This window comes from Bradyrhizobium sp. BRP56, from assembly GCF_020194035.1.
Taxonomy (GTDB): domain Bacteria; phylum Pseudomonadota; class Alphaproteobacteria; order Rhizobiales; family Xanthobacteraceae; genus Bradyrhizobium; species Bradyrhizobium australafricanum.
The window spans coordinates 1-47,408 of the sequence record NZ_JADYVV010000074.1 but is presented as its reverse complement, the minus strand read 5'-3'; the positions used below and the strand labels follow the sequence as shown (position 1 = coordinate 47,408).

The following is a 47,408-nucleotide window of genomic DNA, read 5'->3' as shown; positions in this document are numbered from 1 at the left end:
CACCCGCCGCTGCGCGTCGACCTCCCCCTTTCAGGGGGAGGTGAAACACGTTTCGCCTTGTAGGGACTATCGCATGCTGTCGCGCACCGCCGAAAACCTGTTCTGGCTGGCCCGTTATGTCGAACGCGCCGAATATCTGGCGCGCACCATCGATGCGACGTTGCGCGTCACCGCGCTGCCCGCGGCCTATGTCGGCAAGACCAATGAGTGGGATTCCGCACTGCTCACCGCCGGCGTCGGCGCAAGCTTCTACGATCACTATGAGGAAGCCGACGAGCGGAACGTCATCGAGTATCTCTCCTTCTCGTCGGAAAATCCGTCCTCGATCAAGAACTGCATCGAGGCGGCGCGGCTCAATTCACGCTCGGTACGGACAGCGCTGACGTCGGAGATGTGGGACACCATCAATTCGGCGTGGATCGAACTGCAGGCGGTCTGGAACAAGGGTCCCGCCAACCGCGAGGAGCTCGCCAAATTCCTGCGCTTCGTGCAGGAGACCTCGCTGCGCTTCGACGGCTCGGCCTACCGCACCATGCTGCGCAACGACGCCTACTGGTTCTCGCGGCTCGGGGTGCATCTCGAGCGCGCCGACAACACGGCGCGGATTCTCGACGTGAAGTATCACATGCTGTTACCCGAGGAGGAGCATGTCGGCGGCCCGCTGGATTACTACCAGTGGACCTCGATTCTGCGCTCGGTGTCGGCAACGACCGCCTATCACTGGGTCTACCGGGAAACCCTGAAGCCCTGGCTGATCGCCGACCTGTTGATCCTCAACGATACGCTGCCGCGCTCGCTTGCGAGCTGCTACAGCAACCTCGTGCGCAACCTCGACCAGATCGGCGTCGCCTATGGCCGCCAGGGCGCCTCGCAACGCCATGCCCGCGGCATCAGGAACCGGCTCGAGCACAGCAACATGGACGATATCTTCCAGCACGGCGTGCACGAATTCATCCAGGAGTTCATCGCGGACAACTCACGGCTGGGTGAGATCATCACCAAGCAGTACCTGATCTGACCGGTTTTGAGGCAAAATCCCGTGATGGCCGGGCAAAAGCGCGAAGCGCGCCTTCGCATGGGTGTCCCGGCCATCGACATCTTGCTTTCGCGGCCGATTAGGAAGAAAGACGTGGGTGCCCGGGAAGGGTCCGGGCATGACAGTCCTGCCCTGAAAAAACCGATTGAACACCGGTTGAGCCATGCGCCTGCGGATAGCCCATACCACCACCTATCGCTACGAGCCGGCGGCCTCGGGCGTGATCCAGATTCTGCGGATGACGCCCGGCAGCCATGACGGCCAGTACGTCGCGGATTGGCAGATCGACGTCTCGACCGATTCCCGGCTCGACACCCATGAGGACGCCTTCGGCAACGTTACGCACGTGCTGACGCACGGCTCGATCGCCGACCTCACGATCCATTGCGAGGGCCTGATCGAGACCCAGGATACCGGCGGCGTGCTGCGCGGCAGCGACGAGCGGTTTCCGCCGAGCCTGTTCCTTCGTCCCACACCGCTGACCGACCTCAACCTGGCAATGACGGCCGTCGTGCGCGAGCTGCGCGCGGAAGCCGGCGCCGACGTGCTCGGTTTCCTGCACGCGCTGATGGTGCAGATCTACGAGCACATGACCTTCGACGAGGACCCGACCAACAGCGCCACCTCGGCCGCCGAGGCGTTCGCGCTGAAGCGCGGCGTCTGCCAGGACTACGCGCACATCCTGATCGCCTGCGCGCGCGCCGGCGGCGTTCCGGCTCGGTTCGTCTCCGGCCACTTCTTGCGCTCCGATGGGATGGTCAACCAGCAGGCCGGCCATGCCTGGGCCGAGGCCTTCGTGCCCGATCTCGGCTGGATCGGCTTCGACGCCGCCAACGGCATCTGCACCACCGACGCCCATGCCCGCGTCGCGATCGGCCTTGACTATCTCGGCGCCGCCCCGGTCCGCGGCACCCGCTATGGCGGCGGCAACGAGACGCTGACGGTCGCGGTCAAGGTCGACCAGGCCGGCCGTCCCGGACAGTGGCAGAGCCAGACGCAGTCGTAGGGCTGATCCCTCTCCGCGTCCGTCATTGCGAGCCAACGGGTCGCGCGAACGCGCGCCCGAGGACAGGCTCTGCGAAGCAATCCTTCTGACCGCTTGCGGGGCCATGGATTGCTTCGTCGCCTCGTTCCTCGCAATGACGGCAGGGGTGCTATGATCGCTGCTGCAAACCGAAGCAGCGAGACAAGCCATGGCCACCGTAAAACTGCTTTCCGACGACGAGCTCTCGGCGGAGGCACGCGCCGTCTTCGACGACATCCGCAAGACGCGGAACTCGGACTTCGTCAACAATTTCTGGCGCGCGCTGGCGCATGATCCGAAGACCCTGCGGCGGACCTGGGAGAGCATCAAGGAGGTGATGGCACCCGGCGCGCTTGACCCGAAGGTCAAGGAGATGCTCTACGTCGCCGTCTCGGTGGCCCACGGCTGCAGCTACTGCATTCACTCGCACACCGCGAGCGCCCGCGCCAAGGGCATGACTGACGCCGAATATCAGGAAATGCTGGCAATCGTCGGCATGGCCGCCGAGACCAACCGGCTGGTCACGGCGCTCGGCGTACCGGTCGACGAGGCCTTCCTCGTCGATGCACCTGCGGAACGAAGCCGGGAGCCGTGACGCTCCTGCCTGTCTCGCGAATGAGTGATGTCACGAAATGCGCTCGACGTCGGATTTGAGGACAACCAGGAAACGGGCAGCTTCGCCGCCCGTCACCACCCGATGATCGAAGGTCAGCGATAGCGGCAGCGTGCGTCGGACCGCAACCTGCCCCCGAAGCGCGACCACGCGCTCCGAAATCCGCCCGGCACCGACGATCGCCGTCTGCGGCGGCACAATGATGAGATTAGCAAACCGGCCTCCGATCATGCCGAAGTTCGACAACGTGATCGTCGCACCGCGCAGTTCCTCCGGGGGTATCGCGCGCGCGATCGCGTCGGCTCGCAGACGGTCGAGTCCGGCCCGCAGGTCCGATACGCTCCGCTCCGCGACATTGCGCAGCACGGGAACGATCAGGCCGCCGCCGGTGTCGACGGCGATGCCGAGATCGATGCGCTCGATCAGGCGCCGTTCTCCCGTACCGGAATGATACCAGGCATTGAGCGCGGGCTCTGCCTTGCAGGCAGCGGCGATCGCCCGCGCCAGGCGGATTGTCACGTCCTCGTCCTGCCGCCAATCGTCGATGTCGGCTTCATCGGTGACCGTCGCGGGGACGATTTCCGCATACGCTGCCGTCATGCGTTGGGCCATCGCGCGGCGCAAGCCTCGCAGCGGCTCGGCAGGTCCGCTGTGAGACATCCGCTTCGCCGCCCTCTCGACATCGGCCCGCGTGATGGTGCCGCCGGGCCCGGTCGCCTCGACGAGATCGAGCGCGACGTCAAGCTTGCGCGCAAGGGCGCGCACTGCCGGAAACACTTGGGCTCCCTGCCCGCTGGGCGGCGAAGCAGTTACTGGCGCCGGCCGTTGCTCGCCGGTGTCGAGTTCGCCCACAATCGTGCCGGTGTCCTGCCCGGCGTCCTCGGCAAACTCGACGAGCGGCGCGCCGACCTTCACGATATCGCCCTTGGCACCGAACAGGCGCGCGATGCGTCCGCTCGACGGCGCCGGTATCTCGACCACCGCCTTGTCGGTCTCGACCGAAACGAGCGGCTGATCGGTCACGACGTGATCGCCCTCGTTGACGTACCAGGTGACGATCTCGGCTTCTTCAAGACCTTCACCAAGGTCCGGCAACGTGAACTGGCGCATGGCACAAGGTCCGTTGGTGTTCAGTTGTACTGGTGCGCCTTTCGGACTGCGGTCACGATGCGTCCGACCGACGGCATGTAGCGTTGCTCAAGGCGGGCCATCGGGATGATCGTGTCGTAGCCGGTGACGCGGGTCACGGGTGCGAGCAGCGAGGATAGTCCGCGCTCGGCGATCATGGCTGCGATCTCCGCGCCAAATCCGCCGGTGTGCGCGGCCTCGTGCACGATGACGCAGCGCCCGGTCTTTGCGACCGACCTGAGCACGGTGTTTTCATCGTAGGGCTTGAGCGTGGCGAGGTCGATAACCTCGGCAGCGATGCTCTCGTCGGCGAGCGCGTCCGCTGCGGCCATCGTTTCCTTCAGCATCGCACCCCAGCTGATCAGCGTGACGTCGCGACCTTCCCTCTCGACAAAGGCGCGATCCATCGGCAACGCTTCGCCGTTGTCCTCGACCTCGCCTTTCACGGCGCGGTACAACCGCGTCGGCTCCAGGAACACCACCGGATCGGGATCGCGGATCGCGGCGAGGAGAAGTCCATAGGCGCGCTCCGGCGACGAAGGTATCACGACACGCAAGCCCGGAATGTGGGTCAGCATCGCCTCAGTGCTCTCGGAATGATGCTCGGGTGCGCGAATGCCGGCACCATGCGGCGTGCGCAGAACCATCGGACAAGTGAGCCGTCCCTGGGTACGGTTGCGCATCCGTGATGCGTGGTTCACCAGCTGATCGAGACAGGGATAGATAAATCCCATGAACTGGATTTCGCCGACCGGCTTCAGTCCCTGCGCGGCCATGCCGACGCAGAGCCCGCTGATCAGGAGTTCGGCAAGCGGCGTATCAAGAACGCGCTCCGGACCGAAGCGCTCCTGTAAGCCGACGGTCGCGCGGAAGACGCCGCCATTGACGCCGACATCCTCGCCGAGCACGACCACATCGGGATCATCCGCCATGGCGCGGCCGAGCGCCAGATTGATGGCTTCGACCAACGTGACTTCAGGCATCGTCCTCTCCCGCGAGTTCGCGGCGCTGCGCGGCATACGCCTCGGGCAGATCGGCATAGAGGTTGTCGAACATGGTTTCTGCTCGGCGTGGCGGCGTCTTCAGATAGCGCTCCACCGCCGCCTCGATGCGCTCATGGCACTCGGCGGCAAGCCGCTCCTCGTCCGCCTTGGTCCACATCTTCTGACCCACAAGATAGGACCTGAGGCGCGCGATCGGCTCTTCCTTCCAATGCGCCTGGACTTCTTCGGCCGAACGATAGCGCAATGCATCATCTGACGTCGTGTGATCGCCGAGCCGATAGGTGACCGCTTCGATGAAGTGAGGGCCCTTGCCGTCGCGGGCAGCGGCAATGGCCTCCTCGGCCGCGGCACGCATCGCCACCACGTCACTCCCGTCCACCTGCTCGCCGCTGAACCCGGCGCCGATGGCCTTCTGCGCCAGCGTCTCGGAACCCGTCTGCAGGCGCACCGGCACCGATATGGCCCATTGATTGTTGGTGGCGACGAACACGAGCGGCAATTTGTGAACGCCGGCGAAATTCATGGCCTCGTAGACATCGCCTTTCGAGGTGGCGCCGTCGCCGAACATGCAGACGGCCACGCGCGGCTCCTTGCGCAACTTCAGGGCGTAGGCAACGCCGGCGGCATGCGGCGCCTGTGATCCGACGGGAACGCAGAACGGGAAATCGTGCACCGGACCGGAGAATTGATTGCCGCGTTCATCGCCGCCCCAGAACAGCAGGATCTCCTCCAGCGCGACGCCACGCCAGAGCAACGCGCCGTTGTCGCGATAGGAGGGCAACAGAACGTCATCCTCCCGCATCGCACTCGCAATCCCGACCGACACCGCCTCCTGGCCGAGCGAAATGGCATAGGTTCCCAACCGACCGGTGCGCTGCAATGCAACAGCCTTTCGGTCGAACAGACGCAAGAGCACCATCGACCGGTAAAGTTCGACCAGCAGCTTGGCATCGGTGGCGAAGGCAGGAAGCGGCCGCTCTATCGAGCCGTCGGGCGCGAGGTAATTGCGGCGGCGCACCTCAAAGCGCGCAATGACGGGGAGCTCTTCGTTCGCTCTTTTGCTGGCCACGCGCTCACTCCAGGAGCGGTTCTGCCTCCCACGTTCAGTAATTTGGTGTTCGACCCGCGACGATGCAATACCGTGGCAACATCGCTCTTGGCGCAGCGGCCGGGTCGTGAGGATCGATCGACAGGATCAGTGGAACAGCGCCGCGAATGCGGTATAAGAGAGCATGGCAAATGGTCAGGTTGTCCTCGTAACAACTGCGCCGTTGGACGGCGGCCCGCCTGTTCGCTCGGTCTTCTTCGTGGCGGAAGGAGACGCGGCAAAGGCCACGGCAATTATTGCGGACATGATGGCCCCGAATGAAACGGTCGAAGCGTGGGGGCCGCTTCCCGAAGCAGCTGTCAAGGCGCTCGGGTTGAAACCCGGTGACTACACCCACAGCTGACTTGCATCGGATAGCTGTCCGGCGCGAAGGTCCGCGGCCGCATCCTTGCGCAGAGGGTGTGATCTTGACGCGGCGCCCTCGCTTACGCGGTTCCGATCACAACGCGGGGAGCCCTCTTTCTCGAGCAAGGGACATGGCGTAATCTGCAGCGAGCTGCCCTTGGACGGGACGGGCCGACGTCGCCGTTTGAAGGAACGGGCAGCGGTCAGGCCGTCGGCAGGCATCGCAGTCTGAAAGCAGCGCCTGCCTTATGTGGCGCTCCCTCAACTTCAACATGAAGCAGGTTGGCCTGCCGCGCGCGCGGCAGACAAGGGCAATGCTAAACCCTTGGAGGACGACATGGCGACATTCATATTGAGGATCGACTGGACCGACCAGGGAATTCGTAATGTCAAGGAAGCTCCCAAGCGCAGCCGAGCGGCGAAAGAACTCGCCAAGACGCTAGGTGTCGAAATCAAGGAGGTCTATCTCACCTCCGGCGAGCATGACATCCTTCTCCTCGCCGAAGCACCGCTCGGCGACAACATCACAAAACTCGCGCTTGCCCTCAGCTCTCTGGGAAACATACGGACCTGCACCTCACGGGCTTGGCCCGAGGCGGAGTGGACCAAGCTGATATCCGAGCTCCCGTAGCTACGTCGGATATCCCGATGGATCTCTACGCGGCCTGACTGACGGGCGCCGTCGCAAACTTGCCCCGGCGATCGGCGCGGGAGTTGCGCGCGTGCGCAGGACCAGCCACCGCTTTGGTCGTGTGAATAAATGAGGATACGAAGCGCACGAGGGCGACGGCGGACGTCGTCGCCGGCGGGGCACCACGCGTTACTTATCCAGCCAAACATCCTCGAAGCGCAGATTGTTGTACTGGCTGTTGTCGTGCGGGTGGAAATTCTTCACGTAAGGCTGCCAGCAATTGCCGGCTGATGAGTGCAGGATGACCGGCCGCGCGGCGTCGTCGACCAGCAGGTGCTCGATGTCGAACACGATCTTGCGGCGCTTGTCCTTGTCGACCTCGCGCGACTGCGCCGCCAGCAGCTTGTCGACTTCGGCGTTGCAATACTGGGTGTAGTTGCGCTCGGAGTTGCAGGAATAGTTCTCGACCAGATTGCCGTCGGGATCGTCGACGCTGACGCCGGTGACATTGAGGCCGATGGTGTAGTCCTTGCGCTGCAGCCGCGAGTACCAGCGCGGCGTATCCAGAATGTCGAGCTCGGCTGTGATGTAGATCTTCTTGAGCTGGTCGGCGAGGATCACCGCCGGGTCGCGATAGGTCGGCAGATTGCGGGTCTGGATCTTGATCGACAGCGGCTTGGCGTCGCTGTAGCCGAGCTTCTGCATGATCGCCTGCGCCTCGGCGAGGTTCTTCCCGGTGTCGGGGCCGTAACCCATCAGCGTCGACAGGATCTCCGGCGGCATGCCCCACTCGCCTTCGGGCTTCGCCTGCATCGCGCCGCCAAGCCGGCCGGTGCCTTCGAACAGGATGCTGTTGAAGGCCTTGCGATCCAGCGCCAGCGACATCGCCTTGCGGATATCCGGATTGTCGAACGGCGGATTGACGCGGTTGACCAGGAGATTGATCTGCAGATTGGTCGACGTCATCTCGCAGATCGCGTTCGGCGCCCGCGCCTTGACGTCCTTGATCAGGGGAATGCTGACGTCGGACGGAAAGGTGATGTCATAGTCGCCGGTCGCGAATGCCAGCATCCGCGTGGCGCGGCTGTCGATCGAGCGCACCGTGATCTCGTCGAGATATGGCCGGTCCTTCTTGAAGTAATCGGGGTTACGGACCAGTCGGATAGAATCGCCGCGCTGGAACTCGACGAACTTGAACGGCCCGGTGCCTACCGGTTTGGTGCGCATCACCTGCTGCGGCACGTGGCAGGGATAGACCACCGAGAAGGCGCTCGCGAGCAGCGCCAAGAGACCGGGCTGCGGCTCGGTCAACTCGAACGTCGCCTCATCGTCGCCATTGATGCTGACGTCCTTGAGCTTCGAGTACCAGACCTTGCGCGGGTTGCGCTTGAAGTCCGGTGTTTTGACGTCTTGGGTCTCGCTCTTGCCGATCAGCATCCGCCAGGTGCACTGCACGTCCCTGGCGGTGAACGGCTGGCCGTCATGCCACTTCACGCCGTGACGCAGCCTGAAGGTAAGCTTGGTGTTGGTCTGGTCCCACGACCAGCTCTCGGCGAGATCGGGGATCACGGTGTCGATGCTTTCGTGCACCTTGGCCGGATCGAACACCACGAGGTTGTTGAAGACGGCCGCGAACGGCATCACCGAGGCGATGGTGGATTCCTCGAGCAGCGAGGTCGAGGGCGGATTGTCGTTGTGATAGAGCCGCAGCGTGCCGCCCTGCTTCTGCGCCGATGCAGGGCTCGCGGCCATCGCCGCGATACCCAATGCCACAATGCACGCGGCCAGTTTGAACGACATTCTCGCCTCCCGAAATTTCTTGTTGTCGTCGGTTGCAGGCAGTCGAGCACAACACCCCTCCCCTCGCAACGACGCGAGGCCAAGATCATTGCCGGCTGCGCGCCACGCAGAGCGAGACCGGGATGCGCCCCGCAACCCGGACGGCTGGAACAGGCGCCCGGCCATCGCTCGGTCGTCCCGCCCCTCTTTGACGGGCCATCGCACGTCCCGTGACGGGGAATTGGGGTTGGATGCATCCGCGAAATTGGCTACTAGTTTCCCGCCGAGAAACTCGGACCGTCTGAGGGCTTTAAATGACCTATTGCTGCGGAATTCTGGTGCGCGACGGGCTCGTCATGATCGCCGATACCCGCACCAATGCCGGCCTCGACAACGTCTCGACCTTCCGCAAGCTGCACATCTTCGAAAAGCCCGGCGAGCGCATCATGGCGATCGCCAGCGCCGGGAATCTCGCGATCAGCCAGTCGGTGCTGTCGACCCTGACCGAGGGCATGGAAAATCCGGACACCGGCGAGCTCGAGACGCTGATGAACGCCCCGACCATGTTCCAGGCGGCGCAACGGATCGGCCGCGCCATCCGCTCGGTGCACGCCACCGAGGGCGATGCGCTGCGCGCCGAGGACATCTCCTTCGACGTCTCGTTCCTGTTCGGCGGCCAGATCAAGGGCTCGCGGATGCGCCTGTTCATGGTCTACACCGCCGGCAACTTCATCGAATGCACCACCGACACGCCATACCTGCAGATCGGCGAGCACAAATACGGCAAGCCGGTGCTCGACCGCGCCATGCATTACGACGTCGAGCTCTATGAGGCGCTGAAGACCGGGCTGATCTCGATGGATTCGACGATGCGCTCCAACCTCGGCGTCGGCCTGCCGATCGACGTGCTGGTGGTGCGCACCGACGCCTGCGAGGCCGATCTCAACCACCGCATCGAGGCCGGCGAGCCCTATTTCCACGACCTGCGCTCGCGCTGGTCGGCGGCGCTGCGCGCGGCGCACCAGAACATTCCACGCCCACCCTACAAGAACGAAACCGAAGCAAAAACCAAGTAAGAGGAAACTCGGATGACTGAGGCAACCAGCAAGATCGCACTCGTGACCGGCGCCGGCACCGGCGTTGGACGCGCCGCGTCGCTCGCTTTGATGGACAAGGGCTACACCGTGGTGCTCGCCGGGCGCCGCATGGAGATGCTGGAAGAGACCGCCAAGCTCGGTCCCGCGGGCAAGAGCCTGTGCGTGTCGGCCGACATGGCCAACCCCGCCGCGATCGCCGCGCTGTTCGACAAGGTGAAGGCGACCTATGGCCGGCTCGACGTGCTGTTCAACAATGCCGGCATGGGCGCGCCGCCGGTGAACTTCGAGGATCTGCCGCTCGAGCAGTGGCAGGCGGTCGTCAACACCAACCTCACCGCGCCGTTCCTGTGCACCCAGCATGCCTTCCGCATCATGAAGGACCAGACGCCGCGCGGCGGCCGCATCATCAACAACGGCTCGATCTCGGCGCATGCGCCGCGGCCGTTCTCGGCCGCCTACACCTCGACCAAGCACGCCATCACCGGCCTCACCAAGTCGTCCAACCTCGACGGCCGGATGTATGACATCGCGGTCGGTCAGGTCGATATCGGCAATGCCGCGACCCCGATGACCGACCGCATGGTCAACGGCCCCGGCGTGCTGCAGCCGGACGGCACCACCAAGCACGAGCCGCGCATGGACGCCAAGGCGGTCGGCGATGCGGTCGCCTACATGGCGGGCCTGCCGCTCGACGCCAACGTGCTGTTCATGACGGTCATGGCGACCAAGATGCCGTTCGTCGGCCGGGGCTGATCGTCCCCTTCATCCTGCTTTGCGGTAGGACTATCACAACGGCCGGCCGGGCTTGTCCCGGCCGGCCGTTGCCGGGGCACGCTGCCAAAATATCGAAAACAACCCCATGCAAAGGAGCCGGCAGCTAGCGGCGTTCGACACGGCAACTTGACACGTCGGGCAAATCAGCGATACTTTTCCATTATTCCGAAATCATGAAAAGCTTGCCGCGGGGCTGATCTTCCCCTTCTCCCCGCGCGCGGGGAGAAGGTCGGGATGAGGGGGAGTCTCCACAAGGACGGTGAGAGACAAACGCGGAGAGTCCCCCTCACCCGGATTGCTGCGCAATCCGACCTCTCCCCGCAAGCGGGGCGAGGTAAGGGAAGCGCCCTACTCCAGCTTCTCGACGTCCCGCAGTGTCGGGAACAGCTTCATCCAGAGCAGCGCGACCGCAACCGTGGCGACGCCGCCGAGCACGGCCGACGGCACGGTGCCGAGCAGCGCCGCGGTGACGCCGCTCTCGAACTGGCCGAGCTGGTTCGACGCGTTGATGAACAGGAAGTTCACCGCGCCGACACGGCCGCGCATCTCGTCGGGGGTGGCAAGCTGCACCAGCGAGAAGCGGATCACGACGCTGATCGTGTCGGCGGCGCCCAGCACCGCGAGCGCCAGCGCCGATAGCCACATCCAGTGCGACAGCGCGAACACCACGGTCGCGACGCCGAACACGATCACCGCCTGGAACATCCGCATGCCGACGCGGCGGTTGATGGTGTGCCGCGCCAGCACCATCGTCATCAAGAGCGCGCCGACGGCGGGCGCGGCGCGCAGGATGCCGAGGCCGAGCGGGCCGGCTTGCAGGATATCGCGCGCATAGATCGGCAGCAGCGCGGTGACGCCGCCGAACAGCACCGCGAACAGATCGAGCGAGATGGTGCCGAGGATCGCCGGATTGCTGCGAACGAAGGTGACGCCGGCAAACAGATCGTCCGACGACCCGCCGTTCCTCACCGGCGCCTGCTGCAGCCGGCCGATGCCGCTGGTGAGCAGCGCACCGAACAGCCAGAACACCATCATGATGCCGTAGGGCGCGCTCGGCATCAGGGCATAGGCGAAGCCGCCGAGCGCGGGTCCGGTGATGGTCGCGACCTGCGCCGCGCCGCTCGAGATCGCGGTCGCCCGCTGCAGCGAGCCCTGCGGTGCGATCAGCGGCAACAGCGCGGCGGTCGCCGGACTCTCGAACGCGCCGGCGATCCCGAGCACGAAGGTCGCGACGAAGATCTGGATCTCGGAGATGGTGCCGGCAAAGGTGCTTCCGGCGAGAAACAATGCGGTCAGCGCCTCCGCGATCTGGCAGGCCTGCACCACGCGCTTGCGCTCGAAGCGGTCGGCGGCGTGGCCGGCGACGAACACCAGGAGCGCGGTCGGCAGAAACTGCACCAGTCCGACCATGCCGAGGTCGAACGCGCTGCCGGTCAGATCATAGATCTGCCAGCCGATCGCCACCGCGCCGATCTGGCTGGAGAAGCGCGACAGGCTGCGCGACGACAAGAAGAACAGGAACGGTCTGTGGCCGAGCAGATCGCGGGCGCCGGCCGGCGTGGCGGAGGACATGGATGATTGCGTGACCGAGCGCCTGCAACTTGTCAATGGCGACGAGCTGAACGCGCAACAGCATTGCGCTGCGCGAGGCCTCTGCCCATAATCGCGCGAGTTTTTTTGGGGGCGTGATGCTTCAGTTGCAATCGGCGTTCGGCGTGGTGGCGTTGCTCTTGATCGCCTGGGCGCTGAGCGAGAATCGCCTGAAGGTGTCGCTGCGCCAGGCGGCGATCGGACTTGCCGTCACGATCGTCACTGCGCTTGTGCTGATCAAGGTGCCGCTGGTGACGCAGGCCTTCGGCGCGATCAATGACGCCGTCGGCACCATCGCGGCCGCGACGCGCGCCGGCACCGCCTTCGTGTTCGGCTATGTCGGCGGCGGCCCGGCGCCGTTCGATCCCAAGGCGCCCGGCTCGGATTTCATCCTCGCCTTCCAGGCGCTGCCGATCGTGCTGGTCATGAGCGTGCTGACAACGCTGTTGTTCTATTGGCGCGTGCTGCCGCCTGTCGTGCGCGGCATGGCCTGGCTGCTCGAGCGCACGCTCGGCGTCGGCGGCGCGGTCGGGCTCTCGACCGCGGCCAATATCTTCCTCGGCATGGTCGAGGCGCCGCTCTTCATCCGCCCCTATCTGGCGCAGCTCACCCGCAGCGAATTGTTTCTGGTGATGACCGGCGGCATGGCCGGGATCGCCGGCACGGTGCTGGTGCTGTACGCCACGCTGCTGGCGCCGCTGATCCCGGATGCGGCCGCGCATTTCGTCATCGCCTCGGTGCTCGGCGCGCCGGCCGCAATTTTAGTGAGCCTGATCATGGTGCCGGAAACCTCGGGCAAGCGGACGGGCGGATCGCTCGACAATCCCGATATCCAGGTGTCGTCGACGATGGACGCCATCGTGAAGGGCACGGCTGCCGGGCTCGAGCTCTTGATGAACATCATCGCGATGCTGCTGGTGCTGGTCGCGCTGGTGTATCTGGCGAACGCGATCATCGGCCTGCTGCCGGAGATCGGCGGCGCGAAAATCTCGCTGCAGCGCCTGCTCGGCTACGTGATGGCGCCGGTGTGCTGGCTGATGGGCCTGCCCTGGCCGCAGGCGATCACCGCGGGAAGCCTGATGGGCACCAAGACCGTGCTGAACGAGCTGATCGCCTATGTCGACCTGTCGAAACTCGGCCCCGACGCGCTCGATCCGCGCTCGCGGCTGATCATGCTCTACGCGATGTGCGGCTTTGCCAACTTCGCCAGCCTCGGCATCATGATCGGCGGCCTCGGCATCATGGCGCCCGAGCGGCGCGACGAGATCAACGCGCTCGGACTGAAGTCGATCGTCTCAGGCACGCTGACGACCTGCCTGATGGGCGCGGTCGTGGGGATGCTGACGCAGCCGTAGTCGCAGTAGCCCGGATGGAGCCAACGGGTCGCGCGAACGCGCGCCCGATGACAGGCTCCGCGCAATCCGGGGCGGTGCTGACGCGGTGAAGCTTCCTGTCAAGCGGATCATTGTTGGGCCGGCCGACGGCGCGGACGCACGTAGCCGCGCATTGAGCCGTCGCTTGCAATAACGCGATGACAGGGGATCGATGGGTCGTAATTCGTGCGCATTATGGCACCAACCGCGCGTGCAGCCTTCGGATTGCCGGCTTTAGCAGCGACAGCTTTGTACGTCATGGCCTTCCCCTTTGGGATCTTGCGCACGATGTCGCGGACCTTATCTGAAAAGGTTTTCATAGGCCGAGTGTAGCAGATTTCTCAGAGGGTTTTCGCCTTTTTACTTGCGGTTGGAATGAGCGCGTCGCGTTGGCACGGAAGATTCGACCAGACGTGCCGGTGTTAGTTTCGAAGTGCGCGCGGCCCCCCAGCGTCGTTTGCCGCGCAGTGCCGGCGTGGACGCAAACGGAGCATTGCGGACATCGATCGGCGGCTCCGCCCGATGCGATTCGACGTGAATGACTAAGGGACTCATCCTACTTCTTGTCAGCGAGCCGCTTTCTGATTCTGATTACAGCCGGCCTGGCGCTCGCCGAAGCCTCAGTTCGCTCAAGTTTCTGAGCGATCTCGCGCTGCGTCCTGTCCTGCTTTGGCAGAGCGACTGTCCTATTCGGACAGCACCGGACGGCGGGGTGCTGGCCTGGTGGCCTAAGTCTGATTTTCGGAGTGGCCTGTTTTGGATTAATCGAACAGAAACCACGGCTTGGCCGATGTTCTCGGTAGGACTACTGAGACAGGCCCATTAGATGTTCTGGCCCTATCGGTTCCTGTTGACGGCCAAATGTTCCCTTATTCGGCCGCGAGTTCCGAATTCACTAGGAACCATCAAATTCCGGGCGTATTAACAACTATCACCGCACCACCCGTGGCTTTTATCGGTGATGAGATCGCCCAGTTGACGCTCCCGCCCAACACCAGCAGGGAGCAACGCCATGAAGAGGCGACGGCGTTTCACCCAGACGCAATCATTGGAAGAACGGCTCGCAGAAGAGGCCAAAGCTTGCGCGAGGAAGCCAAGACGCTTCCCCCATGCGCAGAGAAAGAAGCCCTGCTGAGGAAGGCGCGGCATGATGAGGTCACCGCCCATTTGACCGAGTGGCTGATGTCACCTGGGTTGAGGCCCGCCAGATAGCAACTATCCCCTGATGTGCTTCGTTGTAGAAGATCACCAGCACGAGACCTTTCGGGCGCTGGTGGCTGAGAGTTTCTATGCGCTCCCGCCTTCACGGAAGGGAGCGCTCAACATGGCCCTCTATTTCTTCGACATCCAAAGCGGCCGTGAGTTCTTTGCAGACGAAGAAGGGCTGAATTTGCCCGATCAAAAGTCCGCCGAGATCGAAGCGATGCAAACGCTCATTGAAATGATCAAAGACTCAATCTTTGTAAACGAACGGCCCGATATGGCGATTGAGGTTCGCTCCACAACCGAGCGACTGTTCTGCGTCTCCGTGATAAATGGCACAAAGCATTGAGGCCGCCTCAGTTGGCGGTCTCTTTCATTTATCGATGCGATGCCATGTCGCCTCTTGGCCCGAATCCGACGAACTCGGACACTTATCTCAGGGCATCTGACAGGGATAAACCGGACCTCGTCCGCGCCGGCCGCCAATTCCGTGTCTGCCCCTCCGAAAAAGGGGTAAAATGCCTCAGGGTCACATCTGAGGAGCAACAACATGACCCTACAAATCCCCGAGGTAGTTCCCACCAGGATCGACCGGCGTGTCTTCGCGATCATGGGCAACACGATGCCACCCCGAGATCCTAATGACGACGAAGAGGACGAAGAGCAAGACGACGAAGAGAACCGACCCGACGAACCGCCGGTCGTGCGCGAGCCGGACGAAGACTGAACAGGATGCTTATGATTGACGTAGCCTGAGCTTCGGAGAGCGTGATCCCCAGCCTACGTGCGGCGCGCTGGCGCGTCCGGCGGCTTTCAAGGTCGTTCTAATTCCGAGAGCCGCGGGCAGACGTTGAACGGACCACGTTCCCGGCGGAGCAACCTGTTGGCGTTCACTGGTGCAGGAGGAGAGCATGACCCTCATATGGCTTGGTGTGCTCCTTGTTTTCGGCGGCGTGCTCCAGATGGCGTATCAGCCAATCTGGCGAGGCCGATTCAGCGGTGGAAGGTGGCTTCGCTCCGGGCGTGACACGCTGGAACCTGAAAGACCGGGTAGCGGCTTCGGCATCAAATCGAATTGGCCTGGACTTGTGATGGTCGCGCTTGGCGGCGCTTTCTTGCTGGCCGGAGCTGCCGTCTGAGTTGGACGAATGTCTCAGGCGATGCCCGTTATCTAGCCCGGCCATGCGCTAGAGCCATGTCTCTTCTTGGCCCATCGCGACATCTTGCGTTGCCGCACGAACTTGGTCGCTATCGGGGCAAAGCGGACGTAGAGTCACGCCGACGGGTACACGGCCTAGAAAATCGTCATGCCCGGGCTCGACCCGGGCATCCATCGACCAGGAGAATCTTGCGAAGCAGGATAGATGGCCGGGTCAAGCCCGGCCATGACGGCCGCGAAAAGCCTACGCCTTCAACTCCACCGTCTTGAACTCGGCCGGCAGGATCACCTCCAGCAGTTCGACGTCGTCGGAGTAGTCCAGGATCATGTGCCGGATGCGCGGCGGCTGGGTCCAGGCGCTGCCTTGCTGCATCAGCGTCTCGCCCTCGCCTTCCATGTAGGTCTTCACCCAGCCCTTGAGCACATAGACCATCTGGAAGTCGACGTCGTGGAAGTGCAGCTTCGACACCTCATCGGGATTGCACGGTCCCTGCAGCCGGATGACGTGTGCCTGCGCGAGGCCATGCGAGGCGGCGGCGATGCCGAGGTCGCGGTACTTGGCGTAGGCGCGCAGCCCGTCGGCCTTGAAGTCCTCTTCGCGATGATGGCTGATCGCGACGCGCTGCTTCGGCCGTGCCTTGGCTGCAGCTTTCGGCGCGCTCTTCTTGGCCGCCGAGACGCGGCCTTTCGACTTGATGGTCTTGCGCGCGGACGATTTCGCGGACGTCTTCTTGGCGCCGGCGCCGAGCCCCGACCATTTCTTCTTCACCGCGGTCTTGGCTGCCGATCTTGATGCCGTCTTCTTGGCCATTGTTTCGCCTCCCGTCTTTTTGTGACGGAGAGAGGCTAACACAAGTCGCGCGCCGCGAGGCGAGCAAAGGCGCACAGCGCGCTTTTGCCCGCTCGCCCGCTCAATGCAGCCGGAACACGCCGTCGACGGCACGCAACTCGGCCGGCTTGACCAGCTTGGAATGCGCCACCGTCACCGAAAACAGCGGGCCTTCGAGCTTCGCCTGCCAGAACGCGAGGAAATCCTGCAGTGCAGGAAATTTCGGAAACAAGTCGTAGTTCTGCCAGACATAGGTCTGCAGCAACGAGGGGTGATCCGGCATCCGATAGAGGATTTGCGCCGTCGTCAGCCCGTACCCCAGCAACTGCTTCCGGAAATCGTCGGAAACAACCCCACCAACTCGCGAGACCATGCCAACCTCCTGTGACGGAGCGCATTCACGTGGTGGCCGATCTCCCCCGCCGGACCACCGGCAATGGATGCGCTCACATGAGAGAAATGTGACGCACGCGACTAACCCATCTCAAGCCTAAATGTTTAATAGGTTGTTGAAATTTCTTGCGTTGGCAGCAGCTTACCGCATCTGCTAATAGCCCGGCGACCCCTCTTGGGCGGCATTAAGGATGCCGAAATGATCTCGGTATCCTTTTGGCAGGCCGCCGCACTCACGAGTGCCAATTTTTCTGCTAGAGGCACTTGCCCGCCGCCAAGGCTTGGCCTATCTCCTGCCCAACCAGTCTGGCACTCGCTGGACTGGACTGCTAACTCTCCAAAAATCTACAGCATCTACAAATGTTTAGGAGGACTGCATGAAATTCCGTCCGCTTCACGACCGCGTCGTGGTCAAGCGTATCGACGCCGAAGAGAAGACTGCTGGCGGCATCATCATTCCGGACAGTGCCAAGGAAAAGCCCTCGCAGGGCGAAGTCACCGCCGTCGGCCCGGGCGGCCGCGACGAAGCTGGCAAGCTGATCCCGATCGACCTCAAGGTCGGCGACCGCGTCCTGTTCGGCAAGTGGTCGGGCACCGAGGTCAAGATCGACGGCGAAGACCTGCTGATCATGAAGGAAAGCGACATCATGGGCGTCCTCGACGTCCCCGCTTCCAAGAAGAAGGCCGCCTAAGCGCCTCTTTCCCTCCCAGTAAATCATTCCAAGGAAAACCCAGATGGCAGCTAAAGAAGTCAAATTCTCCGTCGAGGCGCGCGACAAGATGCTGCGCGGCGTCGACATCCTCGCCAACGCGGTGAAGGTCACCCTCGGTCCGAAGGGCCGCAACGTGGTGCTCGAGAAGTCGTTCGGCGCTCCCCGTATCACCAAGGACGGCGTCACCGTCGCCAAGGAGATCGAGCTCGAGGACAAGTTCGAGAACATGGGCGCCCAGATGGTGCGCGAAGTCGCCTCCAAGTCCGCTGACGCGGCCGGCGACGGCACCACCACCGCGACCGTGCTCGCGGCTGCGATCGTGAAGGAAGGCGCCAAGTCGGTTGCCGCCGGCATGAACCCGATGGATCTGAAGCGCGGTATCGACCTCGCTGTCGAAGCCGTCGTTGCGGACCTCCAGAAGAACTCGAAGAAGGTCACCTCGAACGAGGAGATCGCCCAGGTCGGCACCATTTCGGCCAACGGCGATGCCGAAATCGGCAAGTTCCTCTCCGACGCCATGAAGAAGGTCGGCAACGAGGGCGTGATCACGGTCGAGGAAGCCAAGTCGCTCGAGACCGAGCTCGACGTCGTCGAGGGCATGCAGTTCGACCGCGGCTACATCTCGCCCTACTTCGTCACCAATGCCGACAAGATGCGCGTTGAGATGGACGACGCCTACATCCTGATCAACGAGAAGAAGCTCTCCTCGCTGAACGAGCTGCTGCCGCTGCTCGAGGCCGTGGTGCAGACCGGCAAGCCGCTGGTCATCGTCGCCGAAGACGTCGAAGGCGAAGCGCTTGCCACCCTCGTCGTCAACCGCCTGCGTGGCGGCCTGAAGGTCGCGGCCGTCAAGGCTCCGGGCTTCGGCGATCGCCGCAAGGCCATGCTGCAGGACATCGCGATCCTGACCGGCGGCCAGGCCATCTCGGAAGACCTCGGCATCAAGCTCGAGAACGTCACGCTGCAGATGCTCGGTCGTGCCAAGAAGGTGATGATCGACAAGGAGAACACCACGATCGTCAACGGCGCCGGCAAGAAGGCCGACATCGACGCCCGCGTTGCCCAGATCAAGGCGCAGATCGAGGAGACCACCTCGGACTACGACCGTGAGAAGCTGCAGGAGCGTCTCGCCAAGCTCGCAGGCGGCGTCGCGGTGATCCGCGTCGGCGGCGCGACCGAGGTCGAGGTGAAGGAGCGCAAGGATCGCGTTGATGACGCGATGCACGCGACCCGCGCGGCTGTCGAGGAAGGCATCGTCCCGGGCGGCGGCGTCGCCCTGCTCCGTGCCTCCGAGCAGCTCAAGGGCCTGCGCACCAAGAACGACGACCAGAAGACCGGCGTCGAGATCGTGCGCAAGGCGCTGTCGGCTCCGGCTCGCCAGATCGCGATCAACGCCGGTGAAGACGGTTCGGTCATCGTCGGCAAGATCCTGGAGAACAAGACCTACAACTACGGCTTCGACTCCCAGACCGGCGACTATGCCGACCTCGTCAAGAAGGGCATCATCGACCCGACCAAGGTCGTGCGCACCGCGATCCAGAACGCTGCCTCGGTTGCCGCGCTCCTGATCACCACGGAAGCGATGGTTGCCGAGCTGCCGAAGAAGAACGCCGGCGGCCCCGCGATGCCTCCGGGCGGCGGCATGGGCGGCATGGACTTCTAAGCGACGAAGTCGTCCCGGACGCGGTGCAGCGCGAAGCGGTGCACCGCCGAGCCGGGATCTCGCTCAACGACAACGAAATGCAAAACCCCGGCAGCGATGCCGGGGTTTTTGTTTGCGGCAGGCTCGCCGGGCGACTTACCAGGAGCCTTACGCTGCTCACAGCATGCACGTTATTCACAACACTCTCCGTAAATATACGTTGGTCTGAGTTGACAATTTCAAAAAAAATTTCGTGCGAGAGTCGCAAACCGAACCGACAGCGTCATCTTCGTCCCGCACAGTAGGCTTGGGACAAGATCGAAGTTCACTCTCAACAATCTGAATTGAGCACGGAGCGTCAGCTCCCGTGACGCGGGCAAGCGTTGCGGAGAATGCGTTTACTTGCAAGGGAGGCAGTGCAGTGAGCGACAAGGTTCTCAGCCGAGCCGCCTGAAGAAGCGGCGTTGAAGTCACATCGAGGATTCGTTCAAGGAGGGACCTGGCCGGTTGGAAGAAGCCCAATGACGAGAGCATGCAGCCCCCACTGCCCGATGCTCCGTCAACCGCCGCAGGTGCGCGATGCCCCCCCAACTACCCCGCGCACCGACCTGGGGCCAATCCAACCGGCCGGACTATTCTGCAAGGCAAAAGGCAAAAAGCAAAAGGCAATATGGGAGGGAGGCGCTCATGGGCATGGTGATGGTCAGATGTCCGCAAACCGAGCACGCGATTTCCACCGGAATCAAAACCGATCGCGAGAGCTTTCGACGCAGTACCGTGTTCTTCTCGCGCACGGCCTGTCCATTTTGCCGCGCGGATCACGCCTGGTTTGCGCGGGACGCCTGGGTCGATGAGCCGAGCATCCGCGTGCGGCGACGCCGCGGCGGCGGTTCACCGGCCTGAAAGTGGCCACCACTTTTGACGACCGCGATGGAGGGACACCATGGCGCAGGTGCAGATCACGACGGAAACGTCTGCCTGGCTGCTGCAGGCCAAGGACTTTCTCGATGAAGCACGACGGCTGAAGCCCGGTCCGAAGCGCAATGAGTTGCGCGAGACCGCAAAGGTGCTGCGCGAGATTGCGAAGCTCGAAAGGGTATCCTCCTCCACGCGGGAGCTGGATCGGCGGCCAGGAAGCTGATCGCAGCAGGGAACGCGCTTACACGGCGTCGTCAGCCTCGATTTCCTGGATGCGCGGATCGTTGGCCGGCGCCATTCCTCGCGTTCGAACCTTGTCGCCCGAGAAAATCTCCTCGGCCTCGAGACGCATGACGCGATGGCATTCGCACGCCGCCGCCAATAGCCGCGCCCGGTCGATCTCGATCTGGCCTCGTTGATCTGACCTGATCGCACCGCGCTTGCGCAGATTGCCCATCAGCAAGGTCACCGTCGTTCGTCGCACGCCGAGTATTTGCGACAGCGCTTGCTGGGTCAGCGGGAGGACGTCGCTGTCGACGCGGTCGCGAAGCTGAAGCAGCCAGCGCGCCATCCGCGCCTCGACCGGGTGGAGCGCATTGCAAGCGGAGCCGAGCTGAAACTGGATCAGCATCGATCTGACGTGCTTCTGGATTGCCTGCCGAATCCCCGGACTGCGGCCGAAAGCGGCATGAAAGCGCGCCGCCGGAACCCGCGAGGCGGTACCAGCCGCACGAACGACGGCGGTAATGCCTGACGGCGAGGCTCCGAGCACCGAAAGACTGCCCACGGCCCCTTCGCATCCGACCACGCCGGTTGCGACCGTCTGCCCATCCGCCATGTCGATCATCAACAGGATCGCGCCGCTGTGAGGAAAGAAGACGTAGTCGATCTCGTCACCGGCGCGCGCCAGGACTGCATCCTGTTCGAGCGCAACGGTCTCAAGTTCGGGTCTCAGGAGGTCCAGATCCGCCGGCGACAATGTCGCGAGAAGGCGATTACAAGTTCCACCGGAATTGCTCACCTGCGGGAACGTCAAGGGTCGCACAGCATACTCACTCAAACACGGGATCAAAAACATATTCCAAACGTTTGACCGCAAGGCGGAATTCTCCGCGGCGGCGTCCTTAAAGTTAGATGCAAATGCGCCGCCGGACGCAATAGCAAAATGCGTATCGTCGCACCGTAGAACTTCGGGAACCCAACAGTTCCAGTTTCGCATCGCTCGCGCCGCGCGCGACATCCGAGCCTGCTCTTTCACAATCTGCGCGGGCGTGGGCGGACGCGGTGTGACCGCGCCGCCGCTGCGGCACCCGTCAAGAGGCGCGCGAGTGCCGGTCCGGCCACCGCTGCGCCTGCGCGAGCAATTCCTGCGCGTCCTTGATCTCGGCAAGATCGAGCGCCGGATCGAAACCGGCGAGCACCGGCGCCAGCAATTGCGATATCTCCTCTGCCCGGCCGCTGCGGCTGTAAAGACGTGCAAGTCCCAGCGCGCTGCGCAACTCGAACGTCCTGGTCTGCTGCCTTCGCGCGATCTCGAGGGCGCGATGGAAGGCATCCTCGGCGCCGGACATGTCGGGGCTGTGACGACGCGACAGCAGCCCACCCTGCACGCGGTAGAGTTCGGCATCCAGCCAGTGCTGCCCGGACTGCTCCGTCGCCTCGATCAACTCATTGATGATGTCGAGCCCGGCATCGACATGCCCGGCCTCCGCATTCGCCACGGCAATCTGCAATCCCCAGAACGGTTCACAGAGGTAGCAGTCGTTCTCGTGAAGCAACGACCAGCCACGTTGCATCTCCGCGAGACCTGCGGCGCGGTCGCCGGCACGCCACTTCTCCAGACCATTGAGATAGGTTCCGGCGGCGACATACAACGGCATCGTGTGATCGCGCGCCAGGCCGAGGGCCAGGATCGTGTCGGTCTGGCGCAACCTGCTGCCGCACAGCCCGTCGAAGACGGCCTTGTGAACCAGCGCATTGGCGCGCGCGAGCGCGCGCTGCTTCCCGGCGACGTCCATCGCGGCGCCCGCGAGCTGCCGGGCCCGATCGATCTCGCCGCGCGGCCAAAGCACCAGGGCGAGAAATCTCATGATGACGAACGGCAAGTCGAGCGTCGACGCCTTGAAGGTTGCCGGATCCGGCTCGGTCGCATAGGCCGCGAAGGCCTGCTCGAGATGGATGCCCGCGTTCAGGTACTCGCCCGCGAACCAGGAGGTCACCCCGCTGGTCCAGCGCGCGACAATGGTCGCCACCGGCGACTGCGGGTGCCGTTCCGCTGCGCCCATGATCGCCTCCGCCAACTCCCGCATCGGCGCGAGCTCGCCGTGGGTCAGGCAGGCGTTGAAGAGGCCCGACTGGATCGGCGCCAGTTCGATCGGATCATCGATGTCGGAGGCAAACTGCCGGGCGCGGGTCCAGGCGGCGACCGTCTCGGGGGCGCTGTGCCCGAGACTGCCCCGCAGCGCGCGGCCGTAGGCGATTTGCAGATGGAGCCGGCCGATCATCCGATCCGGCTCGTCGGGCAGTTCATCGGCGATGGCGACCGCCTTGCCGAGATGCGCGATCGCCTCGCAATAGGCCGAGCGCTTCAGCGCCTGCTGACCGGCCTTGCGCCACCACGCCAGCGCGGTCTCGCCGAGCCCTGCCTCGGTGAAATGGAAGGCGACGACTTCCGGCTCGATCTCGGCCATCTCGGCAAACTTGTCGCGCAACACATCGCCAATATGCTTGTGAAGCAATTGCCGGCGGCTCTTGAGCAGGCTCTCGTAAGCCGCTTCCTGGACCAGCGCGTGCTTGAAGCTGTAGCTTGCGTCCGGCGGCACGCCCCGGCGCAGCAGCAACTCGGCCTCTTCGAGCTGGGCAAGCGCCGCGCCAAGCGTCAGATCATCGCGCCCGGCCACGCTGCGCAGCAGCGCATATGAGAACTCACGGCCGATCGCTGCGCCGATCTGCGCCACCTCCTTGACCGGCGCCAGCCGATCGAGCCGTGCCATCAACGAGTCCTGCAGCGTTGCCGGGATCGCCAGCGGCGGCAGCGGATTGTCGAGGCGATAGCGCCCGGCATTCTCGACCAGCAGCCCCGACTCCATGACCATCTTGGTCAGCTCCTCGACGAACAGCGGGACACCATCCGTCCGCTCGACGATCTGCGCCATCATCTCGCCGGGCAGCAACCGACCGACAGTCACCTGCTCGATCAACGCGCGCGTATCCTGCCGGTCGAGCCGATCGAGCCGTAGCAGGCTGACATTGGCGAGCCCCGCCCAGGGCGGCTCGAACTCCGGCCTGAACGTCATGAGCATCAGGATCGGCAGCCCCCTGATCCGGTCGACCGCGAGGTCGAGCAGTTCGAGCGACGTGGCATCGGCCCAATGCACGTCTTCACAGACGACAAGCACCGGCTGCTGCCGGGCGAGGCCCTCGAGCTGGTCGAGCAACGCTGCGAATGTCTGCCGCCGCTGCTGCGCCGGGCTGAGGCCGAGCGGCGGATAGCGGTCGCCGGTCGGGATCGACAGCAGCGCTGCGATCAGGGGTGTCACGGTGGGCACGTGCTGCGTGCCGAGCGCCAGCATTGCTTCGAGCTTGTCCAGCTTCTGCTCCGGTGCATCTTCCGACCTGATGCCGGCTGCACGCTCGAGCTGGCCGACAAAGGGGTGCAGCGCGCTGTTGGTGTGATAGGGCGAGCATTGATACCGCACACGGCGGTGTGTTCCGAGCGCCAGGCTGTCGGAGAGCATCGCCACGATGCGCGATTTGCCGATACCCGCTTCGCCCGATATCAGCACCGCCTGGCCCTGGCCCTGCCACGCCAGTTGCTGGCGCGACAACGCAAATTCGATCTCCGCCTTGCGGCCGACGAAGCCGATCGAGCGCGCGGTGCGCACCGCCTCGAAACGGCTTTCCGATGCGGGCTCGCCTTCGACGGCCCACACCGCGATCGGCTCGGAGATGCCCTTGACCTCGCGGCGGCCGAGGTTGCGCAGCGTGAACAGGTTGCCGAGCAGCCGCCGGGTCGAGGCCGCCACGACGACCACGCCCGGCTCCGCCAGGCTCTGCAGCCGCGCCGCGATGTTCGGCGCATCGCCGACCAGCGCCTGCTCCTCCGACGCGCCGCCGGAGACGAGGTCGCCGACCACGACGAGCCCGCTCGCGATCGCGATCCGTACCGCAACGCCCCCTTCCGCGCGGGTCTCGAGCTTGCCGATTGCGGCGATGACATCGAGGCCGGCGCGCACCGCGCGCTCCGCATCATCCTCGTGGGCGCGGGGATAGCCGAAATAAGCGAGGATCCCGTCGCCGATAAATCTGGCAACGGCGCCGTCATATGTCGTGATCACCTGCGCACAGGCTGCGCGATAGGCGCGGATCACCTCCCACATGTCCTCGGGATCGAGACGTGCCGACAAGGCCGTCGAGCCGACCAGGTCGCAGAACATCACGGTGAGGTGGCGGCGCTCGGCATCGTGCGGCGAGACCGGCGTGGCGATCAGTTCGGCTTGATTGAGATCGGCGATCGCGCGCAGCATCTTGCGGCGATGGCCGAGCAGGACGCCGAGCCTGTCGAAGTCTTCATCCGTCAGCTCGGGAAGAACGCCGAGGTCGATCCCGTTCTCGGCAAAACGCAGCGCGTATTGCCCAAGTCCCAGCTTCTCGAGCCATTCCGCAATCTGCTGCACTGGCTTCACCGACGGGTTGACGGCTGGCCGAATGGACCACGGTGCATGAACGTTATCGCAATCTGCCCGGAGTGGCACCTCCGTTTTGCGGCCCGGAGCCGGACATGCGAATTGGGCCGTGGCGGTGCCCCGTTACAGCCGTCTGCACGCTAACATTCGTACGATTGCCGTCGGTCCGTCCCGGCTAAAAAATCGAAGGGCCGCCCGTGGGCGGCCCTTCCTGTCTTACGCGCTCTCGGGCGCCTTGAGACGCACGAGCTTGGTCAGCAGCGCATCGAGGCCCTGACCCTCGCCCGCATGCAGGTCGATGCGGCCGACCTTCTCGACCAGACGCTCGAGCGACTCCAGCTCCTTGAGCCGCAGCAGCAGCGGGTTCTCCTCCATCAGCCTGGCGGTGTTCAGGAGCGAACGCGTCGCCGCGGTCTCCTCCTGGCGGCGGATCAGGTTGGCCTTCGCCACCCGCTCCGCCTCCACCACCTTGTTGACCAGCTCGCGGATCTCGCCGGGCAGGATCACGTCCTTCACGCCGAGCTCGGTGACCTCGACGCCGCTGCCCGCGACACGGTCGCGGACGAAGTCGCGAAGCTCCGTGTCGAGCGCCGTCTTCGCAGACAGCACCTCGTCCAGCGTGCGGCCGGCCACCGCCTCGCGGATCGCGAACTGCACCAGGCGGTACAGCCACGTATCCACGTCGGGCACTGTTGCCACGACCCGCTCGGGATCGACGATCCGGCGGAACGCGGTCAGCGTCACGCGCAGCGCGATGCGATCCTTGGTCAGCATCTCCTGCGCCGTGATCTCGACCGCCTGGGGACGCAGATCGAGGCGCTTGACCTCGATCTTGCGGCCCGCGATCCAGAACGCGTGCCGACCGGGCGCGAGCCGCTCGACCAGCTTGCCCTCGACCGTGAGCAGACCGGCCTCGTGGTTCTCGACCACCGCCTCGGTGATGACGCCGGCCCGGTTGGGCTGGATCATCGCGAGGTGGCGTGCCGTGACCCTGGGATCGCTGGTGACGTCGATGCGCTCGACCTCGACCGACGTCGCGACCTTCCAGTACACGCGCGTCTGCCAAGGCGTCATCAGTTGCACGGGACGGCCGTCGAGGCTGACGATCGCGATCTCGTTCGCGCGGGTTTCCACCGCCTCGAACAGCTCGTCGGCGAGATCAGGCCGCGCGGCCTTGATCACCGCGAAGCGATCCGCGGGGAATTCGGTCCGCACGACGCTGAACAGCTCGGCCTTGAGCTGATGCAGGGGATCGAACAGGCGGTGACGTCCGGGCGCGAGCACCTGCTCGAGCCGGCCGTTGCGCGTCAGCAACGCGCGCTCGCCATCCTTCACCGTCAAATTGGTCGTCAAGAAGTGCCAGGTCATGACACGCCTCCATCGTTTGCCATCAGGCCCATGGGCCTGAGAGCGGGTTGCATTTGGCAAAGGACGTGAGGACGCGAACGCGGCTTCCTGTCAGCCAAGCGGGCCGTGGCTTAAGGCTTGCGCGATGACGGGCGCACGCGCGCGTTCGCGCGACGAATGTCGCGCGGCCGAGCGGAGCCACCCGGCATCAGCGCAAGCGGTATCCACCGCGGCGCAAAGCCGGTCTCACAGTGTCGATGTTCGGACGAAATGCCTTGCGGCAGGACGGCCGGACTGCGACTGAAGCGCGCGTCCGGTCCCCTTCAGAGGTATCAGCTTTACAGGCTGAAACGGAGCGCTTGGAGCGGGAATCGAACCCGCGACCCGATGAGTATCATTCACCTGCTCTAACCAACTGAGCTATCCTTTGTGAGAGACCGGATTCGAACCGATATCTTCGGGATTTCATCCCCGACGCTCGACCATGAGCTTCATCTCGCGATCTTCATTTCGGCGGAACACGACACCGCAAAGCGGCTCGCGCCGGTCGGGATCTCAACGAGCCCGAACCCATGGCCGAAGCGAAGGAGCGGGCTAATAGACGAAGCGCGTTCAGGTTGCAAGAGGGCTGCGTGTGATTTTTTCATGACGGGGCGCTGCTCTGACTCAGGCGTCGCGGCACGTCCCGCCATTGCGAGGGCGCGTCAACCCCTCTGCGCGGCATCCTGGAAGCAGGCGCGCAGCCAGTCGATGGTGACGCGCGTTGCCGCGTCGCGCTTGAGATGGTTCTGCACTAGGAGCCAGACGTCGCGTCGCTTCGGCAGCAGCGTGGCGCGCAGACGGCGGTCGGTCAGCAGGTCGGCACAGCTGTGCTCCGGCAATACGCCGACCGCGTGATGCGACTGGATCAGCGTGTGGATGATCCGGACATTGTCGGTGACGCAGCGTGCGCGAAGCCGCTTCGCGCGCAGGAACTGCATCTCCGGAATCCCTCCGAGTTCGTCGGGGTAGGCGCACAGCATCGCGTCTCCCGCTGTCGTCGCGGCCGGCTCGAAGAAATACGAGCGGACCTCGGCAAGCTTCGAGATCGCAAAGTCGCCCTTGTCGGGCTTGCGCAAGCGGATCGCGAGATCGGCCTCCCAGCGCGAGAATTTTACATTGTCGCTCGACGTCAGAAACTGCAGTGTCAGGCCCGGATGGGCGCGCAGGAATTCACTTGCCCGCGGCGCCAGCACCTCCTCCGCGATCGCGCTGGTGGAGGCGATGCGCAGCCGCCCGACCGGACCAGGCAGGCTTTCGCCGATCCGGCCGATCTCCTCGGCATGCGCGGCCATCGCCTCAATATGCGCGAGTACCATGTCGCACTGCCGGGTCGGCTTGCGGACGCCATCGACGGCCTCGAACAGGCGCAGGCCGAGCGCGCGCTCGATCCGCGCCAACCTGCGCCCGACCGTGGTCTCGTCGATGCGCAGCCGCGCGCTGGCGCCCGCGTAAGTGCCCTCGTCCCTGACGGCCGCGATGATGCGAAGATCGTCCCAGTTCATGGTGGCAGGCTACATCCCGCGGCGGCCGCCTGCAATAACGCAGCCACCGGCTGCAATATCCCTGCATAACGGCAGGCCGATCCCGGGCTATGTTTTCGGCGATACATCCGCTGGAGAGAGACCATGACGTCAGCCAAGACATTGATGCAGCTTGCCGGTATCGACCTCACCCCGCCCCGCCTCGGCGACAGCTGCCTGGTGCTGATCGATATCCAGAACGAATATCTTGCAGGTCCCTTGGCGCTGCCCGACGCCAACCCGGCGATTGCGCGCGCCGCCAATTTGCTCGCGCGCGCCCGGGAAAGCGGCGCCGCGATCATCCACATCGCGCACAAGGGCCAGCCGGGCAGCCTGTTCGACCGCAGCGCGGAGCGTGGCGCGATCGTCGCGCCGCTGGCGCCGCGGCCGGGTGAGATCGTGATCGAGAAGCAATTGCCGAACGCGTTCGCCGGCACCGACCTCAACGCGCAGCTTGCCGCGACCGGCCGCAAGGAGCTGGTGCTGGCCGGCTTCATGACGCATATGTGCGTGAGCTCGACGGCCCGCGCCGCGCTCGATCTCGGCTTCCGCACCACGATCGACGCCGACAGCTGCGCCACCCGCGATCTGCCCGACGGCGTCGGCGGCACGATTGCCGCAAGGCTCATTCACGACGTCGCGCTCGCCGAACTGTCCGACCGCTTCGCGATCATCGCCCGCGGCAACGCGCTTGCCTGAGGGCCGCCCCGCCCGGCGTTGCGCTACTGAAACGCGACCTCGGCGAAGCTGCGCAGCTTGCGCGAATGCAGGCGTTCGGATTCCTGCTGCTTGAGCCGCTCCAGCGCCTTGAGACCGATCTCAAGGTGCTGGCCGACGCGCTGGCGGTAGAATTCGCTGGCCATGCCTGCGAGCTTGATCTCGCCGTGCAGCGGCTTGTCCGAGACGCACAGCAGCGTGCCGTAGGGTACGCGGAAGCGATAGCCGTTGGCGGCGATCGCCGCCGATTCCATGTCGAGCGCGACCGCGCGCGACTGCGACATGCGCCGGATCACCTGCGGCCCGCTGATCTCCCAGTTGCGGTTGTCGACGCTGGCGACCGTGCCGGTGCGCATCAGCCGCTTGAGTTCGAAACCGGTGAGCCCGGTCACCTCGCCGACGGCTTCCTCGAGCGCGACCTGCATTTCCGCAAGCGCCGGGATCGGCACCCAGAGCGGCAGCTCGTGATCAAGCACATGGTCCTCGCGCACATAGCCGTGGGCGAGCACATAATCGCCGAGCCGCTGCGTGTTGCGTAAGCCAGCGCAGTGCCCGATCATCAGCCAGGCATGCGGCCGCAGCACCGCGACGTGATCGGTGATGTTGCGCGCATTGGACGGACCGATTCCGATATTGATCAGGGTAATGCCGCGATAGCCGGGCCGGACCAGATGAAAGGCCGGCATCTGCGGGACGCGTTCGGACGGGGTCCCGGTGGTGCTGCCGCCGAGCCGCGCATTGTGCGTGATCACATTGCCGGGCGCGACGAAGGCCTCGAGACCGGCCTCGCCCGACGCAAGCCGCTGCTGGGAGAGCTGCACGAAGGCATCGACATAGAACTGGTAGTTCGTGAAGATCACGAAATTCTGGAAGTGCTCCGGGTCGGTGCCGGTGTAGTGGTAGAGCCGGCGCAAGGAGTAATCGACCCGCGCGGCGCGGAACAGCGCCAGCGGCTCCGGTGTGTCCGGCGTCAGCTCAAAGGTGCCGTCGGCGATCGCATCGTCCATCGCGGCGAGATCGGGCGTATCGAAGATGTCGCGCAGCGACCTTGTGAACGCCGAACTGTCGGCGATGGTCAGCGCCGCCTCGATATTGATGTCGCGGCGATAGGCGAAATGGATCGGGATAGATTCGTTCGACTCGCCGATCTCGACCGCCACGCCATGGTTCTTGATCAGGAGCCCGATCTGCTCGGTGAGATAGGTCCGGAAGATATCCGGCCGCGTGATGCTGGTCTCGTGGACACCGGGTCCTGCGACGAAGCCGTAGGCAAGCCGCGAGTCGAGCCGCGCGTGCGACGAGGTCGTGATGCGGACGAACGGGTAATACGCGCGCACCCGCGTCGTGATAACAGCGCCGTTGACATAGGCCTCGAAACGATTGCGCAGGAAGCCGGTGTTGCGCTCGTAGATCTCTTCGAGACGGACAACGGCGGCTGCGGCATCGACGAACGCTTCGGTCGTGATCGGCGGCGGGGTTTCGATGGAGGGTGTGGGAGACATGTTCGCGTTGCACCAGATCCGTTGCCGAGCTTGGACTCGCTCTGGATCAGTGCAGTATAGCGACTATGGCATCCAGTTCCAGACGTCGATCAGGCCGCAGCGGTGGGCCGCTGCCCGCTCTGACTACTGAATCCGCGCGAGCACCGCGAGACGGCGGATGCCCTTGTTACGGTAGGCGTCGAGGAACGCGTAATAATCCTTGAACGAGACGCAGCCGTTGGAGTCGCCGTTCGGACCGAGCATGAAGGTGTGCGCGAGCAAGCCGTCGCGGTTGAAGATCTTGCCCTCGCCGCCGATCGGATTGAGCCGCAGTGCCGGCACGCCGTGGAACAGCGCCTCGCGCGGCTTGAGCTCGTAAATGTGCGGCGGCGTCACGCCGACCATCTTCAGATGCGAGGATCTGGGGTCGTCGAGCCTGGAGCCGAGGCCCGAATGCGCCTCGAGGCGCGTGCCGTCGGGCAGGTACACGGTCTTGGCCGAGATGTCGTAGACCGCGGTCTGACGGTCATAGGGCGGCGAGCCGCCGAGCATCGGGTTCTGGTCCAACGTCGAGGGGATGCTGCCGGTCACGTTCGCATCGGCTGAAGCGAAGGAGAGCAGTCCGCCGCTCGACTCCCGCTTGCCCCACAGTTTTTCGACCATGGTCTGCCGGTCGTTCGATGCGATCGACATCACCGCGGCCTTGGCGCGCGCGGCCATGTCGCGAACGCCGCCGGATTTCGCAGCCTGCTTGGCCTCGGCAGGCTTCGCCTCGGACGCCTTATCGGCACCCTTGGGCTGAACGTCCGCAGCGGGATCGTTGAGCGCCACCTTCAGATTGGCGGCGGCCTGCTTCTTGGCGGTCTCGACCGACTCCGGCGCCGGCAACGCCTTCGATGTCTCGGCAAGCTCCGCGGAGGCGACCGCCCTCGCCGCTTCGGCGACCTTGGGCGCAGCGGCCTGCTTGATCGGGTCGATCTGCGATGCGGCGTCAGCCACGACGCTGGATGCGACGCCCTCGGGCGAGGCGGCCGCAAACCGATCGTTAAACATAAGCGACGATGCCGGGGCTTCCGACTTCGCGACCTCGGTCTTCGCGGGCGCCGCCGGAGCCGGCGTCAGGGACGCGAACACCTCGTTGAAGGCAGGCGTCGGCCGCGCAGCGACCGCGACGGGCCGCTTCACCACCGGCGCATCGAACGACGCATTGCCCACGGAGGGATAGACGCTCGCCGCAAAAATGTTGGCGTAGACGGTCCAGGCGCAGCCAAGCACCAGCCCCGCCACCGCGGCGCTGCCGAGGAAATGCTGTGGGAGAATTTTTCGGGAGGATTTCTTGCGGCTTGGCGCCCCAAGAACATACGCACTCGCACTCGTACCCATACGCCCGGCGCTCAAAACAGGTCCACCTTTGTCCCTCACTCGACGCGGGGTCGAACGGAGTTCGGCTCAACGTCGCGCGGGGGCACAGACGGCCATTAAGGCGACTTTTAGTTAAATGCGACTTAACCGGATGCGATCCCCTGCAACGCGGGAAGTGCCTGTGGCGTAGGGCTTTTTTAAGATGACATTGGACCGCCAAAGCGGCTTTTCTGTCCCATCATGGGACATTCCGGCACGCCGCTCCAGCGCGGCATGCCGGGGTGAAACCTAGGGAGAATTTCCTTGCCGATCGACCCGTAATCGCGCGGGGATCGAGCAAAAACCATCTCTCAGTAGCTGAGCTTCGGATACCAGTCCTTGCCGCGTCCTTCAGGCGTCGTGTCGAGCAAGGTCCACAGCGGATCCATGTCCGGCGCGCCGCGCGGGTCCTGGCCGGGGTCCATCGTGCCCGCCCCCATTTCGCCGGCCCAGAAATGACGGATCGTGCCGTTGTGGCGTGTGAAGACATTGTAGCCCGGCAGGTCGCTGTCATCCTTGTTGACATAGTCGCGCGTGTAATCGCCCGATGCATCCGAGTAGATCCTGTGACGCGTCCAGCCGCGCGCCTTCTTCGCCTCGATCAGGCGTGCGATCGGCGAGCGCGCCACGAACACGAACGACACGCGCTGCTCGATATCGGGCAGCTTCTCCTCCCACGTGCTCATGAACGACGTGCACATCGGACACGGCTTCTCGCGCTGCGGGCCGTACATGTAGCTGTAGATGATGAGGGTCGGCTTGTTGCCGAACAGATCGGCGAGCAATGCCGCGCCGGACTCGCCGGTGAACTCATAGGGCTTGGTCACCTCGCCGCCCGGCGGCAATGCGCGGCGTAGCGCGGCGACGCGCTCGATATGCCGGCGCAGCTCGATCTCTTCGACGAGCAATTCCTGTCGGGCGCTTCGATACTCGGCGCTCTCATTGGGAAAGCGCCTGACATTGGTCGTGGCGAGTTCGGCAGCAGGCTTGAGGACGGAACTGGTCATGGTTGGAACCTCGCGTGGTTGACGGGCTGTCTGGAAGACGACCCGGACCCGGACGATCCGACACTCAACGGCGAGGATTTATTGCAGTTCCGGCGGCGGGGAACGGTCGAGGATCTCGCCCTTTGCGCCTTCCAGCAGGTCGAGCGCGTAGGTCTCGATGGTCAGCGGCCCCCGCATGCGCTTGGCTTCGGCCACCGTTTCGATATGGGCGAAATTGTCGCGCAGCGAGGCCGGCATCGCCTGCTCGACCTCATGCACATAGAGCAGCTTGCCAGCCAGTTGCGCCGGGCTCGGCTCTTGCATGTTGACCCAGCGAATGCGCTGGCCCTGCTGGGCGACGCAGGTGCCCTTGGGGAGATAGAAGGCGAGCCAGCCGGTGGTGCCGTAATCCGCCGCCAGCACGCAGCTCGCGCCGGTCCGCGCGCGCGCCGCCTCGATCTCGCCCGCAAGCTCCTGCCAGCCGACACCGACGCTGCGCACGGTGGCGTCGCGGCGGTAGCCCGAGAGCAAACCGGTGTTGGCCTGCACGATCAGCAGCGCGAACAGCACGACGCCGACGGGCGCGGCCCAGCGGCGGCAGAAATCGATCGTGCGCTGCTCGCGCGGCGCCCACTGCACCTGGACTGCCGCGACCGCGGCCGCCACGGCAAAGGCGGGATAGACCGGCGCGAACCAGTTGGCCTCGACCCGTGCATGCAATGCGTGCCAGGTGAAGTAGACCACGATGGTCCAGAACATCGTATTGACCAGCACGCGCGCCTCCAGCGCGCCGGCGCGGCGCCGATAGAGCGCGTAGAGGCCCATCACGCCGAGAATGAAGACCAATGGCGTTGCGAACGCAAACTGGGTCGGGATCAGCTCGGCGATGTAGGTCGGGCGGAAATCCTCGATCCGCGCCCGGCCCATCTGCTTGATGAACGACACCCAGTGATGATCGGCATTCCAGCGGATGACCGGGCTGAACAGGCCGACCGCGACCAGGCCGCCGAGATAGAGCCAGGGCGAGAGAAACCAGCGCCGCAGCTTCGGCACCATCGCAAGCCAGATCAGGATCGCCGGACCAAAGAACAGCGCTGAGTATTTCGACAGCAGCGCCGCGCCGGCGCTGGCGCCGACCGCAAGCCACCATTCGCCGCGACCGCTCTCCAGCACCTTTGCGAGCGCATACAGCAGGAGGCTGGCAGCGACCAGCAGCGGCGCATCCGGCGTTACGATCAACGTGCCGACGGCGGCCATCAGCGTGACATTGAGCAGGATCGTTGCGCTCGCGGCGATGCGCCGGCCGCCGAACAGGATGCCGGCCGCCCGGTAGATCGCCCAGCTCATCGGCAGTACGAGCAGGATCGACACCAGCCGCACGCCGAACGGCGTATCGCCCGCGATCATGGTGCCGAGCCGGATCACCACCGCCACCATCGGCGGATGGTCGTAATAGCCGCCGGCGAGCGACTTCGACCACATCCAGTAATAGGCTTCGTCGAAAGTCAGCGGCGTCCATGCCGCGGCGGCCAGCCGCAACACGACCAGCGCGCACACCGCAAGCGCGGTGTTTCGGGCCAGCCGCGCCTCGTTCGCGTTCATGCCGCCGTCATCGCTTGCGCCAGACGAACAGCCCGGACATCGCGTAGTTCCACACCACGCCCATCAGTGCGCCGGCCGCGCCCGCCAGCCACCAGATCGGCTCCTGGTCGTAGACCGAGAACGCGACGCCGACATTGGCGAGCAGGCCGACGCTGCAGACCAGATAGAACAGCAGCAGGCCGCGCAGGATGCCAAAGCCCTTCAGCCGCTGGTCGCGGTAGGTCAGGAAATTGTTGAGGATGAAATTGCTGGTCATGGCGACGATCGCACCAGTGGCCTGGGCCTCCGGGAATGGCGCCTTGAACAGTTCGAGCGCGATGAACAGCACGGTGAGGTGCACCACCAGGCCGAGCCCGCCGACCGCCGCGAACAGAATGAAGCGCAGCGAGATCAGATCATTGGTCAGCTTCGCCAGCACCAGGCCGAGGAAGTCGAGCGCGACCATCGAGTCGAGCTTGCTCTCGCCATGCTGGCGGGCACCGAAGGTGTAGGGAATCTCGACCGCGCGCAGCTTGCCCTCCGCAGTCGCCACGACGTCGAGCAGAATCTTGAAGCCCTGCGTCGACAGCTGCGGCGCGAGCTGCTCGAAACGGTCGCGGCGGATCATGAAGAAGCCGCTCATGGGGTCGGCGATCTCGACCTTCAGCGCGCGGCGCGCGATCTCGGTGGCGAACGCGCTGGCACCGGCGCGCTGCTTGTTGAAGCCGTCGGCCTTGTAGCCCTCGATATAGCGGCTGCCGACCACGAGCTCGACCTCGCCGCTCTGCAGCAGCGCCACCATCTTCGGCAGCTGGGTCTCGTCATGCTGCAGGTCGGCGTCCATCACCGCGGCATAGGGCGCGCTCGAGGCCAGAATGCCCTCGATGCAGGCGCCGGAGAGGCCGCGCCGGCCGATCCGGCGGATGCAGCGCACGCGGGAATCCTTCCGCGCCAGCGCGCGCACCACGTCCCAGGTTCCGTCGGGCGAATTGTCGTCGACGAAGATGACTTCCCAGGACACGTCCTTCAGGATCGCGTCGAGCCGGCGGTACAGCACCGTGACATTGTCGCGTTCGTTGAAGGTCGGGACGACCACCGAAAGCAGCGGCAAGCTTGCTGCCTGCGATGAGGTTTCGGGGCTCGGCTTGATGGCTTCGTTCATGAGCGCCAGCGTATAGCCGCAGCCTCTCCCGCTGCCAAGGCAGGCCGACCCAAACGCACGCTCGGAAAGCGGGAAAACGGGGCAAAACACCCCTGAAAATGCCAACGACCACGAACAAGGGGCGCGCGTACATCCGGCGCAGCCAATCAATGTCGTGGTCGTCCGGCGCCGGAGCCCTGAAGCTGCAACGTCGCCGTTGCAAGCAAGATAGGAAGGCCCCAGGCGGTCCGCAAGGGGCGCAGGAGGCGCTAGTTGTTCGGGACTTCCCGGATCACCGGGCCGCGTGGCGCCGGGGCTGCAGGCGCGGCTTCCGCGGCGGGAGCCGCCTGCGGCTGCGCGGCGGACCGGGTCGGGTTGCGGAGCTGGCTCGGCGACGGCCCGTAGATGAACGCCGCCGCCAGCGCGACGGCCGCGACCAGTGCGCCCAAGAAACCTGCCGTCGATTGTGATCTCATGCCGATGATCCCCTCGCCTGCGCGGATTGATATCAAAAATCGGCCGGCCGCAACAGGATTTGGGAACCTATTTGGCCGCGGCCTTGCGCCGGGTGAAGGCGGTCACGATGTCCTTCTGCGCGAGCTCGATCGCGCGGTTGGCGGTCGTCAGATTCGCGTCGGCGTCCTGCTTCGGAAATTGCAGCGACAGGAAGTCGATCAGCGACACACGGAAGTTCTGCCGCTCCGACGGACAGACATTGGCGATCAGCGAGGTGAACTCCTGGTCGGACATCGCCTTGTTGCTGTCGCGGGGATATTCGCGGGCGAGACAATTCCAGTGGGCGTCGCGGCCGGTGATCGCGAGCTTGTGCGCATCGTCGACCTCGTCGGCCATTGCAGCGGAGGATATGGCGGCGGAGGACATGATCAAGAGGGCGGCCGCAACCAGCATGCGCATTATTGTTCTCCATTTTGGCGCATCGTAGCGAAGAGCGACAGCGACGATAAGCACCGCCGCGCCGATCTGGCAAACTGGCCAATCACGATTATTTTGACTAGTCTTGCTTCCTGTTCCCTCCCTCACGATGAGTGCAGTCGTGGCCAAAGCTCCCACCAAGGCGACCAAGACAGACACCAAGGCAACCAAGACCGACGCAGGCAACATCTATATCGGTATCGGCGGCTGGACCTTCGAGCCGTGGCGCGGGGTGTTTTATCCGGAGAAGCTCGCGCAAGCGAAGGAGCTGTCCTACGCCGCCTCCAAGCTGACCTCGATCGAGATCAACGGCACCTATTACGGCTCGCAGAAGCCGGAGAGCTTTCGCAAATGGGCCAGCGAAGTGCCCGACGGCTTCATCTTCTCGCTGAAGGGACCGCGCTTCGCCACCAACCGCCGCGTGCTCGCCGAGGCCGGCGATTCGGTGAAGCGGTTCTATGATTCGGGCGTGCTGGAGCTGAAGGACCGGCTCGGGCCGGTGCTCTGGCAGTTCGCGCCGACCAAGAAGTTCGACGGCGCCGATTTCGGCAAGTTCCTCGAGTTGCTGCCGCGCAAGCTCGACGGCCGCGCGCTGCGCCACGTGGTCGAGGTCCGCCACGACAGTTTTTGCGTGCCCGAATTCGTCGCCCTCATTCGCGAGCACGAGGTGCCGGTGGTGTTCGCCGAGCACGGCAAATATCCGGCGATCGCCGACGTCGCGAGCGACTTCGTCTATGCCCGGCTGCAGAAGGGCAATGACGAATTGAAGACCTGCTATCCGCCGAAGCAGCTCGACGCCTGGGCCAGGCGGTTTCAGGACTGGGCCGGCGGCAGCGAGCCCGACGACCTGCCGAAGGTCGAGAAGGCCGCGCCCAAGAAGGCGCCGCGCGACGTGTTCGCCTATGTGATCCACGAGGGCAAGATCCGCGCGCCCGCCGGCGCGATGGAGCTGATCGAACGGGTGAAGTGAGCGAGACCGATGGCGAAGGCCAGGAAGCTGTTCACCATCGGCTACGAGCAAACGCCGTCCAAGGCGGTGCTCGACGAGCTCGAGCACGCCGGCGTCAAGCTGCTGGTCGACGTCCGCGCGATCGCCTCCTCGCGCCGGCCCGGCTTCTCCAAGACCCAGCTCGCCGCGGGCCTCGACGAGCGCGGCATCGGCTACGTCCATTTGCGCGGCCTCGGCACCCCGAAGAGCGGACGGGAGGCGGCGCGCAGCGGGCAATATGCGCTGCTGCACAAGATCTATTCGGCGCACCTGAAGACGGCGCAGGCCAAGGAAGAGCTCGACGAGCTGTCGGCGCTGGTCAAGCAGTCCGGCCCGGTCTGCATCCTCTGCTACGAGCGCGACCACGAACACTGCCACCGTCGCTGGATCGCCGAGATCATCGAGGAGCGCGACGGCGTCAGGATCGAGAACCTGGCGGCGCCGCAGGTCTAGCCTGCCTCGCCCGGCACGTTCAGCGTTCCCTCCATCATCGTCACGCAGCCGCCGCCGACATGCACCGAATTGATCGCGCCGGCCTGCTTGCGCACCCGCGTCAGCAACAGGCTCGGCCGGCCCATGTCGACGCCCTGCCCAATCCGCAGCCGCAATTCGCCATCGCGCGCGGGATCGATATCGGCGAGCAGCGCCGCGCAGGCCGCGGTCGCGCTGCCGGTGGCGGGATCCTCGGACAGGCCGCTGGCGCCCGGATGGAACATGCGCGCCTGCAGGTCGAGCGGCTGCTCGCTCGCCGGCACGTCGCGTGTGTAGAAATAGACGACGTCGCGGCCGATCTCGGCCAGCGTCCTGGCGAACGCCGCCGCATCGGGCCGGGCGCGCCTCAGCGCCTCGCGCGAGGCGATCTCGACCACCAGGAACGGCAGCCCGACCGAGACCACCTGCGGCGCGTGCCGATCGGTCTTCACGTCAGCCGCCGTCAGCGACAGGCACGCGGCGGCGGCGGCCGCGCTGACCTCGTTGGTCCGTTGCAACGCCTGCGGCGCGGTCAGCTCGGCCCCGATCACATTGCCGCCATCGGACAGGATCTCGACCGGCACGAGGCCCGCCTTCTCCTCGAACCTCAAGCGCGCCGGCGCCTTCGCGGCCCGGCTCGCCAGCACGAAGGCGGTGCCGACATTGGGATGGCCGGCGAACGGAATTTCCGAGCGCACCGTGAAGATGCGAACCTGGGCGTCGTTGGCCTTGTCCTGCGGCGGCAGCACGAAAGTCGTCTCGGAATAGTTGAACTCGGTCGCGATCGCCTGCATCGCTTCGGTCGAGAGCCCTTCGGCGTCGAGCACAACGGCGAGCGGGTTGCCGCCGAAGGCGCGGTCGGTGAAAACGTCGACGGTGATATAGCGCCGCTGCATCTTGCTTGTCCTCGTGCTCCGGTCATTCCGATGACGTCACCATAGCACGGCCCGCGCGATGCCCTTCAGAGCACTCGGTACAATCGCGGGCAAGTCACATGCAGGCAGCTCGCGCGGCTTGAGGAGACGTGCGTGATTGCCTCGGATCATGTGAGCGTTGCCGCCTACCCCAGCTGCCAGACGTGCACCGGGTGCTCGTAGCCCCGCACCGGAATCTCGCCGCGCGACACCGCGTCCTTGCAGTCGTCGCCGAGCGCCTCACGCACCGCGGAGGAAATCAAAAACTGCGAGCCGAGCTCCTTGTTCAGCGCCTCGAGCCGCGCCGCGAAATTCACGGTGTCGCCGATCACGGTGTATTCCTTGCGCCGGGGCGAGCCGATATTGCCGGCGACGACCTCGCCGATGTGGATGCCGATGCCGATGCGCAGCGGCCAGCTCGTCGCCGCGTTGGTGCGCTCGTTCGCCGCGAGCATTTCACGCGCGGCGGCGACCGCCTGATGCGCGGCGTCGCCGGTCTCGAACGGCGCACCGAACAGCGCGAGAAAGCCGTCGCCCAGAAACTTGTTCACGATGCCGCCATGGCGATCGAGGATATCGACCAGCACGGCAAAGGCGCCGTCGAGCCTGTCCACCACCTCCTGCGGCGAGCGGGTGCGCGCACCCGAGGTGAAACTGCGGAAATCCACGAACATCACCGCAACACGGCGGATGTCGCTGCCGGTGCCGGCACCCTCCGTCATCAGACGTTCGACCACCTGCGGCGAGACGTGCTGGCCGAACAGATTGGTGATGCGATCGCGCGCGGTAGCGGCCGCGATGCTGGCCGCGAACTGCCGGCGCAGCTGCATGCCGACCGCGCCGGCCAGCACGCCGCAGATCAGGATGATCGCGCTCCGCGCGGCGTGATAGTAGATGCTGGTCTCGGCCGCGCCGCCGCCCGAGGGATGGAAGAACACCGCCATGTAGAACAGCTCGACCGCCGCGACGAAGCCGGTGAAGGTCGAGAGCCAGAAGTCGAGCCGCAGCGTCGACAGGATGATGAAGACGAAATAGATCAGCGGCGCCACGAAGCCGAGCGCCTCCTGCGGCCCCATGCTGTTCATGTGCAGCGCCAGCACGACGGTCGGCAGCGACGTCTCGACCAGCACGCCGATGTAGCGCCGGACCACCGGCAGGTCGCGCCCCTTGCGCATGTGCCAGCTGATCGCCCCGTGCACCCAGATCTCGAACAGGATCAGCGGAATGGTGACGTAGAAGACGTAGACGGGGCTGAGGTTGCCGTGCCAGACGCGGCTGACCGCGTCGGGCGCGAAGAAATACACCAGCAGGCTGATCGCCGCGAGGGCAGCGGCGGTAGCGATCAGCACCTTGATGCGGAGCAGCTCGGTGGTCATCACCTCGCGCATCAGGGCGTGATGGAAATCGGCGGATACGGTTGTGTCTGCCGCTGCGCTGTCTTTGTCTGAAGATTCCGCCATGCCTCCCACCCCGTCATTCCGGGGCGCAAAGCGAACCCGGAATCTCGAGATTCCGGGTTCGATGCTTCGCATCGCCCCGGAATGACGATCATTGATGGCATCCATCATAGCCTCAATCGAGCGTGCGGCGGAAGCGCGTCACCGCGATCGTCATGGCGAACAGCATCAGGGCGACCAATGCGGCGGTGTCGTATTGCAGGTTCTGCATCGCCGCGCCCTTCAGCATGATGGCCCGGACGATGCGGACGAAATGGGTCAGCGGCAGCCCCTCGCCGATATATTGCGCCCAGACCGGCATGCCCGCGAACGGAAACATGAAGCCGGACAGCAGGATGCTCGGCAGGAAGAACATCATCGAGAGCTGCATCGCCTGCAGCTGGTTCTGGACGATGGTCGAAAACGTGTAGCCGATCGACAGATTGGTGGTGATGAACAGCGTGGTGAGCAGCGCCAATAGCGTGAGGCTGCCGAGGACCGGCACGCCGAACAGCAAAATGCCGATGGCGATGATCAGCGTGGCCTGGATGAAGCCGACCAGCACATAGGGGATGATCTTGCCGAACATCACCTCGACCGGCTTGATCGGCATCGAGAGCAGGCTCTCCATGGTGCCGCGCTCGATCTCGCGCGTCACCGAGAGCGCGGTGAAGATCAGCATGGTCATGGTCAGGATGGTGCCGACCAGGCCGGGCACGATATTGAGGCGCGAATCCGCCGCCGGGTTATAGCGGGCGTGGGCGCGGATTTCGAACGGCATGTCCGGGGGATCGCCGACGTGCAGATCATGCGCCAGCGCCGATTGCACCAGCGGCCCGAGTGCGCCGAGCGCCGAGCCCGACGCCACCGGGTCGGTGGCATCGGCCGCGACCAGCAGCGCCGGTCTGTCACCGCGCCGCACCGCGCGCTCGAAGCCGCGCGGGATCTCGACGCCGAACAGCACCTTGCCGGATTGCAGCAGCTCGTCGAATTCCTCGACGGTGTGGACCTCGCGGACAAAATGGAAATAGGCGGTGTTTTCCATCGCCTTCAGGATCGAACGGCCGAGATCGCTGTCCTCTTGGGTCAGCACCGCGGTCGGCAGATTGCGCGGCGTGGTGTTGATGGCGTAGCCGAACAACGTCAGCTGCATCACCGGCAGCATGATGATCATGGCGAACGAGACGCGGTCGCGGCGAAGCTGGATGAACTCCTTGACCAGCATCGCGTAGCTGCGCCGCCAGAAGCCGAATGCCGGCTCCCTCGCCTCGCTGTTCTGGATCGTTTCCGTTGCGCTCATCGCAATTATCCCTGGAAATTATCCCTGAAAGTTGTCCTTGGAGCGCCCCATCAGGTCGATGAAGACGTCCTCGAGCGACGGCTCGCTGGCCTGCCAATGCCATTTCGAATTGTCGCGATAGGGCGCGATCGCGGCCTCGAGCGCCGCCTTGTCGCGGCCGGAGACGTGCAGGCTGGTGCCGAACGGCGCCACCATGTCGACGCCGGGCTTGTCCGTGAGTTCGGCCATCAGGCCGTTGAAGTCCTCGCCCGTCACCGTCCAGGTCGACAGCGCGGAAGCGGCGATCACCTCGTCCACCGTGCCGTGGGCCAACAGATGGCCGTAGGCGATGTAGGCGATCTCGTGACAGCGCTCGGCCTCGTCCATGTAATGGGTCGAGACCAGCACGGTGAGGCCTTCGGCGGCGAGCGCGTGGATCTCGTTCCAGAAATCGCGCCGCGCCTTGGGATCGACGCCGGCGGTCGGCTCGTCCAGCAGCAGCAATTGCGGATTGGGCAGCGTGCAGGCGCCGAGCGCCAGCCGCTGCTTCCAGCCGCCGGAAAGGTTGGCGGCGAGCTGCTCCTCGCGGCCCTTCAGCCCGATCCGCGCGATCATGTCGGCCGCGGCGCCGCGCGCGTCCGGCATGCCGTAGAGCCGCGCCACGAATTCCAGATTCTCGCGCACCGACAGATCCTGGTAGAGGCTGAAGCGCTGCGTCATGTAGCCGACCTTGCGCTTGATCTTGTCGGCATCGCGCCGGATGTCGTAGCCGAGGCAGGTGCCCTCGCCGCTGTCGGGCGTCAGCAGGCCGCACAGGATGCGGATGGTCGTGGTCTTGCCGCTGCCGTTGGGACCGAGGAAGCCGTAGATCGAGCCGCGCTTGACCTGCATCGACAGGTCATGGACGACCTCGCGTCCGCCAAACGACTTGGTCAGGCCCTTCACGTCGATGGCGATGGAGGGTGCGTTGGACCGCGCGCTGGTGAAGCCGCCGTTCATCTGCGCTCCGCCACCGGCGTCTTGGGATTGAGGTAGATGCTGATCGGCTGACCGACGCGCAGCACATCGGGCCGGCTCGGCCGCGCCTGGATCAGATAGACCAGCTTGTTGCGCTCATCGAGACTGTAGATGACCGGCGGCGTGTACTCCGCCGTGGTGGCGATGAAGTAGATCTTTGCCGTGAGGTCGGCGGCGCAATTGTCGCAAGTCACCCTCACCTCGTCGCCGAGCGCGAGCTTCGGCAGCTCGGCCTCCGGCACGAAGAAGCGCAGCTTCATGTTGCCGGGCGGCATGATCGACAGCACCGGGCGCTGCGCCTGCACCATCTCGCCCTCGCGGAAATAGATCTGCTGGATCGAGCCCGCGATCGGCGCAAAGCCCTTGCGACGGTCGAGCCGGGTCTGCGAGGTGTTGACCCGCGCCTCCGCGACGCGCAGCGCCGAGACCGCGGAATCCAGGTTGGCCTGGGTGCCGGCGCCGGTGCCGCGCAGCGAGGCCGCGCGATCATAGCTCTGCCGCGCGTTGGCGAGGGTCGCGTTGTTCTGGTTGAGATCGGCGCGCTGCAAATCGTCGTCGACCGAATAAAGCAGATCGCCGGGCTTGACCTCGTCGCCCTCGCGCACATTGAGCTTGATGACGCGGCCGGATTCATCGGGGCTGACGAAGATCATGTCGGCCTCGACCCAGCCCTGGAAGCCGGGATCACGCTTCTCCTGGCAACCGGCCAGCGCCGCCGCCAGCAGGACTGCGGTCACGAGCTTCATGATGCGCGAGACGGTCATGGCTTGCTCCGTTCGCCGAAGATCAGATCGAGATGAACCTTGAACATCGCGAGGGCATCGAGCGGCGCGTGCCGGGCAAACAGGCTCTGCCAGATCACCGCGACGATCGCGGGCGCCACGACGAGTTGGGGAAACTGCGCGAGCTGGCGCTGCCTGATCTCGCCGCGCGTGATCGCGAGCTGGATCAGCGCCTGCATCGCGGCCATCCCCTTCGACACCACCTCGCGGAAATAGAAGTCGGCGATCGCCGGGAAGCGCGGCCCTTCGGAGACGATCAGGCGGATGATGTCGCCGCGCCGGGTCGACACGACCTCGCGGATGAAGGTCTCGGCGAATCTCTCCACCGCATCGCGCACCGGGCCGGTGATGGTCGGCGGCGCGGCCATACGATTGACCAAGGGCACGACGGCGGTGCGGATCAGCTCCTCGAACATCGACTCCTTGTCCTTGAAGTACAGATAGAGCGTGCCCTTGGCGACGCCCGCCCGCTTGGCGACATCGTCGAGCCGCGTCGCGGCAAAGCCGCGCGCGATGAACTCGTCCATCGCCGCCTCGACGATCGCAGCGCGCCGCTCCGCGGATTTCTCGGCGCGGTTCGCGGCAGGCTTCGCCTCGGGCAGCTTTGCCGAGGCCACCTTCGGGTTCCTCGCCGCGGCAGCCCGGATCGTGGTGGTCCGGCGCCTGGCAGGCCGGGAGCGGCTCGCTTCTTGGATGCGCTTTGTCATGACCATATTATGACTGACCAGTCAGTCATTGTCAACATGTTCAGAGAAAACGCCTGCCGGCCGGAAGCGTTCCTGTTGGCCTTCCCGGCTCCTCAGGGGGCGCATAGGTTCGCGATCTCGCGGTGCAAATGCCCGAATTTGCTGCTTATTTCCGCCCCTCCGGGGAACACTAGGCGCAGGGAAAGTCGATTGCCGATCGTACCCGCGGGCCCTGTGCAACAAGAAGGCGCAGGGGTGGCACCACAGGTGTAACCGGAGCAATCCGGCAAGGAGGCGCGCCTGCGCGGCCTCGTTCGCGACTACGTCGAGGAAACGGTCGCCGTGGAATGGCCGATGATGGCGCGCCAGGCTGCATCGCTCAAGGCAGCTCCTCCGGCGCTGACCGCGGCGCTGCGGCTTGTCGTATCAACGCCCGCGCAAAACCCGGGCCAGCAGACGACGCAGCACGAGATCATCACCAATCTGAATTCGGCACTCGATGCGCGACGACAACGGATCATCGTCAGCCAGACCGAAGTCGACTCGATCAAATGGTGGTGCCTCTACCTTCAGGCCATCTGCGAGCTATTGGTCATTGCCCTTGTTCACTGCGACAACCGGTTGGGATCCGCCATCGCGATGGGACTGTTCGCGACCGGCGTGGCCACGTCGGTTCTGCTGATTGCCGCGCATGATCGACCATTCACCGGCCAGATATCGATTGCGCCGACACCGTTGCTGCAGATCATGCCGGACAAGGAGGCGAGCCGATAAGCGCCGGACCGCACTACGCGCGCACTCGGCTACGTGTGAAACTTCAGCCCGTCGAGGATCTTGTCGACCACCTTGCGGTCGGCGCGAATGGCGAGGCCGACCAGGTTGAGCTCGCTGCGCACGACCGCCTTCACCACCTCGCGGTTGGCGGCGTCATGCGTGGTCTTGAACATGTCCTCGGTGTAGAGCGCCGGCTGCACGTTGCGCGTCAGCGCGCGCTCCAGAGCCCGCGACAGCGCGGGCCCGTCGGCGCCGTAGATCAGGATCGGCTGGCCGATCAAAGAGAGATATCTGGTCCCCGAGCCGTCCTCGTAATTCTCGCCGATGCATTCGGGAAAGGAAGCGGCGATGCCGCCGGCAAGAAACGACGCCACGTTGAGCTTCTGCCAGACTTCCAGGTCGGTGCGGATCACGACCGCGATCTTGGTGTCGAACTGCATGGCGATAAATCTATCCGCAGGTTGACGACAAACGCCAGTTCTGACCGCGCATCCCTCATCTGCCCGCCAGGCGCTGACGTTAGTTTCTTGAGCAACCCACGGGCGGACCCTGCCCGCCTGAAGGGCGACATCGCGGCTGGCGAAGCTGATATCGCTGCGGCGAAGGAGCTCAACCCACACATCGACCGCTAGTGTCCCGAATCCGAAGTTCGCATCATTTGCCGCACCTTCGGAGCGAACTTCGGATTCGATAAGGACACTAGCAAACTTATGATTCTAGTGTGCTTTATGAATGCGAAGTTCGTGAAAGTGGCTGCCGCGAAATCGCACGAACTTCGCATTCAGCACACTAGCCGTGCGACGTCGCAAAGGCCCGATCCGTGCCAGGACGGAAAGCGATAGTCAGCTCCTGCGCCGCGTAGTAGGCTTCGGGCGTTCGATGACCATCAGCATATTTCAGGGCATTGCATCATGATCAGCAAGGCCGATGTTGTTGTTATTGGTTCGGGCGGATTGGGCGCGGCCACAGCCTATTACCTGAGCAAGCGTGGAGGTCTCAGCGTCGCCCTTGTCGACAAGCATGAGATCGGATCGCAAACCTCGCCCCGCGCGGCAGGCATGGTGAGTTGCGCGCGCAAGAGCGACTTGATGATTGGCCTCATCAAGGACGCATGCCGCAAGATCGAGGCGTTCACGGAAGAAACCGGCCAGCCGCTCGACTGGGTGCATTCGGGCAGCCTCAAGATTGCGCGCCGGCCGCAGGACGCCGAAGTGATCGAGGACGACTTCGCGCGCGGACGCCGCACCGGCCTCGACGTCGAGCTGATCTCTCCGGAACAGGCGAGCGGTCTCAATCCGTTCTTGCAGCCGACGGGCGTCGTTGCTGCGATGCGGATCGGCGACGACCGGTATTTCGACCCGGCGCAGGTTGCCGTCGGCTTCGCCAAAGCCGCAGCGGCCAACGGTGCGACCTTGCTGCCAAAGACCGACGTGCGCGGCGTCAACATCGTCGGCGGCACCGTGATCGGCGTGACCACCGCGAACGGCGTCATTGAAAGTCCGGTTGTCGTCGATGCCGCCGGCGCGTGGACGCGGCAGGTCGCGGAGGCGAGCGGCATTCGCGTGCCGCTGGTGCCGACCCGGCAGCAATTGATCGTCACCGAACCTTTGGATGGCGCCCGGGCCGACCTGCCGATGATCCGCATCATGGATGCCGCGGTGTATGCCCGCCCGTGTCAGGGCGGCTTCCTGTGGGGTGTCTACGAGGAAACGCCGCGCTTCTTCGATATGCAATCGCTTGGGGCCGGCTTCGACGTCAAGGACATGCCGCTCGATATCGGCGTGCTTCATGCAGCCGCCGATGAGGTCAAGGACCAGCTCCCGTTCCTGCAAACCGCCAAGGTGCGGGAGTTTCGCGGCGGCATTCCGACCATGACCGCCGACGGCCATCATATTCTCGGCCCGGCCGCCGGCGTGACCGGTTTCTATTTTGCGAGCGGATGCAACGTCGCCGGTCTGTCGATCTCGCCGACCGTCGGCGAGGCGCTCGCGGCCTGGATCGTGGACGGCAAGCCGCCCGTCGATCTATCGCCGATGTCGGTCATGCGGTTCAAAGACCAATCGTGGTCCGAAGACCAATTGGAGCGCGACGCCGCCTGGCAATACCGACACTTCTATGGCGCCGTCTAAGCGCGGCAGCGCGCTTTGCCCACCAGGCGGATTGCGGCGACTGCCCTACCCCTTGGCGTCGCAGGCCCAGGCGCGGATCACGCATTCCTTGCCGCCATAGTCGTAGCACTTCTTGGTTGCGGCATTGAGCGAGTTCGAGATCTTCGGCGCCACGGCATAGCCATGGGCGCCGCAGGGATTCTTCATGTCGATCGAGAGCGCGGCGCAGGCCCGCTTCATGGTCACGGTGGTGCAATCGCCCTTGCATTGCTTCAGCGCGGCGGCGCGCGCCGCGCCTTCCGCCGGATAGTCGTAGGCCTGGCCATACGCTCCGCACTTGCCGACCGCGAACGCGCCGGCCGCGCGCGCCTTGGGCACGAAGGTTTCCACGGAGAAACGCGTGGCGCCGAGCAGCAATGTCAGGACGAGAATCGTCAACGCGCGACGCTGCGCGACGGCGGTCGAAATGATCAAGCGGAAATCCCCCAAAGCCCGGCGCGGACTGTACGCAGGGGTCGTTTCCAGATGGTGAATGACGGGTTGAGGCGCGCAACTCTAACCACCCGTCGTCCCGGCGAAAGCCGGGAGGTGGATTCACATTCGAAGTGCAACACTTGAGCAAAGGACTCGGCGGGCGTGCGGTAGTCAAGGCATTTGCGCGGGGTGTTGTTGTAGGCGGCGATGAACTGGCGGAATCTGGCGGTCGAGAGGGTTACGAGATCCGTCTTGCGGGGAATAAAGCGGCGCATCCTGCCGATGG

At 64.7% G+C, this 47,408-nt stretch carries 45 protein-coding genes, 2 tRNA genes and 1 pseudogene; 19 read left to right on the top strand and 29 right to left on the bottom strand.

Annotation, left to right across the window (positions count from 1 at the left end):
• Positions 1-73: 73 nt before the first annotated feature.
• The 3 genes from I6F38_RS36015 to I6F38_RS36005 all read left to right on the top strand — a co-directional run bounded on the left by I6F38_RS36015 (position 74) and on the right by I6F38_RS36005 (position 2,655).
• A complete protein-coding gene (locus tag I6F38_RS36015) occupies positions 74-1,018 on the top strand; it encodes an alpha-E domain-containing protein (RefSeq protein ID WP_016846373.1) in 945 nt (314 codons plus the stop codon).
• A 181-nt stretch (positions 1,019-1,199) separates the two neighbouring features.
• Positions 1,200-2,042 carry a transglutaminase family protein gene (locus I6F38_RS36010; protein WP_225163778.1) on the top strand — a complete coding sequence of 281 codons (843 nt, stop codon included), beginning with the start codon at positions 1,200-1,202 and terminating at the stop codon, positions 2,040-2,042.
• Positions 2,043-2,229: 187 nt separating this feature from the next.
• Positions 2,230-2,655, top strand: coding sequence for a carboxymuconolactone decarboxylase family protein (locus I6F38_RS36005; protein ID WP_225163777.1), 426 nt, complete (start codon positions 2,230-2,232; stop codon positions 2,653-2,655).
• 30 nt (positions 2,656-2,685) lie between these two features.
• On the opposite strand, the gene I6F38_RS36000 is transcribed toward I6F38_RS36005, so the two are convergent.
• The 3 genes from I6F38_RS36000 to pdhA are packed head-to-tail and all read right to left on the bottom strand — an operon-like array spanning position 2,686 to position 5,874.
• Positions 2,686-3,783 (bottom strand): dihydrolipoamide acetyltransferase family protein, encoded by a 1,098-nt coding sequence (locus tag I6F38_RS36000; RefSeq protein WP_225163776.1) that lies wholly within the window; start codon positions 3,781-3,783, stop codon positions 2,686-2,688.
• Positions 3,784-3,803: 20 nt separating this feature from the next.
• The gene (locus I6F38_RS35995) at positions 3,804-4,784 is read right to left on the bottom strand and encodes an alpha-ketoacid dehydrogenase subunit beta (RefSeq protein WP_225163775.1); all 981 of its coding nucleotides are present in this window, start codon (positions 4,782-4,784) and stop codon (positions 3,804-3,806) included.
• Positions 4,777-5,874, bottom strand: a complete 1,098-nt coding sequence (gene pdhA / locus I6F38_RS35990; RefSeq protein ID WP_225163774.1) for a pyruvate dehydrogenase (acetyl-transferring) E1 component subunit alpha — start codon at positions 5,872-5,874, stop codon at positions 4,777-4,779. Before pdhA ends, I6F38_RS35995 begins: the two co-directional genes overlap by 8 nt.
• Positions 5,875-6,037: 163 nt before the next feature.
• On the opposite strand from pdhA, the gene I6F38_RS35985 reads away from it, so the two are divergent.
• Positions 6,038-6,256 (top strand): hypothetical protein, encoded by a 219-nt coding sequence (locus I6F38_RS35985; RefSeq protein WP_057019099.1) that lies wholly within the window; start codon positions 6,038-6,040, stop codon positions 6,254-6,256.
• A gap of 339 nt (positions 6,257-6,595) precedes the next feature.
• Positions 6,596-6,889 carry a GYD domain-containing protein gene (locus tag I6F38_RS35980; protein ID WP_026192964.1) on the top strand — a complete coding sequence of 98 codons (294 nt, stop codon included), beginning with the start codon at positions 6,596-6,598 and terminating at the stop codon, positions 6,887-6,889.
• 189 nt (positions 6,890-7,078) lie between these two features.
• Here the strand turns inward: I6F38_RS35980 and I6F38_RS35975 are convergent, their stop codons facing one another.
• Positions 7,079-8,689 carry an ABC transporter substrate-binding protein gene (locus I6F38_RS35975; protein ID WP_225163773.1) on the bottom strand — a complete coding sequence of 537 codons (1,611 nt, stop codon included), beginning with the start codon at positions 8,687-8,689 and terminating at the stop codon, positions 7,079-7,081.
• A gap of 293 nt (positions 8,690-8,982) precedes the next feature.
• Between I6F38_RS35975 and I6F38_RS35970 the strand changes: the two genes are divergently transcribed.
• Complete coding sequence (locus I6F38_RS35970) at positions 8,983-9,744, top strand: peptidase (protein ID WP_016846384.1); 762 nt, start codon at positions 8,983-8,985, stop codon at positions 9,742-9,744.
• 12 nt (positions 9,745-9,756) lie between these two features.
• Positions 9,757-10,518, top strand: coding sequence for an SDR family oxidoreductase (locus tag I6F38_RS35965; RefSeq protein ID WP_050385914.1), 762 nt, complete (start codon positions 9,757-9,759; stop codon positions 10,516-10,518).
• A 369-nt stretch (positions 10,519-10,887) separates the two neighbouring features.
• On the opposite strand, the gene I6F38_RS35960 is transcribed toward I6F38_RS35965, so the two are convergent.
• The gene (locus tag I6F38_RS35960; protein ID WP_225163772.1) at positions 10,888-12,111 is read right to left on the bottom strand and encodes an MFS transporter; all 1,224 of its coding nucleotides are present in this window, start codon (positions 12,109-12,111) and stop codon (positions 10,888-10,890) included.
• A 116-nt stretch (positions 12,112-12,227) separates the two neighbouring features.
• On the opposite strand from I6F38_RS35960, the gene I6F38_RS35955 reads away from it, so the two are divergent.
• The 3 genes from I6F38_RS35955 to I6F38_RS35935 all read left to right on the top strand — a co-directional run bounded on the left by I6F38_RS35955 (position 12,228) and on the right by I6F38_RS35935 (position 15,432).
• The gene (locus tag I6F38_RS35955) at positions 12,228-13,484 is read left to right on the top strand and encodes a nucleoside transporter C-terminal domain-containing protein (RefSeq protein ID WP_225163771.1); all 1,257 of its coding nucleotides are present in this window, start codon (positions 12,228-12,230) and stop codon (positions 13,482-13,484) included.
• A 1,342-nt stretch (positions 13,485-14,826) separates the two neighbouring features.
• Entirely contained in the window at positions 14,827-15,054 is a 228-nt protein-coding gene (locus I6F38_RS35940; protein ID WP_225163770.1) for a hypothetical protein, read from the top strand.
• Positions 15,055-15,255: 201 nt separating this feature from the next.
• On the top strand, positions 15,256-15,432 hold the full coding sequence (locus tag I6F38_RS35935; RefSeq protein ID WP_225163769.1) for a hypothetical protein: 177 nt from the start codon (positions 15,256-15,258) through the stop codon (positions 15,430-15,432).
• Between the two features lie 676 nt (positions 15,433-16,108).
• On the opposite strand, the gene I6F38_RS35930 is transcribed toward I6F38_RS35935, so the two are convergent.
• On the bottom strand, positions 16,109-16,675 hold the full coding sequence (locus I6F38_RS35930) for a cupin domain-containing protein (RefSeq protein WP_225163768.1): 567 nt from the start codon (positions 16,673-16,675) through the stop codon (positions 16,109-16,111).
• 100 nt (positions 16,676-16,775) lie between these two features.
• A complete protein-coding gene (locus I6F38_RS35925; protein ID WP_026192965.1) occupies positions 16,776-17,066 on the bottom strand; it encodes an usg protein in 291 nt (96 codons plus the stop codon).
• 397 nt (positions 17,067-17,463) lie between these two features.
• On the opposite strand from I6F38_RS35925, the gene I6F38_RS35920 reads away from it, so the two are divergent.
• From I6F38_RS35920 to I6F38_RS35905, 4 genes are all read left to right on the top strand, one after another.
• Positions 17,464-17,778 carry a co-chaperone GroES gene (locus tag I6F38_RS35920; RefSeq protein ID WP_038383333.1) on the top strand — a complete coding sequence of 105 codons (315 nt, stop codon included), beginning with the start codon at positions 17,464-17,466 and terminating at the stop codon, positions 17,776-17,778.
• Positions 17,779-17,821: 43 nt separating this feature from the next.
• Entirely contained in the window at positions 17,822-19,462 is a 1,641-nt protein-coding gene (gene groL / locus I6F38_RS35915) for a chaperonin GroEL (RefSeq protein WP_157343304.1), read from the top strand.
• 666 nt (positions 19,463-20,128) lie between these two features.
• The gene (locus tag I6F38_RS35910; protein ID WP_225163767.1) at positions 20,129-20,344 is read left to right on the top strand and encodes a hypothetical protein; all 216 of its coding nucleotides are present in this window, start codon (positions 20,129-20,131) and stop codon (positions 20,342-20,344) included.
• Between the two features lie 40 nt (positions 20,345-20,384).
• Positions 20,385-20,582 carry a hypothetical protein gene (locus I6F38_RS35905; RefSeq protein ID WP_225163766.1) on the top strand — a complete coding sequence of 66 codons (198 nt, stop codon included), beginning with the start codon at positions 20,385-20,387 and terminating at the stop codon, positions 20,580-20,582.
• An 18-nt stretch (positions 20,583-20,600) separates the two neighbouring features.
• Here I6F38_RS35905 and I6F38_RS35900 read toward each other — a convergent pair whose 3' ends face one another.
• From I6F38_RS35900 to I6F38_RS35875, 6 genes are all read right to left on the bottom strand, one after another.
• Positions 20,601-21,380 (bottom strand): Crp/Fnr family transcriptional regulator, encoded by a 780-nt coding sequence (locus I6F38_RS35900; protein ID WP_225163782.1) that lies wholly within the window; start codon positions 21,378-21,380, stop codon positions 20,601-20,603.
• A 292-nt stretch (positions 21,381-21,672) separates the two neighbouring features.
• On the bottom strand, positions 21,673-25,035 hold the full coding sequence (locus tag I6F38_RS35895; protein WP_225163765.1) for an adenylate/guanylate cyclase domain-containing protein: 3,363 nt from the start codon (positions 25,033-25,035) through the stop codon (positions 21,673-21,675).
• A 225-nt stretch (positions 25,036-25,260) separates the two neighbouring features.
• A complete protein-coding gene (locus I6F38_RS35890; RefSeq protein ID WP_225163764.1) occupies positions 25,261-26,412 on the bottom strand; it encodes a slipin family protein in 1,152 nt (383 codons plus the stop codon).
• Between the two features lie 338 nt (positions 26,413-26,750).
• A tRNA-Ile gene (locus I6F38_RS35885) sits at positions 26,751-26,817 on the bottom strand.
• Positions 26,818-26,819: 2 nt separating this feature from the next.
• Positions 26,820-26,891 (bottom strand) — tRNA-Phe (locus I6F38_RS35880).
• Positions 26,892-27,095: 204 nt separating this feature from the next.
• Complete coding sequence (locus I6F38_RS35875) at positions 27,096-27,935, bottom strand: LysR family transcriptional regulator (protein WP_225163763.1); 840 nt, start codon at positions 27,933-27,935, stop codon at positions 27,096-27,098.
• 123 nt (positions 27,936-28,058) lie between these two features.
• Here I6F38_RS35875 and I6F38_RS35870 point away from each other — a divergent pair, with 123 nt between their 5' ends.
• Positions 28,059-28,652, top strand: coding sequence for a cysteine hydrolase family protein (locus tag I6F38_RS35870; protein WP_168858043.1), 594 nt, complete (start codon positions 28,059-28,061; stop codon positions 28,650-28,652).
• A gap of 23 nt (positions 28,653-28,675) precedes the next feature.
• On the opposite strand, the gene I6F38_RS35865 is transcribed toward I6F38_RS35870, so the two are convergent.
• The 7 genes from I6F38_RS35865 to I6F38_RS35835 form a co-directional block, all read right to left on the bottom strand.
• The gene (locus I6F38_RS35865; RefSeq protein WP_225163762.1) at positions 28,676-30,172 is read right to left on the bottom strand and encodes an AMP nucleosidase; all 1,497 of its coding nucleotides are present in this window, start codon (positions 30,170-30,172) and stop codon (positions 28,676-28,678) included.
• Between the two features lie 123 nt (positions 30,173-30,295).
• A complete protein-coding gene (locus I6F38_RS35860) occupies positions 30,296-31,471 on the bottom strand; it encodes a DUF2778 domain-containing protein (RefSeq protein WP_225163781.1) in 1,176 nt (391 codons plus the stop codon).
• 392 nt (positions 31,472-31,863) lie between these two features.
• Complete coding sequence (locus tag I6F38_RS35855; RefSeq protein ID WP_225163761.1) at positions 31,864-32,559, bottom strand: DUF899 family protein; 696 nt, start codon at positions 32,557-32,559, stop codon at positions 31,864-31,866.
• A gap of 78 nt (positions 32,560-32,637) precedes the next feature.
• Entirely contained in the window at positions 32,638-34,140 is a 1,503-nt protein-coding gene (locus tag I6F38_RS35850; protein ID WP_225163760.1) for a glycosyltransferase family 39 protein, read from the bottom strand.
• A gap of 7 nt (positions 34,141-34,147) precedes the next feature.
• A complete protein-coding gene (locus tag I6F38_RS35845) occupies positions 34,148-35,281 on the bottom strand; it encodes a glycosyltransferase family 2 protein (protein ID WP_225163759.1) in 1,134 nt (377 codons plus the stop codon).
• 248 nt (positions 35,282-35,529) lie between these two features.
• Positions 35,530-35,736, bottom strand: coding sequence for a hypothetical protein (locus tag I6F38_RS35840; protein ID WP_057018442.1), 207 nt, complete (start codon positions 35,734-35,736; stop codon positions 35,530-35,532).
• A gap of 67 nt (positions 35,737-35,803) precedes the next feature.
• Positions 35,804-36,175, bottom strand: a complete 372-nt coding sequence (locus I6F38_RS35835; protein WP_225163758.1) for a hypothetical protein — start codon at positions 36,173-36,175, stop codon at positions 35,804-35,806.
• A 139-nt stretch (positions 36,176-36,314) separates the two neighbouring features.
• On the opposite strand from I6F38_RS35835, the gene I6F38_RS35830 reads away from it, so the two are divergent.
• The gene (locus I6F38_RS35830; protein ID WP_225163757.1) at positions 36,315-37,163 is read left to right on the top strand and encodes a DUF72 domain-containing protein; all 849 of its coding nucleotides are present in this window, start codon (positions 36,315-36,317) and stop codon (positions 37,161-37,163) included.
• A 9-nt stretch (positions 37,164-37,172) separates the two neighbouring features.
• Positions 37,173-37,634, top strand: coding sequence for a DUF488 domain-containing protein (locus tag I6F38_RS35825; protein WP_225163756.1), 462 nt, complete (start codon positions 37,173-37,175; stop codon positions 37,632-37,634).
• Here I6F38_RS35825 and I6F38_RS35820 read toward each other — a convergent pair.
• The 6 genes from I6F38_RS35820 to I6F38_RS35795 all read right to left on the bottom strand — a co-directional run bounded on the left by I6F38_RS35820 (position 37,631) and on the right by I6F38_RS35795 (position 43,793).
• Entirely contained in the window at positions 37,631-38,548 is a 918-nt protein-coding gene (locus I6F38_RS35820) for a PhzF family phenazine biosynthesis protein (protein WP_225163755.1), read from the bottom strand. The two genes, I6F38_RS35825 and I6F38_RS35820, sit on opposite strands and share 4 nt — an antisense overlap.
• A 164-nt stretch (positions 38,549-38,712) precedes the next feature.
• Entirely contained in the window at positions 38,713-40,026 is a 1,314-nt protein-coding gene (locus I6F38_RS35815) for an adenylate/guanylate cyclase domain-containing protein (protein WP_225163754.1), read from the bottom strand.
• A 112-nt stretch (positions 40,027-40,138) separates the two neighbouring features.
• Positions 40,139-41,302 (bottom strand): ABC transporter permease, encoded by a 1,164-nt coding sequence (locus I6F38_RS35810; RefSeq protein ID WP_141339985.1) that lies wholly within the window; start codon positions 41,300-41,302, stop codon positions 40,139-40,141.
• 18 nt (positions 41,303-41,320) lie between these two features.
• The gene (locus I6F38_RS35805) at positions 41,321-42,280 is read right to left on the bottom strand and encodes an ABC transporter ATP-binding protein (RefSeq protein ID WP_225163753.1); all 960 of its coding nucleotides are present in this window, start codon (positions 42,278-42,280) and stop codon (positions 41,321-41,323) included.
• Positions 42,277-43,062, bottom strand: coding sequence for an efflux RND transporter periplasmic adaptor subunit (locus tag I6F38_RS35800; RefSeq protein ID WP_225163752.1), 786 nt, complete (start codon positions 43,060-43,062; stop codon positions 42,277-42,279). Before I6F38_RS35800 ends, I6F38_RS35805 begins: the two co-directional genes overlap by 4 nt.
• Positions 43,059-43,793: a TetR/AcrR family transcriptional regulator gene (locus I6F38_RS35795; RefSeq protein WP_225163751.1), complete on the bottom strand. Its 735-nt coding sequence runs from the start codon at positions 43,791-43,793 to the stop codon at positions 43,059-43,061. The genes I6F38_RS35800 and I6F38_RS35795 overlap by 4 nt, the downstream gene beginning before the upstream one ends.
• 327 nt (positions 43,794-44,120) lie before the next feature.
• Here I6F38_RS35795 and I6F38_RS35790 point away from each other — a divergent pair, with 327 nt between their 5' ends.
• The gene (locus I6F38_RS35790; RefSeq protein ID WP_249794415.1) at positions 44,121-44,540 is read left to right on the top strand and encodes a DUF4239 domain-containing protein; all 420 of its coding nucleotides are present in this window, start codon (positions 44,121-44,123) and stop codon (positions 44,538-44,540) included.
• A 29-nt stretch (positions 44,541-44,569) separates the two neighbouring features.
• Here I6F38_RS35790 and I6F38_RS35785 read toward each other — a convergent pair whose 3' ends face one another.
• On the bottom strand, positions 44,570-44,980 hold the full coding sequence (locus I6F38_RS35785; RefSeq protein ID WP_225163750.1) for a DUF2000 family protein: 411 nt from the start codon (positions 44,978-44,980) through the stop codon (positions 44,570-44,572).
• A 471-nt stretch (positions 44,981-45,451) separates the two neighbouring features.
• On the opposite strand from I6F38_RS35785, the gene I6F38_RS35780 reads away from it, so the two are divergent.
• Complete coding sequence (locus I6F38_RS35780) at positions 45,452-46,669, top strand: FAD-binding oxidoreductase (protein WP_225163749.1); 1,218 nt, start codon at positions 45,452-45,454, stop codon at positions 46,667-46,669.
• Between the two features lie 45 nt (positions 46,670-46,714).
• Here I6F38_RS35780 and I6F38_RS35775 read toward each other — a convergent pair whose 3' ends face one another.
• Positions 46,715-47,071, bottom strand: coding sequence for a DUF4189 domain-containing protein (locus I6F38_RS35775; protein ID WP_225163779.1), 357 nt, complete (start codon positions 47,069-47,071; stop codon positions 46,715-46,717).
• Positions 47,072-47,118: 47 nt separating this feature from the next.
• Positions 47,119-47,408 (bottom strand): annotated as a pseudogene (locus tag I6F38_RS35770) (hypothetical protein); the annotation flags it as partial.

Bases quoted from the DNA above. Each gene is read 5' to 3' on its own strand.
- I6F38_RS35805 (WP_225163753.1), bottom strand. From the start codon at position 42,280: ATGAACGGCGGCTTCACCAGCGCGCGGTCCAACGCACCCTCCATCGCC.
- I6F38_RS35785 (WP_225163750.1), bottom strand. From the start codon at position 44,980: ATGCAGTTCGACACCAAGATCGCGGTCGTGATCCGCACCGACCTGGAA.
- I6F38_RS35795 (WP_225163751.1), bottom strand. From the start codon at position 43,793: ATGGTCATGACAAAGCGCATCCAAGAAGCGAGCCGCTCCCGGCCTGCC.
- I6F38_RS35780 (WP_225163749.1), top strand. From the start codon at position 45,452: ATGATCAGCAAGGCCGATGTTGTTGTTATTGGTTCGGGCGGATTGGGC.
- I6F38_RS35865 (WP_225163762.1), bottom strand. From the start codon at position 30,172: ATGTCTCCCACACCCTCCATCGAAACCCCGCCGCCGATCACGACCGAA.
- I6F38_RS35960 (WP_225163772.1), bottom strand. From the start codon at position 12,111: ATGTCCTCCGCCACGCCGGCCGGCGCCCGCGATCTGCTCGGCCACAGA.
- I6F38_RS35825 (WP_225163756.1), top strand. From the start codon at position 37,173: ATGGCGAAGGCCAGGAAGCTGTTCACCATCGGCTACGAGCAAACGCCG.
- I6F38_RS35845 (WP_225163759.1), bottom strand. From the start codon at position 35,281: ATGAACGAAGCCATCAAGCCGAGCCCCGAAACCTCATCGCAGGCAGCA.
- I6F38_RS35980 (WP_026192964.1), top strand. From the start codon at position 6,596: ATGGCGACATTCATATTGAGGATCGACTGGACCGACCAGGGAATTCGT.
- I6F38_RS35970 (WP_016846384.1), top strand. From the start codon at position 8,983: ATGACCTATTGCTGCGGAATTCTGGTGCGCGACGGGCTCGTCATGATC.
- I6F38_RS35855 (WP_225163761.1), bottom strand. From the start codon at position 32,559: ATGACCAGTTCCGTCCTCAAGCCTGCTGCCGAACTCGCCACGACCAAT.
- I6F38_RS35790 (WP_249794415.1), top strand. From the start codon at position 44,121: ATGATGGCGCGCCAGGCTGCATCGCTCAAGGCAGCTCCTCCGGCGCTG.
- I6F38_RS35810 (WP_141339985.1), bottom strand. From the start codon at position 41,302: ATGAGCGCAACGGAAACGATCCAGAACAGCGAGGCGAGGGAGCCGGCA.
- I6F38_RS35910 (WP_225163767.1), top strand. From the start codon at position 20,129: ATGGGCATGGTGATGGTCAGATGTCCGCAAACCGAGCACGCGATTTCC.
- I6F38_RS35925 (WP_026192965.1), bottom strand. From the start codon at position 17,066: ATGGTCTCGCGAGTTGGTGGGGTTGTTTCCGACGATTTCCGGAAGCAG.
- I6F38_RS36000 (WP_225163776.1), bottom strand. From the start codon at position 3,783: ATGCGCCAGTTCACGTTGCCGGACCTTGGTGAAGGTCTTGAAGAAGCC.
- groL (WP_157343304.1), top strand. From the start codon at position 17,822: ATGGCAGCTAAAGAAGTCAAATTCTCCGTCGAGGCGCGCGACAAGATG.
- I6F38_RS35930 (WP_225163768.1), bottom strand. From the start codon at position 16,675: ATGGCCAAGAAGACGGCATCAAGATCGGCAGCCAAGACCGCGGTGAAG.
- I6F38_RS35820 (WP_225163755.1), bottom strand. From the start codon at position 38,548: ATGCAGCGGCGCTATATCACCGTCGACGTTTTCACCGACCGCGCCTTC.
- I6F38_RS35920 (WP_038383333.1), top strand. From the start codon at position 17,464: ATGAAATTCCGTCCGCTTCACGACCGCGTCGTGGTCAAGCGTATCGAC.
- I6F38_RS35835 (WP_225163758.1), bottom strand. From the start codon at position 36,175: ATGCGCATGCTGGTTGCGGCCGCCCTCTTGATCATGTCCTCCGCCGCC.
- I6F38_RS35870 (WP_168858043.1), top strand. From the start codon at position 28,059: ATGACGTCAGCCAAGACATTGATGCAGCTTGCCGGTATCGACCTCACC.
- I6F38_RS35975 (WP_225163773.1), bottom strand. From the start codon at position 8,689: ATGTCGTTCAAACTGGCCGCGTGCATTGTGGCATTGGGTATCGCGGCG.
- I6F38_RS35815 (WP_225163754.1), bottom strand. From the start codon at position 40,026: ATGGCGGAATCTTCAGACAAAGACAGCGCAGCGGCAGACACAACCGTA.
- I6F38_RS35850 (WP_225163760.1), bottom strand. From the start codon at position 34,140: ATGAACGCGAACGAGGCGCGGCTGGCCCGAAACACCGCGCTTGCGGTG.
- I6F38_RS35875 (WP_225163763.1), bottom strand. From the start codon at position 27,935: ATGAACTGGGACGATCTTCGCATCATCGCGGCCGTCAGGGACGAGGGC.
- I6F38_RS35995 (WP_225163775.1), bottom strand. From the start codon at position 4,784: ATGCCTGAAGTCACGTTGGTCGAAGCCATCAATCTGGCGCTCGGCCGC.
- I6F38_RS35940 (WP_225163770.1), top strand. From the start codon at position 14,827: ATGGCCCTCTATTTCTTCGACATCCAAAGCGGCCGTGAGTTCTTTGCA.
- I6F38_RS35905 (WP_225163766.1), top strand. From the start codon at position 20,385: ATGGCGCAGGTGCAGATCACGACGGAAACGTCTGCCTGGCTGCTGCAG.
- I6F38_RS36005 (WP_225163777.1), top strand. From the start codon at position 2,230: ATGGCCACCGTAAAACTGCTTTCCGACGACGAGCTCTCGGCGGAGGCA.
- I6F38_RS36015 (WP_016846373.1), top strand. From the start codon at position 74: ATGCTGTCGCGCACCGCCGAAAACCTGTTCTGGCTGGCCCGTTATGTC.
- I6F38_RS35935 (WP_225163769.1), top strand. From the start codon at position 15,256: ATGACCCTACAAATCCCCGAGGTAGTTCCCACCAGGATCGACCGGCGT.
- I6F38_RS35890 (WP_225163764.1), bottom strand. From the start codon at position 26,412: ATGACCTGGCACTTCTTGACGACCAATTTGACGGTGAAGGATGGCGAG.
- I6F38_RS35965 (WP_050385914.1), top strand. From the start codon at position 9,757: ATGACTGAGGCAACCAGCAAGATCGCACTCGTGACCGGCGCCGGCACC.
- I6F38_RS35985 (WP_057019099.1), top strand. From the start codon at position 6,038: ATGGCAAATGGTCAGGTTGTCCTCGTAACAACTGCGCCGTTGGACGGC.
- I6F38_RS35955 (WP_225163771.1), top strand. From the start codon at position 12,228: ATGCTTCAGTTGCAATCGGCGTTCGGCGTGGTGGCGTTGCTCTTGATC.
- I6F38_RS35840 (WP_057018442.1), bottom strand. From the start codon at position 35,736: ATGAGATCACAATCGACGGCAGGTTTCTTGGGCGCACTGGTCGCGGCC.
- I6F38_RS35800 (WP_225163752.1), bottom strand. From the start codon at position 43,062: ATGACCGTCTCGCGCATCATGAAGCTCGTGACCGCAGTCCTGCTGGCG.
- I6F38_RS36010 (WP_225163778.1), top strand. From the start codon at position 1,200: ATGCGCCTGCGGATAGCCCATACCACCACCTATCGCTACGAGCCGGCG.